Origin of the sequence: Dictyobacter alpinus, from assembly GCF_003967575.1 — a bacterium.
GTDB classification, from domain to species: Bacteria; Chloroflexota; Ktedonobacteria; order Ktedonobacterales; family Ktedonobacteraceae; genus Dictyobacter; species Dictyobacter alpinus.
The window spans coordinates 1-43,380 of sequence record NZ_BIFT01000004.1 but is presented as its reverse complement, the minus strand read 5'-3'; the positions used below and the strand labels follow the sequence as shown (position 1 = coordinate 43,380).

Annotated in this window: 51 protein-coding genes; 39 read left to right on the top strand and 12 right to left on the bottom strand. The window is 52.1% G+C overall.

Annotated elements, in window-relative coordinates; translation table 11 throughout:
- The 4 genes from EL633_RS37390 to EL633_RS36350 form a co-directional block, all read left to right on the top strand.
- Nucleotides 1–283, top strand: a 283-nt coding sequence (locus EL633_RS37390) for a hypothetical protein (protein ID WP_218027670.1), incomplete at its 5' end; no start/stop codon positions are given.
- Nucleotides 284–803: 520 nt separating this feature from the next.
- Entirely contained in the window at nucleotides 804–1,328 is a 525-nt protein-coding gene (locus tag EL633_RS36360; protein ID WP_126632222.1) for a hypothetical protein, read from the top strand.
- Nucleotides 1,329–1,396: 68 nt separating this feature from the next.
- A complete protein-coding gene (locus EL633_RS36355; protein ID WP_126632221.1) occupies nucleotides 1,397–1,600 on the top strand; it encodes a hypothetical protein in 204 nt (67 codons plus the stop codon).
- Between the two features lie 89 nt (nucleotides 1,601–1,689).
- Complete coding sequence (locus EL633_RS36350; protein WP_126632220.1) at nucleotides 1,690–3,048, top strand: hypothetical protein; 1,359 nt, start codon at nucleotides 1,690–1,692, stop codon at nucleotides 3,046–3,048.
- A 156-nt stretch (nucleotides 3,049–3,204) separates the two neighbouring features.
- Here EL633_RS36350 and EL633_RS36345 read toward each other — a convergent pair whose 3' ends face one another.
- Nucleotides 3,205–3,390 carry a hypothetical protein gene (locus EL633_RS36345; protein WP_126632219.1) on the bottom strand — a complete coding sequence of 62 codons (186 nt, stop codon included), beginning with the start codon at nucleotides 3,388–3,390 and terminating at the stop codon, nucleotides 3,205–3,207.
- A 150-nt stretch (nucleotides 3,391–3,540) separates the two neighbouring features.
- Between EL633_RS36345 and EL633_RS36340 the strand changes: the two genes are divergently transcribed.
- The 4 genes from EL633_RS36340 to EL633_RS36325 all read left to right on the top strand — a co-directional run bounded on the left by EL633_RS36340 (nucleotide 3,541) and on the right by EL633_RS36325 (nucleotide 6,133).
- Complete coding sequence (locus EL633_RS36340) at nucleotides 3,541–3,996, top strand: hypothetical protein (protein ID WP_126632218.1); 456 nt, start codon at nucleotides 3,541–3,543, stop codon at nucleotides 3,994–3,996.
- 91 nt (nucleotides 3,997–4,087) lie between these two features.
- Complete coding sequence (locus EL633_RS36335) at nucleotides 4,088–4,762, top strand: hypothetical protein (RefSeq protein ID WP_126632217.1); 675 nt, start codon at nucleotides 4,088–4,090, stop codon at nucleotides 4,760–4,762.
- A gap of 206 nt (nucleotides 4,763–4,968) precedes the next feature.
- Nucleotides 4,969–5,529: a hypothetical protein gene (locus EL633_RS36330; protein WP_126632216.1), complete on the top strand. Its 561-nt coding sequence runs from the start codon at nucleotides 4,969–4,971 to the stop codon at nucleotides 5,527–5,529.
- A gap of 115 nt (nucleotides 5,530–5,644) precedes the next feature.
- Nucleotides 5,645–6,133, top strand: a complete 489-nt coding sequence (locus tag EL633_RS36325; protein ID WP_246039350.1) for a hypothetical protein — start codon at nucleotides 5,645–5,647, stop codon at nucleotides 6,131–6,133.
- Between the two features lie 280 nt (nucleotides 6,134–6,413).
- On the opposite strand, the gene EL633_RS36320 is transcribed toward EL633_RS36325, so the two are convergent.
- The gene (locus tag EL633_RS36320; protein ID WP_126632215.1) at nucleotides 6,414–6,641 is read right to left on the bottom strand and encodes a helix-turn-helix domain-containing protein; all 228 of its coding nucleotides are present in this window, start codon (nucleotides 6,639–6,641) and stop codon (nucleotides 6,414–6,416) included.
- Nucleotides 6,642–6,845: 204 nt separating this feature from the next.
- Here EL633_RS36320 and EL633_RS36315 point away from each other — a divergent pair, with 204 nt between their 5' ends.
- The 18 genes from EL633_RS36315 to EL633_RS36235 all read left to right on the top strand — a co-directional run bounded on the left by EL633_RS36315 (nucleotide 6,846) and on the right by EL633_RS36235 (nucleotide 20,586).
- Nucleotides 6,846–7,604: a hypothetical protein gene (locus EL633_RS36315; RefSeq protein WP_126632214.1), complete on the top strand. Its 759-nt coding sequence runs from the start codon at nucleotides 6,846–6,848 to the stop codon at nucleotides 7,602–7,604.
- A 631-nt stretch (nucleotides 7,605–8,235) separates the two neighbouring features.
- On the top strand, nucleotides 8,236–9,246 hold the full coding sequence (locus EL633_RS36310; protein ID WP_126632213.1) for a hypothetical protein: 1,011 nt from the start codon (nucleotides 8,236–8,238) through the stop codon (nucleotides 9,244–9,246).
- A 229-nt stretch (nucleotides 9,247–9,475) separates the two neighbouring features.
- Nucleotides 9,476–10,267 carry a GntR family transcriptional regulator gene (locus EL633_RS36305; RefSeq protein WP_126632212.1) on the top strand — a complete coding sequence of 264 codons (792 nt, stop codon included), beginning with the start codon at nucleotides 9,476–9,478 and terminating at the stop codon, nucleotides 10,265–10,267.
- A 241-nt stretch (nucleotides 10,268–10,508) separates the two neighbouring features.
- Complete coding sequence (locus tag EL633_RS36300; protein ID WP_126632211.1) at nucleotides 10,509–10,832, top strand: hypothetical protein; 324 nt, start codon at nucleotides 10,509–10,511, stop codon at nucleotides 10,830–10,832.
- A complete protein-coding gene (locus tag EL633_RS36295) occupies nucleotides 10,825–11,625 on the top strand; it encodes a hypothetical protein (protein WP_126632210.1) in 801 nt (266 codons plus the stop codon). Before EL633_RS36300 ends, EL633_RS36295 begins: the two co-directional genes overlap by 8 nt.
- 2 nt (nucleotides 11,626–11,627) lie before the next feature.
- On the top strand, nucleotides 11,628–11,843 hold the full coding sequence (locus tag EL633_RS36290; RefSeq protein ID WP_126632209.1) for a hypothetical protein: 216 nt from the start codon (nucleotides 11,628–11,630) through the stop codon (nucleotides 11,841–11,843).
- On the top strand, nucleotides 11,840–12,349 hold the full coding sequence (locus EL633_RS36285; RefSeq protein WP_126632208.1) for a hypothetical protein: 510 nt from the start codon (nucleotides 11,840–11,842) through the stop codon (nucleotides 12,347–12,349). Before EL633_RS36290 ends, EL633_RS36285 begins: the two co-directional genes overlap by 4 nt.
- Entirely contained in the window at nucleotides 12,346–12,876 is a 531-nt protein-coding gene (locus tag EL633_RS36280; RefSeq protein WP_126632207.1) for a hypothetical protein, read from the top strand. The genes EL633_RS36285 and EL633_RS36280 overlap by 4 nt, the downstream gene beginning before the upstream one ends.
- Nucleotides 12,869–13,198 carry a hypothetical protein gene (locus EL633_RS36275; protein WP_126632206.1) on the top strand — a complete coding sequence of 110 codons (330 nt, stop codon included), beginning with the start codon at nucleotides 12,869–12,871 and terminating at the stop codon, nucleotides 13,196–13,198. The genes EL633_RS36280 and EL633_RS36275 overlap by 8 nt, the downstream gene beginning before the upstream one ends.
- A complete protein-coding gene (locus EL633_RS36925; RefSeq protein ID WP_161982738.1) occupies nucleotides 13,191–13,361 on the top strand; it encodes a hypothetical protein in 171 nt (56 codons plus the stop codon). Before EL633_RS36275 ends, EL633_RS36925 begins: the two co-directional genes overlap by 8 nt.
- A gap of 3 nt (nucleotides 13,362–13,364) precedes the next feature.
- Nucleotides 13,365–13,658, top strand: coding sequence for a hypothetical protein (locus EL633_RS36270; RefSeq protein WP_126632205.1), 294 nt, complete (start codon nucleotides 13,365–13,367; stop codon nucleotides 13,656–13,658).
- 143 nt (nucleotides 13,659–13,801) lie between these two features.
- Nucleotides 13,802–14,377, top strand: coding sequence for a hypothetical protein (locus tag EL633_RS36265; RefSeq protein WP_126632204.1), 576 nt, complete (start codon nucleotides 13,802–13,804; stop codon nucleotides 14,375–14,377).
- Nucleotides 14,378–14,574: 197 nt separating this feature from the next.
- Nucleotides 14,575–15,033 carry a hypothetical protein gene (locus tag EL633_RS36260; protein ID WP_126632203.1) on the top strand — a complete coding sequence of 153 codons (459 nt, stop codon included), beginning with the start codon at nucleotides 14,575–14,577 and terminating at the stop codon, nucleotides 15,031–15,033.
- Between the two features lie 157 nt (nucleotides 15,034–15,190).
- On the top strand, nucleotides 15,191–16,525 hold the full coding sequence (locus EL633_RS36255) for a ParM/StbA family protein (protein WP_126632202.1): 1,335 nt from the start codon (nucleotides 15,191–15,193) through the stop codon (nucleotides 16,523–16,525).
- A gap of 4 nt (nucleotides 16,526–16,529) precedes the next feature.
- Nucleotides 16,530–16,958, top strand: a complete 429-nt coding sequence (locus EL633_RS36250; protein ID WP_126632201.1) for a hypothetical protein — start codon at nucleotides 16,530–16,532, stop codon at nucleotides 16,956–16,958.
- Between the two features lie 94 nt (nucleotides 16,959–17,052).
- On the top strand, nucleotides 17,053–18,198 hold the full coding sequence (locus EL633_RS36245; protein WP_126632200.1) for a 3'-5' exonuclease: 1,146 nt from the start codon (nucleotides 17,053–17,055) through the stop codon (nucleotides 18,196–18,198).
- A gap of 177 nt (nucleotides 18,199–18,375) precedes the next feature.
- Nucleotides 18,376–18,648 carry a hypothetical protein gene (locus EL633_RS36240; RefSeq protein WP_126632199.1) on the top strand — a complete coding sequence of 91 codons (273 nt, stop codon included), beginning with the start codon at nucleotides 18,376–18,378 and terminating at the stop codon, nucleotides 18,646–18,648.
- Nucleotides 18,649–18,861: 213 nt separating this feature from the next.
- A complete protein-coding gene (locus tag EL633_RS36235; RefSeq protein ID WP_126632198.1) occupies nucleotides 18,862–20,586 on the top strand; it encodes a hypothetical protein in 1,725 nt (574 codons plus the stop codon).
- Here the strand turns inward: EL633_RS36235 and EL633_RS36230 are convergent.
- The gene (locus tag EL633_RS36230; protein ID WP_126632197.1) at nucleotides 20,575–20,781 is read right to left on the bottom strand and encodes a hypothetical protein; all 207 of its coding nucleotides are present in this window, start codon (nucleotides 20,779–20,781) and stop codon (nucleotides 20,575–20,577) included. The genes EL633_RS36235 and EL633_RS36230 overlap by 12 nt on opposite strands.
- A 40-nt stretch (nucleotides 20,782–20,821) precedes the next feature.
- Here EL633_RS36230 and EL633_RS36225 point away from each other — a divergent pair, with 40 nt between their 5' ends.
- The 4 genes from EL633_RS36225 to EL633_RS36210 all read left to right on the top strand — a co-directional run bounded on the left by EL633_RS36225 (nucleotide 20,822) and on the right by EL633_RS36210 (nucleotide 24,402).
- Entirely contained in the window at nucleotides 20,822–21,001 is a 180-nt protein-coding gene (locus EL633_RS36225) for a hypothetical protein (RefSeq protein WP_126632196.1), read from the top strand.
- 213 nt (nucleotides 21,002–21,214) lie between these two features.
- Nucleotides 21,215–21,691, top strand: a complete 477-nt coding sequence (locus EL633_RS36220) for a hypothetical protein (RefSeq protein WP_126632195.1) — start codon at nucleotides 21,215–21,217, stop codon at nucleotides 21,689–21,691.
- 6 nt (nucleotides 21,692–21,697) lie between these two features.
- Entirely contained in the window at nucleotides 21,698–22,462 is a 765-nt protein-coding gene (locus EL633_RS36215; protein ID WP_126632194.1) for a relaxase/mobilization nuclease domain-containing protein, read from the top strand.
- A complete protein-coding gene (locus EL633_RS36210; protein ID WP_126632193.1) occupies nucleotides 22,459–24,402 on the top strand; it encodes a type IV secretory system conjugative DNA transfer family protein in 1,944 nt (647 codons plus the stop codon). The genes EL633_RS36215 and EL633_RS36210 overlap by 4 nt, the downstream gene beginning before the upstream one ends.
- 360 nt (nucleotides 24,403–24,762) lie before the next feature.
- Here the strand turns inward: EL633_RS36210 and EL633_RS36205 are convergent, their stop codons facing one another.
- The 5 genes from EL633_RS36205 to EL633_RS36185 are packed head-to-tail and all read right to left on the bottom strand — an operon-like array spanning nucleotide 24,763 to nucleotide 31,000.
- Entirely contained in the window at nucleotides 24,763–27,633 is a 2,871-nt protein-coding gene (locus tag EL633_RS36205) for a VirB4 family type IV secretion system protein (protein ID WP_126632192.1), read from the bottom strand.
- Nucleotides 27,627–28,019, bottom strand: a complete 393-nt coding sequence (locus tag EL633_RS36200; RefSeq protein WP_126632191.1) for a PrgI family mobile element protein — start codon at nucleotides 28,017–28,019, stop codon at nucleotides 27,627–27,629. The genes EL633_RS36205 and EL633_RS36200 overlap by 7 nt, the downstream gene beginning before the upstream one ends.
- Nucleotides 28,020–28,043: 24 nt before the next feature.
- Nucleotides 28,044–28,337, bottom strand: a complete 294-nt coding sequence (locus tag EL633_RS36195; RefSeq protein ID WP_126632190.1) for a hypothetical protein — start codon at nucleotides 28,335–28,337, stop codon at nucleotides 28,044–28,046.
- 18 nt (nucleotides 28,338–28,355) lie between these two features.
- Nucleotides 28,356–29,165 carry a CHAP domain-containing protein gene (locus EL633_RS36190; RefSeq protein ID WP_126632189.1) on the bottom strand — a complete coding sequence of 270 codons (810 nt, stop codon included), beginning with the start codon at nucleotides 29,163–29,165 and terminating at the stop codon, nucleotides 28,356–28,358.
- Complete coding sequence (locus tag EL633_RS36185) at nucleotides 29,162–31,000, bottom strand: TrbL/VirB6 family protein (RefSeq protein ID WP_126632188.1); 1,839 nt, start codon at nucleotides 30,998–31,000, stop codon at nucleotides 29,162–29,164. Before EL633_RS36185 ends, EL633_RS36190 begins: the two co-directional genes overlap by 4 nt.
- Nucleotides 31,001–31,737: 737 nt before the next feature.
- On the opposite strand from EL633_RS36185, the gene EL633_RS36180 reads away from it, so the two are divergent.
- The 6 genes from EL633_RS36180 to EL633_RS36155 all read left to right on the top strand — a co-directional run bounded on the left by EL633_RS36180 (nucleotide 31,738) and on the right by EL633_RS36155 (nucleotide 36,376).
- A complete protein-coding gene (locus EL633_RS36180) occupies nucleotides 31,738–32,565 on the top strand; it encodes a hypothetical protein (protein WP_126632187.1) in 828 nt (275 codons plus the stop codon).
- A gap of 12 nt (nucleotides 32,566–32,577) precedes the next feature.
- Complete coding sequence (locus tag EL633_RS36175; RefSeq protein WP_126632186.1) at nucleotides 32,578–33,147, top strand: hypothetical protein; 570 nt, start codon at nucleotides 32,578–32,580, stop codon at nucleotides 33,145–33,147.
- Between the two features lie 155 nt (nucleotides 33,148–33,302).
- Nucleotides 33,303–34,163 (top strand): hypothetical protein, encoded by an 861-nt coding sequence (locus EL633_RS36170; RefSeq protein WP_126632185.1) that lies wholly within the window; start codon nucleotides 33,303–33,305, stop codon nucleotides 34,161–34,163.
- A 258-nt stretch (nucleotides 34,164–34,421) separates the two neighbouring features.
- Nucleotides 34,422–34,604: a hypothetical protein gene (locus EL633_RS36165; protein ID WP_126632184.1), complete on the top strand. Its 183-nt coding sequence runs from the start codon at nucleotides 34,422–34,424 to the stop codon at nucleotides 34,602–34,604.
- Nucleotides 34,605–34,691: 87 nt separating this feature from the next.
- The gene (locus tag EL633_RS36160; protein WP_126632183.1) at nucleotides 34,692–35,669 is read left to right on the top strand and encodes an NAD-dependent epimerase/dehydratase family protein; all 978 of its coding nucleotides are present in this window, start codon (nucleotides 34,692–34,694) and stop codon (nucleotides 35,667–35,669) included.
- Nucleotides 35,670–35,947: 278 nt separating this feature from the next.
- A complete protein-coding gene (locus EL633_RS36155; protein ID WP_126632182.1) occupies nucleotides 35,948–36,376 on the top strand; it encodes a hypothetical protein in 429 nt (142 codons plus the stop codon).
- A gap of 261 nt (nucleotides 36,377–36,637) precedes the next feature.
- Here EL633_RS36155 and EL633_RS36150 read toward each other — a convergent pair whose 3' ends face one another.
- Both EL633_RS36150 and EL633_RS36145 read right to left on the bottom strand, forming a co-directional pair.
- Entirely contained in the window at nucleotides 36,638–37,063 is a 426-nt protein-coding gene (locus EL633_RS36150) for a hypothetical protein (RefSeq protein WP_126632181.1), read from the bottom strand.
- A gap of 197 nt (nucleotides 37,064–37,260) precedes the next feature.
- Entirely contained in the window at nucleotides 37,261–38,076 is an 816-nt protein-coding gene (locus EL633_RS36145; RefSeq protein WP_126632180.1) for a ParB N-terminal domain-containing protein, read from the bottom strand.
- A 530-nt stretch (nucleotides 38,077–38,606) separates the two neighbouring features.
- On the opposite strand from EL633_RS36145, the gene EL633_RS36140 reads away from it, so the two are divergent.
- The 3 genes from EL633_RS36140 to EL633_RS36920 all read left to right on the top strand — a co-directional run bounded on the left by EL633_RS36140 (nucleotide 38,607) and on the right by EL633_RS36920 (nucleotide 39,916).
- Nucleotides 38,607–39,056, top strand: a complete 450-nt coding sequence (locus tag EL633_RS36140; RefSeq protein ID WP_126632179.1) for a hypothetical protein — start codon at nucleotides 38,607–38,609, stop codon at nucleotides 39,054–39,056.
- A 1-nt stretch (nucleotide 39,057) separates the two neighbouring features.
- Nucleotides 39,058–39,639, top strand: a complete 582-nt coding sequence (locus EL633_RS36135) for a recombinase family protein (RefSeq protein ID WP_126632178.1) — start codon at nucleotides 39,058–39,060, stop codon at nucleotides 39,637–39,639.
- 130 nt (nucleotides 39,640–39,769) lie between these two features.
- On the top strand, nucleotides 39,770–39,916 hold the full coding sequence (locus EL633_RS36920; protein ID WP_161982737.1) for a hypothetical protein: 147 nt from the start codon (nucleotides 39,770–39,772) through the stop codon (nucleotides 39,914–39,916).
- A gap of 540 nt (nucleotides 39,917–40,456) precedes the next feature.
- On the opposite strand, the gene EL633_RS36130 is transcribed toward EL633_RS36920, so the two are convergent.
- Together EL633_RS36130 and EL633_RS36125 are read right to left on the bottom strand one after the other, a co-directional pair.
- The gene (locus EL633_RS36130) at nucleotides 40,457–41,611 is read right to left on the bottom strand and encodes a coiled-coil domain-containing protein (RefSeq protein ID WP_126632177.1); all 1,155 of its coding nucleotides are present in this window, start codon (nucleotides 41,609–41,611) and stop codon (nucleotides 40,457–40,459) included.
- Nucleotides 41,612–42,323: 712 nt separating this feature from the next.
- Entirely contained in the window at nucleotides 42,324–42,878 is a 555-nt protein-coding gene (locus EL633_RS36125; RefSeq protein WP_126632176.1) for a nucleotidyltransferase family protein, read from the bottom strand.
- Nucleotides 42,879–43,380: the final 502 nt, after the last annotated feature.

The following is a 43,380-nucleotide window of genomic DNA, read 5'->3' as shown; positions in this document are numbered from 1 at the left end:
CAAGGTGAAGATCACCAGCCGTGCCAGCCTGTATAATAAGGAAGATGTAGAGGCGTATAGAGTAGAAGAACGTGGAGTGAAATCAGCAAGAGCGAAGAAAGGAAATAAGGCTATGAAAGAGACAAATGAAGTTACTGGAGTCTATGAGTACGAAGGGAAACAAGTCATTGTATCCATAGAGAATGGCAAAGTCATTGCCACCACCGAAGATGGTACCCGCATCCCCCCTATGGATGTAGTGGTGAATGGACAGAAACGAACTGAACCGGAGAGCGACCTCTGAAGACAGCCAGGAGGCAGCGCCCCACACCCATGGGACGACACACGGAGAAGGGCCGCACCCCTCGGACTGAGCGCGGCCCCTTGCAAACACAGAACCCTCGTATCTGTCGTAGAGCTGCCCGACAAAACCCCGCTGGGAGTCACAGCCGCAGCACCAGGCCGAACATGTGACCGCCAGCTCCCCCTCACTTCTTTGCGCGAGCGCGAACCGCACGACCTGACTGCTTTTCCCCCCGATCCTTGACCGGCCAGCCGTGTACCCTGGTATCATCATTATGGCTCATTCATGTATCCCCTCGTTTTCCTGTCTGACCGACTGGCCCATGACCGACTGGCCCAGCAGATCCTTTCATTCCCTACTACCCGACACGAGTTATTATTCAATCCGCTTCCAGAGCCAAAACACGCGCATAAACCTCTTGACAAATAACCCGACAGGAGTTATAATGTAAGTGTACCAAGTGAGGTACGACGGGCCCACCGCGTTGCAGGTGGTGATAACAACAAGGAGTCTAACCACCATGATTACCACCTTCCAAACCGTCGCCGCTCACCTCGCAGAAGTCACCGCCGAGCAGATCGGCAGGTGCCACCGCATCACCGACTTTCAAGCCAAGCCCGTTGTCGATTTTTACAAGGTCGAGAACGAGCGCGGCGACCTCAACGCCGATGGAGAGATTCTCGAATATGAGGTTCGTTATGAAGCGGAACTTGGATTTAGCTGCACCTGCAAATCAGGCCAGTACGGTTTTCATAACGTGCACCATGCTAGCGGTGTTTGTAAGCACGTGCGGTGGAGCGTAGCCGCCGCCATTGAGGAGCGCCAAGCAATGCAGGAGATCGCCCACAAGCAGGCAGCAGAAGAGGAGGCCCGCCGCCAGGATTTGGAGGCAGGCACCCGCCCGCACCGCTTGGAGATTGCAGGCCGAGAGGCCACACCCAGGGAGTACGCCCGCGTGATGGCGGCCCAGGGTACACCACCCACGGAGGCAGAGATCAAGCGGGATCAAAAGTGCTACGCCCCTAAACCGTTCAAAATCATTTAGTGAGGTGAGCGAAGAAAGGGAGGCCGGAACCACCCGGCCCCCGACCCATGCGAGGAAGGAAGGTTATCATGATTGAGTTTAAGGATGCAGGAGTCCTTATCAAGCTTTTGGCGGACGGTAAAAATTTAGCCGCTACCTTGGCATATGACATCGAGCACGCCAAGTCAAGCGCCTGCTTGCTGCTTGCACAACACCCTCAGTTCGACAGTGTCGTGCTATGCCCGTATCTGGACGCGCCAGAGCCAGCGTTGCAGTCCATCAATGACCTGTAGCACCGCAAAAGCGGAGAAGCAGCCAGCTAGCCGGAGCGCATGAGACCCGCCCCGGTTGGCTGAAGAAAGAAAGAAGGAGAACCCAACCAATGAGCACACAAAAATTAGCAGCCGTTCCCACTCCGATGGAGAGCCAGGACGCGCACCCTTTGAAACAAAAGCCCCTGTACTGGCAAGGCCCCGCGTACTATGGAAAGACCCTTTACACCATCCGTGTGTTAGGTCATTCTTCTCACACGGTCTATATTGACCTGTGGAACGATCAAACCCCCCTGTTTTCGGTGTATGCCGATTACACCTCTATCCGTCTGCCAGAGCCACCAGCCGCCGCACCTGAGACAACGAGCCCGCAGGAGCAGCAGACACCAGTACTTACGCCAGAGGCCCATACCCGGACTTGTTTCTATTGCCACCAACCAGCCACGCAGGAGCACGCGCAGATCCTTAACGACCATACTGTTTGCTCTGCCTGTATCATCCAGGAACTTGCAGCCATCCACCCGGATGAGCTAGAACCCCCAACCGATCCAGAGCCAGAGCCGCCCACACTCACAGGCGGCCAGGAGGAGGCCGAGAGGAGCGCGGAAACCAACCCGGCAGACGACCAGGCACCAGCAATCCAGACCGAGGCAGAGCCAGTCGCCCCCGCTCAGGTTAAAAGTCAGGAGACGTACCCGATACCAGCCGAGCCACCAAAGGCCAACAAGCGCACACGCCAGCCAGAGAAGCAAGGGGCACACCGTATATCCTTGCGCTGGCAATCGGACGCCTTTACGGTGTCCGACGAAGGATACGAAAAGATCCAGGCACTTATCAAGGAATACGCGACGTGCCACCGTTGCGAGCAGCATTATACAGTGCAATCTCCCAATGTGGCCGGGAACGTCTGCCTTGCGTGTTTTCTTGCGCATCATCACAGCTTAACCTATGTCGGAGCAGGAGAGACAGGAGACGACGGCATCCCACAGTACCTTTTTCTTGACAACGCGGGACATATCCACGCCGCCGATCCCGGCCCCAGCCGCAGCGAGGACGGCAGAGAGGATTATATACAGACGCTCATATATTGGGGGTTTCCCATCCCTGACCAGATCGAGAAAGCCGGGCAGAGCCAGAAGATTGAAACAAAGTCAGGACGTTGGAGCATATACGGAGATCCCCACCGGAGTACGGTTATTGTGCATGTGTGGGATACCTACCCCGATAAAGCCGAAGCCTATTTTTTAGTCTCAAAAGCCGGCAAGCTGGCGCAAGTGAACAAGCGAAAGGCCAGCCACCGTCAGTTACTCGCCACAGCCAGAAAGCGGATAGACGCCACCAAGCGCACCACCAAATATGGCAGCAATAGTTGGACCATCAACGGAATAGAGCACTTGTATATCAATGAATATCACGAATATTGCATGCTTGCACGAATGCTCGACGAGCAGCCGCAGTTATGGCCCTAGCGGCCAGGAGGAAAGACGCGGAAGGGCTACGCCCCAAGGTTTGAGACCGAGCGTAGCCCAATGCGGAGAACCCCCGCAGGTCTAGTATACCATGCAGGAATGTGGAAAGAAAGCGCCCAACCGCCCAGGGCGTCCGAGGACCGGCGCGAGCAAAGATTACTCTGCATGAGGTAATGACCATGCGCCGGTCCTCAACTTCTGGGCGGTCGCTAGCGCCTCACCCAGCAAAGAACCAACTACCGAACGTGACACCCGGCCAGCCGTCACAACCACGCGGCCAGGCCGAGCATGTGACAGCCAGCTCCCAGTCCCCAGTGCAGCAATCACGTTTCTCTCTGACATAATCCCTCGTAATCTCCTTTACAGGCTTAAAACCCCTTGACAAATAACCCGTATCGGGTTATAATATAAATGTACCAGATGGGTACCTCGATAGACCGCGAAAGTGGCAGCCGAGGGAAGCACCCCGCTGAGAGGAAGGAAGCATCTTTTATGAAACAAGAACAGAAGCAACCAGAGATAGCATTACACTGGATGACCACCGGCTACGTTAGCCCCAAGGCTCAAGCGTGGATTGAGCAGGTAGGAGGTAAGGTCATTGACTTGCGTGCGACCGGCGCGCCTCTTATCGCCGTTGCACTCGCATACAACCCCGCTGGTGCGTGGACCTGGAGTCATGGACGGCGGGAACACCGGCAAGGTATTGAGCACTGGAACACAGGCGAAATCCAAGAATGCTCAACAGGTATTACGTTGCAGTACCAAAGCCGGTCCAAAGAGCGGCTACTTGCCGAGTACGAAAGCGCACACCTGACCTATCTGCTTTTGCCGGACGAAGAGTTCGATTCTGCAAACAGCAAGGTCAAGGAGGAGGAAGAGGAGCCAGTTACCGAGGCTGAACAGCCGCAGCCAGAGGAGGAGGAGGCAAAGGACGAGCATCCTTTTTAGTTGAGAAAAAGGCCGGGGGAGCCGTAACCACACGGCCACCCCCTATCTATCGGAGTCTAACCAATTTAGCCATTTAGGAGTATAGCATCATATGAGCACCAATTACTACAGCAGCTATGAGCAGGAGCGCAAGAACGCGCCGAAGCAATGCCCTCATTGTGGCGAGCCCATCAACCAAGATCTTTCATCGTATGGGAGCAAAGTTCGGCATCATTGCGGTAGCCAAGCCTGCCGGAAAGCATACAGCCGGGCCAATATTTTAGAGCGCAAGCACCAGGCGCGCCGCGACGCTCGCCAGCGCATTCTGGCCTACGGGAACCGCTGGCTTGACCTCGATCAGCGTCGTTCCCTCATGACCATGACACAGATGGTCATGGATGCTAATTTTGACACAGGCCACCAGATCGCCGAGCAGATTGTACAAATTATAGAGAGTCAGCGATGCAAGCACGACAGGATATCTGTTCTTATCGAAAATGCTGCTTTGGCAAAAAGACGGGCTGACGAGGCTCAGGCCCATAACCGGGACATGGAAGCCCAATATAAACACCGAATCGCCGAGCTAGAGTCCGAGTTGGTTCTGCTCCAACTGCTTCAAGGCTCAATTGATAAGATCGCCGCCGAGCAATTGGACAAGCAGGCTGATCCCATCCCCCAGGAGCCAGAACCAGAAGAGGAGGACGAGGATCGTAATGCTGTCCTGGCAACCCTGGCCCTTGCTGGAATCGAGCCGTATACCGGAGGCCAGGACGACTCGGAGGAGTGACCGTGAGCTGGCGGTCACAACAACGTCGCGATCTAGGGCCTGTGACTCCCGGCCAGCCGTTTCAAAGGTGGCACTAGTAGGTTTACAGCCGTGACGGGAGATCTCCCGTCACATGTGCAGAGCCAGGCGCAAGACGAGACCCCGCAGCCGCGTCACGATACGTTCTATTGAGCAGTACAAGCGAAATAAGAAAGGGTATATCAATCATGCAAGAGACACAAATTGTTCTGTATATGGAGGCTTTAGGCGATGAGTTGGTACAGCGTGGTTTCTCTATCGCGGACAAAATCGAGATCCTGATTGCAGGGGGAACGTATATGGTCATGCACGTCCATAACCGCGCATCGACTGAAGACATTGATGTGCTTTTCCTCAGTGACCATATCGACCTGACGAAGTTGCCATTAAGCCAGCAGGAGAAGGCGTTTCGAGCAGCCGTCAAAGCAGTAGCCAAGCAGTTTAAGTTGAAGCAATCCTGGTTTAACGATGACGCCGGGCCGTTCCTGGCGGAGTATATCCCACAACCACAGAAGGTGTACTGGCGTGACTTCGGACCAATCAAAGCCTATTTTCCCAGCAAAGAAGCCATGCTCGTCTACAAAATTTGTGGCTATAGCGCAAAGCAGCAAGGTGATGTGTATGCCCTTGCTCAGGAGCTCAATCTGCATACCTACGATGAGGTCAAGGCAGTGATAGACGCGCTCGTGAGCAAGAAGGCGCAGAAGGATTTTGATGTAGAAGATACGATCGATAATTTATTCGATTAGCTTGTTACTCTTCTCCCCAGCTAGGCGGCTACCTTATGGTAGTCGTCTTTTTTTGGGGGTATATGATATACTTTCTCTGAATCTATATGATGAGATGAGAGGGGGTAACCAGAGCATGAGTACAGTCACCATCACCGCCACAGACAGGATGCAAACCCTGGCAAAAAGCTATCAAGAAATTCTCCAAGGCACCGGAGGAACGCCCTGGGTGCCCCTGGGAAATTTCATGCTCGACTTCTTCCGTAACTTCCCAGAGCAGGAACAGCGAGCGACATTGATCGCCGAGCCGATCCAGACCGCAGGAGAGAGCCAGCAGGAGCAGAGCACCGAGGCCCACAAGTGGGCGGTATTTTGCGCCGCGAGCGCAGAACATCTTGCCAGAAGGTATGGTTTAGCTATTCCTTCATGGGTTGACGAGCCTACCTATTCGCCATTAGAGGAGCCATGGTACTTCTTGCCGATGTCCTACAAAAAGGAGCGTGTGAGGCTCAGAGAAGAGGCAGCAACGCCCCCAGAGTTTGCCAAGCGTAACATCTATTGCGGAAATGTCTACATTGATAAATACGCCGCAGCTCAAGAATTCAAACTACGTAAAACGGCATAACCGACGTGACCACCGGCCGCGTGTCACACCTGCGGCCAGGCAGTCGCATTGTGAAGCCCCAAACACGTCACAGACAGGAACCGGGACTGCGTGCACACCGATCGGCGCGAGCAGCCCGGATTTTTTGCGCTAAATATAGTTGTGAGGAGAAAAATAATTGAATGCCCACAACAATAAACGCTGTATCCTTAATCGTCTCAGTAGTAGGTGTGAGGAAAGTGACATCCGATCCGAGGTCACGCATTCAGCTGCAGCTCGCACGTGTGATCCTGGAAAGCCGTCACCTATTGATATCTTGTGCGTTCCCTGTGTTATCAGACACGATTAAGTCCCCTGGTGCAACCCCTAGAGCGCGAGCGATCTTTTCGAGTTCAGCGAGATCCACGCGGAGCACATTGTTATTCCAATAGCGATTCAAGAGTTGTTCCGTGACACCGCTCTTTTCCGCCAGCGTATTCTGCCTCATATGTTGCTGTTGTGCAATTTCCTTGATTCGTAATCGTGCCATGGAGTGCCCCCTCGTCTGTTTTTGTCAGATGCACTTATCATACCATCTGATAATCGAACATGTCTATTCATGTATTATCATATTGACAAGTTCGTGAATTTAAGTGTATGCTCTGTAAGAGGTGTGAACGGTATAAAATGTACATGATGTTGACACCGGGAAAAGAAGACGGATATTTCAACATGTCTTAAGGAGTGGTGGAAGATGGATATAGCGAGGATTTTTTTAGACATTGATGGACCTCTAGCAATGAAGAATGAAGATGTGCTCGTACGATTATACGCGCAGTACTTGCACCTGGATATTCCAGAGCGCGAGTTAGCAGATGTGCATTCAGTCCACGATTTTCAGAGCTTGCCCGCTGTAAAAGCTTTTAAGGCAAGCGCAGGCACAGCCAAGTATGAGTTCTTGTTAGCTCTATTGGTATTTCTACCTGAGCATCTTGCTCAGGCAGATGTGACGGAAAATGCACAGAAAGGAGTACAACAATTGGTACAGTACCAGCCAGAGCTGGCATACTGTACCGCACGAAGAGGCAATACCGAGAGCTGGACTTTGGATGTACAGGAGGCGACGCGCACCTGGCTAGGGAATCAGGGTTTTCCGCATCCTCAAGATGTGCTGTTTTGCGAAGATCCCTGTGCCAAGCTAAAGTTGATTGCAGGCCTGCTCGTAGGTCAACCAGAGCCAATCCTCTTGATTGACGACCTCAAAGATCAACTGATTCACGATTTTTATACCTTAACCCACCACGAACAGGCGTTGCTATCACAACACTTCATTTTGGGAGCATACGGTGCTCAAGCGTCTCATGATGGCCCATTTTGCGTGATTCCCCTACCAGATTGGGCCGACGTTGATACATTTCTAGAGATGCTGTCAGGCAGCAAGGAGGTTATTCATCATGGCAGACAAGAAAGGCAAAGACGAGAAGAAGGACGAGGGTATGTCGGAGTACATTGACAAAGTCATTTTAAACCCGAATTTGGAGAAAGAGCTCAAAGAAACTGGTAGCCCCTATAAAATTCCCCATACTCCCCCGATTCAATCCGATAAAGACAACAAGAAAAAATAGGGTCCCTTCCTGCATATGTTTTGCCTCCTCCCTGCATTCAGCGCGAGGAGGCTTTTTTTGATCTATGATCAACGCGCCTCCTGGATTATTCATTCCAGATCACTCGCAGGCGGGATAATCTTTCCTTACCCCCCAGCAGGCACCGAATTTTAGCCCTCCTCTCGATAAGGCGATGAGACGGCCAGCTCCCGGTCACACGCTCGGCCAGGCAGCGCAAGTGTGAAGCAGAAAAGTGTCACAGATCGATTTTTCCCTCGAAAGTGGAGTGGGCAGATTTTGGGCAGATTTGACGAGGTATCGTATCATGAATGTGTACAGAAAACGGTGGAGGCAAAGGGGCATCCCAAATCTTCCTAGCCCAGCCGTTTTCCGCTGTAAAGAAGGCTCCTGCCAGGAGTCACACATGGTGCGATCTGCTATCGATACAATATTAGTTTTCTTATTTGATAGGTAATGTTGTGAGAAGAAAATATAATACTATCTCACAATACTACCTCAACCGCACAAAGAAAGGTACCTATGCCGAAAAAGACGACCAGATCAACAACACCTCAAGGCGAGGACCAACCGCCACAGCGCCGCCATGCTGGACGACCAGCCCGGACACCAGAGGAGCGCGAAGCCGCCAAAGAGCGGCGCATTGTCCGCAGCCAGAAAGGCCGCCTGCTCTTTCAACCTGGAGATCCCCATGCGCTTGACGTGCAATTTCGAGAGGCACGGAACTACCGGCACTTAATCGCCGCTAAAATCGAAACAATCCAGGCCATAAGCGCTGATTTATCCAACTCATTAGATACTGCCAGCATGGATATTGCCCGCCAGGAAGGAGAACTCAAGGCTTTTTTGTGGTCGAAATATCGCGACCACAAGCACCGCGATCACATCTTAGCGACATTTTTGGCAATGCGCCGAGCGCGCTTGCTAGGCCGATTGGAAGCAGCACACATGGCGCTAGAATTAGCGACAGAACTGCTTGCAAACGACGATCAGCTCTTCTCAGATCTACGCGCAGCCGTGGAGCAGCAGCACCAGGCCGCAGCCGCAGCGGGGCAGATCGGCCAGGATCACACGACGTTTCTATTTCGCCTGACTGGCCCTGACGAGGGAACGGTCCATGAGGAGATAGCGGCGATTCAGGCGGATCTGGCAACGGCACAGCGGCAGGAAGCAGCACTGATTGACAACCGGCGTATTTACGGAGATAGTCAGGTGACACGCCAACGTCTGGCAGAATTTAACGAGCAAATAAAAGTGTTGCGGGCCGCCATCAGCCCGGCGACTGGCTGGTACGAAATGTACTATATTGAAAAAGTACAGATCAGCCGCGAGGCCCGGAAGTATCTTCGAGAAGGCAAAGAGATTCCCCCGGAGATTGATCCTATTGAGGGCGTCGTGTACGGGCCGTACTTGAAATATAGATGGCAGGAAGAGACGAACGGACCGCAGTACACGATCCAGATGGGACGCCTAGAGGAGAGCAGCCCCCAGGACTCGCAGGAGCCTATGAGTGATCCCTGGCCCCATCTTTAATACTTCTAAGGATTAGAAGGTGTAAGGCAGAGGCGTATGATCTAGTGTATGTTGTGAGCTAAAAATATATATTCTACTCACAACATATAGATAGCAATGCCAGATCCCATGCATATGACTTATTTTATTGTATCTGTGAATGAAGGATGCTATACTGCTATCATCAAACAGCTAGCTGTTTTCTGCAAGGTTCTTTAGAAAGCAAAAAAGATGAGAGGAACGTAACAGGATGCCAAAATTACAGATGATAGAGACAATTACAAGTCAACTCAGGCAAGATATTCTAAATGGGTCTTTTAAGCAATATAATATTCTGCCTACACGTCGTGCGTTGGCTGACCAGTTTCATACTACTCCTGACACTATCGCTAAAGTACTCAAAAATTTAGAAGTAGAGGGATTGGTATCAAAGGGTAAAGGTCGAGCTATGCGGGCGATCTCACCACGTGAACGTGTGACTGCAAACGATGAGACCTTCAGGGATTACATGAAGGCTTTGGGCCATCAGGTTACCGTAGAGCATCTAGCGACACCTGGAGTAATTGCTGCTACTCCATCGCTTGCTAAAATTTTTCGTGTGCCAGTTGGAACTCAACTGATAGAAAGAGCAAGACGTGAGATTGTAGATGGCATAGTCTATCGATATTCACGCAAGAGATATCTTGCTTCTCTTGTGCCAGAGGATGTCCTCGAAAAAATCCGAGGAGACTACACCTTTAATGTGAGAGCAATTATTGAGGATAAAGCACCTTTAGCCAGAATCCAGGAATTACTGCTGGCTCGTGCTGTTATTGATAAGGAGGAGGCGAATATCTTCCAGTCAGTGTTGGGCATTCCCGTGTTTGAGCAATGGAAAATTAACTATGATCAAAACAAGTCTGTTACATTTGTTTCCTTAGTAGTCTTTAATGCTCCATATTTTGTTAAAACATACGACTATGAGCCAGGAAAAGAACCAAAATTAAGCGGCTTTTTACCTGATGATAATGAATTTATAAAAACAACTAGCGATTTTCATTGACAAATAACAGCTAGCGATTTATACTGTCTATATATTAAGGTATTTAGTGCGAACGAGGTAGGTAGGAAGTTATAACTCATCTGGTTGGTGTTTCCAGCGCTAACTAGAGAGCCACAAAAAAGGCCGGTGTTTCCAGCACCGACCGATTAACAGGCGTCTAGGTCATTTTAACACAGTCTAGACACTCATCCTTGCTATTATGCAAGGCTTAGTGTCACGTAGTCAAGCAGGAGGCTTGATCATGACACAGCAAAACACTCCTACTATCGAAAGACCTTTGTTACATGTAGCGCCAAATAGTATTGAAGAAGCTCGTATTATTCATCGTATTGCTGCTAATTATGATATATCGGTGCCATTGTTGAGTACTGATAATGTCTCCTCTTATGGTCCTCAACTTGCTCTAGGGCACAACGGCGGTTGCCAGCCCCCAAGAACTATTACAGGTTTTGCTTTTGAGGATGATCGAGAAGATAGTGACGATCGCCTTACCCCCACACAGAATATTCGTCTGCGTATCCTTCTTGCATTGAGACGCATCCAGGGAGGTCACAGTAATGACTAGCACCTATCTGGATTACGAGGTGGAGATCGAGGATTATCATCCCGTTTCAAAACCAGCACCAAGTACGCGACCGGGCAGCAGTGCCCGGCGCTACTCTCAGACAACCAGCCAGCAGCGACCAGCATCACAGACAGTCGATACCACGACCAGCCGTATCAGACGAGCTAGCGCTACGCGAGCACGAACAACGGACGAGCCGCAGCCAGCCGTAGCAATGGTGAGGCGTCCCCTGGATGAGACAGAGCCGCAGGCGAGGATCAAGCGTCAGGCAACACGGCCCCATTATCCACAGCCCCAGCCTCAGAGTGTTACAGACCGCGAACCGAAACCGCGTCGCCGTTGGATCATTTTGGCTGGTGCTGGCATGTGTACAGCCCTGCTGATCTACCTTGTCATGATCCAAGTGTATGCATGGTGGATGAATACCATTACAGATCCGATCACGTATAGTCAGGCAGCTCACCGCGATGTCGTGACTGTTCTGGATGCTAAAGGCCATCCAGAGCAGATCCGCGTCTTTGTGGATGGAGACGGCCATGTGTGCGAGCTTATCTCTCCTATCACTCCCGAAAGACATTCAGTTGCTCGCATTGTTGTGGGACCAAATCCGACGCAATTTACGACTAAGCAGGCGCAAGAAGTTGCGCTGACGGTCAGTGCTCATGACGGTAGTGTTACCATTGAAGCGGTTGGAAAAGTACACGCCGATATCTTGCCCCATCAAACCCACGAAACCTGGACAACGGATGTAGACGGGAAACCCGTACAGCCACAACTGAAGGAGGGCAAGTAGCTATGGCATGCCATTGCAATTTTACGTCCTCAGAGGTTGAGGTGTGTGAGGAATGCACGACAGCGATCCTCTCTATGCTCCTCGGTCTCGGTGTTATGGAGACCGGCGAGACTGGCACATTGCCAGCAACATTGATGCCAGCTCACTATCATAGTTTAAAGTCAGCCGCCACGACCTATACGCTCACACTTTCTGATGCAGGGGAGGTGAGGCAATGATTGTATATCGTATCAGCGACAGCAGCCAGGGCCAGCAGACACCGCAGCAGCCCGGCCAGCATTGTACCGTAAAGCTTATTAAGCGCATGAGTGGTCAGTACTGGCGAATGGCACGCCGCGAGCGGTCGTTGCTCAACATCGGTGCAGTGATTCGGCATGACTTGCGGTTGACATCTGATCAATGCGGCGAGGCAGTAAATCACCTGCTTTCATTACGCCGTGCGGCGCAGGCGATCCATGAATTCTATAGCTCACTTGACCCGGAGGCAATGAGGGAGCTAGCCCCATGGGGAGTTCTTACTAAGTTAGGCTATCTCGATGACCAGACCACGGAATTGTTACTCATGCTTGATGCCCTGGCACCAATCAGCATGGAGCCATCATATGCCCGTGTCCAGCTTCAACTGGCCGTACGCCACCTGTACCCCCACATGCTGATAAGCTTTGACGAAGTCTGTAGCCAACTCAAGGCACTGGTAGAGAAGGCTCAGGAGGTACGGGGATGAGAACTATTGGCTCTGACGAATTCGCCACCCGCATGATTGATCATGCGGGTGCCATCAAAGAGGCATTGGCTAAGCTCCGGAAGCGGCAGCCCAGTTATGCCTGCTGGGAGCCGGTGTGTAGGGATATATGCCAGATGACTATTGAAGAGATCACGCACACTCAGCAAGTCATCGAGAACCTGTTAATTTTCACGAAGTACTACTTTTGGCCTTTACCTGCTTCTTCAGGCAGAGCACTTGTTCTTGCGGTTGATTGTTTGCGGCGATCGGTAGAACTGGGTGATGAGTCAGCGATCATCATCCGAGCTTATGCACAGATTTCCCACAAGATTGACGAGCCAGCCTTACGTCAGCTCAAGAGAGCCCGCCAGAGCCTACAAACATTTGTGGGAGAGGCACAGCAAGGCATTCGCCGTCTGGATGCCCTCTTTCCTCTTGACAAGAATCAGGGAAGTCGTACGGCGGTGGTTGAGGAGCAGCCCCTGCTGCTGCCAGCACCACGATGGGAGGGTCAAGGCAATGAGTAAGGAGCAGATACAACAGCCACAGGCAACAAAGCTCGCCCCAACGCAATGTGCAATGATCCTCTGCTTGAAGCGCATGGTCAACCAACTTGTAGATGAACTAGTCGACTTGTTGGAGCAGCACACGGAAGATCCTTCGCGTGTACGAGTCATCTCCTATGGGATCACTCAGAAGTGCCACGACGGGTTTATGGTCCTGGAGTGCTTGGGAGGATTCCCCCAAGAGTTTGTGAGCTGGTTACGGGTGGACAATGATGTCGAGTCGTTTGTGATCTATGATTGCGGCTCAACGCAACCAGAGCAGGAGGAATCCAGCCATGAATGAGCAGCAGGAACCTCAGGTGCAGACGGCAGAGCAAATACGCCTTGATCGTGAGTGCCTCCGTCTGGAGGCAGAGCTCGCACAGGTCGAGGCCGAGTTCGGTCAGGTGCAATGCGAACTGATTGAAGTGCAGGCACGCGTCATTGTCTTAGAAATGGAGTTCTAGCGAATGAGTACAAGTACAACCATGCAGCATCCCGAACAGACGTTTACCTTGATTTTTCCGCGTGGAGAGATTGCTGTACTTCAGGTGATCGGTGTTATGAGCCAGCAAGAGGGACGCGCTATTGCGGCCTCTGTTTTACCGGACTGCACATACGAGGTGAAGGAGGGAGACATCAGCGGCGGCCATGCATTTTGTTTCTACTCGTGGGCCAGTGCCCAGGCACAGGAGCAGGACCCACGCCAGCCAGGACGACGAATCGCCCAGGCGCAGGAGCAGCGCGAGGAGGTGCATGTATGAGCCGAGCGACGAAAGTATGGACGCTGGCCGAGTGCATGGAGATCTTAGGCTTGTCCGGTAGCATGACCCCAGAGCAGATCCGCGAAGCGTTCACGCGGAAGGTAGCGCAGGCGTCAAACGGCCAAGGCGGTTACACCGGGGATATGGACGACCTGACGAAGGCCAAGCAACTTCTGCTCGCAGAATATGAGCGGCTGGACCCAGGTAGTTCCCAAGCTGCCTATCGTCAACGCAGCGAAAACGCCCGCAAACAACACATCCAGAGTCAAGCGAGTATGGATACCATCAGAGCTCGCGCCCAGCGGGAGGAGGAAGAGGAGAACCGACGTCGCCGAGAGAGGGAGGCTCGCCAGCAGGTCCGCGCCGTCCAGCGGGAGCAGGAGAAAGAGCAGAGCCAGGACGAAGAGGAGGCGCACATTGCGCCCCTCTCTGGTGAAGAGGCTCAGGAGCAGGCGGAACCCGAGGCCATCAACCAGAAGGAGCAGGCCAGCGCACCGCCCTGGCCTGCCGACGAGGAGAGCGGGAGCAGTGACCAGATCCAGGCCGCACTCGACTTGATCGCAGCCCAGGCACGCCAACGGGCGGGCGAGCTTGAGCGCCGGGAACAGGCCGCGATCCAGGCCGCGCTGGTGATCGAGGATCAACTAGCTCAGGTCGAGGCGAGCGTACAGGGAGCACTGGCAACGATTCGGGCCGCGCTTGACCGCATAGTGAGTTAGTGAGGAGCAGCTATGAGAATGATATGTCATCGATGTCGTCGGCTGTGTGAGGAGCTCGATATCATTCTGGTACGCGGCCAGGATGGGAACCTTTCGAGTATCGCGTGTTGCGCAAGCTGTAAACCATTGTATGAGCGTCGGCAGAACGACCGCCGTATGTCAGGGCCCAGACACATGTTGCGGAGGATGTTTGCAAGATGACTCAACAGGATGAGAACCGCATGCGTAAGGCTGAGGAGGCGGCCAAGACCAATCAGAATCAGAAAAGTGGACCAACGCAGGTACCACCAGAGGCATCGTTGCCAGTCTTGCAAGCGTTGCTGAAAGCAATCCAGGCTATCCGGTCGGACCTACGAGACATCCAAGGACAACTCAGAGACATCAAAGCTGAAGAAGAATACCGGACGGAGAGGATAGAAGAAATCTTTCGGGTGGTGGATGTGCTCAGATCCCGCTATCAGGAGGAGCGTTTATTGCTAGATGCGGAGGATAGCATCAGTACATATGCTCCAGTAGCTGAAGCGCTTCCATCCATAAAGAAAACAACACCGGGAGCTATCGACTTGAAGCCAGTTCACGAGGTACATCCTAGAAGAATGGCAGGAAAGGAGGTGATGCCTGACTACATAAGGGGGAAAAATATTGGCAGGCAATAGCAAAATATGCAGTGTGTATTCTGGCCTGGTTGACATCACTTGTCAGCCAGGCTCTTCCCGGCGGTAAATGGACCGGACAAGTTATGGACAAGTTTGTTACTAGTATTGGTGAAGTTCGTACCAATTAGTGTGGTACAGGGCAAGTATAGGAGAAGTCATGAACCAAGTAGAGACAAGTTCGATACCAACCACATTTCAGGGCAATGAGACAAATGTGACCCCAATGGACTCGGAAAAAATACACGGAGAAGAAAAGACAATGACAGATATGGATACCACCACCGATACCACTGTAGAGGCAGAAAAAGAGTATGTTGTTTTGGAACCCCCAACGTATGCGTATGGGCATGACTTCGGGAACTCTGAAATAGGTGGCGTATTGCGCAAAGGAGACTCGGTAATCACGCGTTCAATCCCCACTGCGTTCACGAAGATCAATCCAAAGGTTATGCGCAACATGGGGGTTGATATGAGTGAGGCCCTGGTGATCCAGACGAAAGGTGAGCAAGTATCGTATGGCATCGGGTCGATCTCTCTTTCACAGTCTAACGATCCGTGGAATGGACGAGGAGACATTACCAGATACGCGAGCACGTATAGTTTGCGGGGCTTGTTGGCGATGTCGGCCTCCATGGTCTCTGATCTCGAATATCGTCTGATGGTCGTCACTGGACTGCCAGCAGAGACCTATCAAAAGAATCCAGGATTGCGCAAGGAAATCAAGGCAGCCCTCAATGGCAAACATATCTTCTCTATCGATGGTGGGCGCACCTGGCGCACCTGTCACGTAGAAGTAGGAGCCATCGTGATGGAAGGAGCCGGAGCGCTCATCGCCTACGGCTCAAAAGACCAGGGAGCCAGAGCCAGCGCCATCATTGACATTGGTGGACGTACCACGGACTTGTATGTCGCTCGCGGCCAGGTGCCCATCTCGGATTATTGTCAGGGCAAGCCTGTGGGCGTCGAGACCGCGACGAAGATGGTCAGAGATGCATTTGAAGATATCTATGGAGTCGAGTTGATGCCACTGGAGGCGCGTGAATTGATGCACGCCTACGCAGATGCACAACGTGCACGTGCTGAAGCGGCGGCGGCGGCAGCAGCGGTATCCTCGGGAACACCTGTCAAGGCGACGAAGCGTAAAAAGGTGGAGCCGCGCACCTATCCAGAAATCACCGTGAGCGGCCAGCGTATACCCGACGCTGAGTTAGACAAACTGGTGACAGAAGCTATTAAAGTGACAGCCGGTGAAATCGAATCGTTTGTCGCATCCTCTTGGAGGCAGTCAGATGCGTCCAACGCTATTGCAGCGAGGTTCAACCCGGTCATGGTTATTGGCGGCGGCGTTTTCTACTTTTACGATGCGCTGAAGAAACGGATTCCCCATCTTTCGCAGCCAAGCGAACCCGTCTTTGCAAATGGCCGAGGCTATGCGTTGAGTGCTCAGGCCCTCCTGGATCGTAAGAAGCGCGCTGCTGCCGCGAAGGTATAAAAGCATGCCAAAGAACACCAAGAAATATAAATACTTGGAAATAGGGCTGGAGTGGGAGTCCTGGGTACTTGGGCAGATCGAGCAGGATGCTGCCGATCATCAGATGAGCGACCAACTAGCCAAGTTGGCCGCTCTGCGGCTGACCGAGTATTACCGACTGGTCCAACGTGGTATCATCGTTTCTGGTCTGGCGATGAGTACTGGTTCCTATGCACCAGCACCACAACGCATAGACCAGCAGCAGCAGCAGATGTTAGAGCCTGTCAGCGAACGAGCGCCACGACCGACCAGGGAGCGGCGAGCACCCAAAGCCAAGGAACCCGATCCAATTGAGCCAAGCGAGATCGAATTTATTGAAGAGTCTGAGAACGCAGATGATAATGCTGATCTTGCCATTGACTTCTTTCTCCAGGATGAGGACGATGATGAGTAAGCGCAACTTACTAATACTGACGAGCGATACACTCAATTTTTTGTGCAGGTAGCAGACCAGGATGAGGAGCAAGAAAAGTGACTGAGAGATCAAGATGATACAGCAGGACCAGCAGCATGACCTACAACAGAACGAGCACGGCGGGTACACCTGTACCCGTTGCTCGCTGACGTGGAAACAGCAGCCGGACGGCACATGCCCAGGTGCTAAGGTGTATCAGTACCGAGCCATACCGTGGGAAACCTTAGCGACGGCTACACAGCTCAAGCAGCGAAAGCTCAAAGCTGTTGAGCCGCCAACCGGATGCTATTTCAGGCTCAAGGATAAACAATATATCTATCTCTATGAGATCGCCAAGGCCCAGCCACGCCGCATACCGACAGAGAAGCAGCGCGAGACCATAGTCAAGATGCAGGCAGGATTAAAGCGGGCCTACACCTGCGAGCGGTGTGGCTGGTACGACGATACCCACGGCCAGCAGCGGCGCTATAGAGGAAGAGGAATCTCTATTATCAAGGAAGGCGAGCCAGGGCTGGAGCAGGAGCGACGATACTGTGATGATTGCCGGGAGTACCTGATCTGGGTGTACGATCGGCATGTGACCGAGCATAATATGCGCGTGTTGCTTGAAAGCCAGAAGGAGCCGCCATTCTTGGTGATTGACACCGAGACTGTTGGGCTACCCGATCATCCAGCATTCCAAGTGGTGGAGATCGCCGCCGTAGACAAAGCTGGTGATGTCATCTTTCATTCTCTGGTCAAGCCTGATATCCCAATGCCAGAGGCGGCTAGCCAGATCAACGGCCTGACAGATGTTGATCTCGTCAATGCGCCCAGTTTTGCGCAGCTCTGGCCCATGTTGGAGGAGATTCTGGCAAGCTATCAACTCTGGACATACAACGCCGAGTTTGACCGGGACGCCATACTTGCCAGCGCGGAGCGGTATCATCTGGAGGTGCCAAGCCGCATCAAATCACCAAAACGCTGGAACTGCTTGATGCTTGAGTTTGCCAGATACTATGGTGACTACTCGGAGTATTGGCATAGCGATCGCTGGCAAGATTTGTCTACAGCGTGTTATGAGCTGAAAGTCGAAGCGAGCGGACACCACCGGGCCACCGGGGATGCCCTGGCCGCACTCGGAGTTATGAGAGCCCTCGCCGAAAGAGGAGGAACCTATCCAGCCCCGGAGGCGCGACCCATCCGAGGAGGATATTCCTATGGAGATTATGGAGACTGACTCACAAGTGACCGGGAGCTGGCTGTCACGACAGAGACCAGGTGCCGCAACTGTGATTGAGATCCTCCGTCACAACTCTACATGCTACGTGACAGGGCAGCCGGGTCACTTTCGACAGCTCCAGCTACAAACGTGACCGCTGGCCGATCGTCACACATTGTAACGAAAAGAAACGAAATGATGAGCAGCAGCAGTAACCATAACCAGAAGCAACCAGAGGCCCAGGCAGCGCTCTACGGACCAGCCGGACGTGCAGACTATCGGCCCGGCGACCAGATCCGTTTCCGAAGTGTTGCAACCAGTGGTCAGATTCTAACCGGCACTGTTCTCTACGTCAGGGCACCAGGCCCCGCGATCCAGGGAGGAAAGAATCACCCCACTGTCCTGGTAATGGACGCTGGCGACGGCTTTCCACACATGGTTTATCCTGGCGATGTGATCCAGGAGTAATCTTATGCATGGCATGCTAGAGATACTAAGGCCACAATGCAAGCGTAAGCAGAGGATAAGACGAGGGGCTAAAATCATTGACGTAAAGCACGAAAAAGCGTATATTTAGAGGAAATTTCAGGCAAGAAAAAGCGGCCCTTCCATTGGCCCGGATTAGCCGCCTATTCTTGAAGTCATCGGGCATTGCTGTCCGATTAGAAAGTATTTAGTTGTATGGTTCATAGTATACAGCATTCCCCTAATAAATCGCAAGAGGGGACAGGACCTAAATCTATCGATAGTCTTCTTATAGGCTCACCAGATAGCACAGTGCTTTCTTCCAGGAGTAATACGCCTACTCCTGAAACGTCCCAGGCACAGGCACAGCAGCTCATCAATAAGTACAAGTGGCCGGAGTTCGCTGGATTCGCTGGCGAGCGTTATCTGGAAAGCATTCTGCAAAGTATCCTGCCGATGGCTTTATTTCGCACGTGGCATAATCTGTCAGTTCGCGAGGCCCCCGGCCAAGGAGCCTATGCAGGCGTTGCCCGGATCGCCACCGTCTCAAGCCGCTGTGAGCGCAAGATCTACCAGGATCTTGCTGATTTCTCCGAGCGTGGCCTGCTGGAGATGTCCAAAGCTTGGCGTCCCATCACCACCGCAGACGGCACACAAAGGATGCAGCTCGTCACGGTCAAAAACTTTGAGCGCCTGTATGACCTGGCGCATGAATTCCACCAGTGGAGCCAGGACGCTTTCTATATTGCTCCGCAGCGCGAGAACGCCGAGTTCATCATTCAGGATGCAGACCTCTTTCAAAAGCTCCTACGCTTCGAGTGTTACCGCAAGATCCTGCTCTTGAGGAAGCCAGGGCCGAAGGCGACGGCCAGAAAGCACTGGTACAACCACTCAATAGATGAGCTTTTGGCCGTCGCTCAAAATGTCCTGGTTGATAATGCAAATGATGCACTAGAGCACAAAAGTGATGTTGAAGACGAAATTTTGAAGAAACAATTGTCGGAACAATTAAAAAAACATTCAGTATATGGAAGTATTCCTACAGAAAATTTCAATGGAGATAGCTTTCCGAAGACTTCGACATCTGAAAAAGGAATGACTTATCCGCCGACTACTATACGAAATCCAACCGGACAACAGTCGAACAAAGATCAAAAAGCAACCGAACAGCAAAATTATATCGAAACCAAAACCGAAGGATTAAGTACGGTATCTCAGTGTGGCGCGGCGGCGGCAGAAAGTGTATTAGGGTATACGGAGAAAGAATTAAAGCATGACACGAAGAAGCGCGGCGCGGCAGCCGTGGGCGTGTCTGCCGAGCAGTACCGAAAGCTCAACGGCGGCCAGGACCGGCGTGAGTTGGAGGAGGCCCGGCAACGGGAACAGGAGCGAGAGGCCCAGCAGGGACAGCCTCAGGAGCTTCGTCAGGAGCGAGAGCGGCCAGAGCAAGTTGTTACCACGATAGAGGCGTATGTGCGCCAGTACGATGATCCTGAACTGATCCAGAGTGACGTGACGCGAGCGCTCAAAATTTACTTTACGGCAGAAGAGGTGTTTGAGAACTTTAGCCAGAAGCTGTTCTGGAATATTTTCAGCCAGGCCAAAGAGGCCGCCGCCAAATATGCGAGGGAACATACTAACCGTCAGGGCAGGACCAACCGAGTACCCTATATGTTTACCTGCATGGAGAATGCGTTCCAGTTCTCATTAGAAGAGCTGATCTACATGCGTACCGAAGACCCACTGTACCTGGAGTATAGCTTGTATGATGTCGTGGACACGTTAGAGGCGACCTACCAGCACCAGTACCAGCACCGAGAGACGAACCTGGACTACCGGGCATGGTTGAATGATGTGCTTGATCGTCTGGAGAAACGTACGAAGCCGCGCACACGCAATAACCCAACACAGAGTAACATAGGGCGAGTACTAGAGGTGTGACGACCAGCTCCATGTCACAGATGCACGGCCTGGCCGGCGTCGTGACACACGATCAACCGTCACCGTCTCAGCTGCGGTGTCTGTGTGTGACCCCGGATCTCCTGTCACAGACTGGCAGACACGCGGCTTGATGTGTGGAGCTAACAACAGCCCTGCCACCGCCTGAATGTGGATGACATCGGAAATGGGATCCACATTCAGGCCCCGCTTGTTGGGTAGCCGGGACTGTAGAACAATGTCACGACGGCCACCAGGCGCCGGCCTTGTGACGATTGGCCAGCGGTCACGTCACGATGGAACGGGAAAGCGGCAACGCCGATCCACGCGCAGCGCCCGACCTGCCCTGGTTTCAGCGAGCGTTGGTGATGGCGCAGCGTTCGGGCTACCGTGCCTGTGGGCAGGTAAGGCAAGATAAAAGAGGCCCCAACTTGAGTTATTTTTGAGTTGCATGGTATGTCATTGAGCTTATAGAGGCGTTTCACTTTGACTCAGATCTGAGTTTATCATCGCTGTTTTGACTCAAGATGAGTCATTTACTCTTTACCTGCTTTTTTGGCTATGTTAGCATGAGCCTAGCTCCTCGCTACAAGCGCGTTGAGGCCAAAAGAACAGAGAAGGAGTAGCAGCTATGGCGGGAATCAGAAAACGCTTACAGATATGGTTACCAGAAGACTTCTATGATGCCATCATCAAAGAATGTGGCGAACATCAATCTGCATCAGTCTTAGGGGAAGAGTTATTGAGGTTAGGGTTCGCTCAACGGCGCGGCGAAACGCTTCAGACGGAAAGCTTGCCTGTCATACGAGAGGTTTTTCAATCTGAATTGAAGAAGACCGTTGCGCAGATCCGGTTAGAAATCCGTGAGGACCTTCAGAGTGATGTCGTGCAACCGATCAAAGACCAGACGAGGCGCAGCGATGACCGCCTGGCGGGACTCATTGTGCGCACCATTCGCAGCAGTGGTATTGCCCAGCGAATGCTCTATAGCGTCGCGGCAAAACTCTTCAATAGTGATCTTGCGCTCAAGATGTATGAGTCGGCGAGGGAGCAAGTGGGCAAAGAGCTTGCCAAGCGGAGTGGGCCAGGAGCAGAGGAAGGCGAGTAGAGCACCATGATAGCCAGAGGCCACTATGTGGCACCGAGTACCAGGATCGGCAATCAGTGGCACCGTTTCGACCGGGGCACCGCCGGGAAGCGTCTGTCAGCGCATTTTCGCTACATTGAATACCGGGCACGAGGCAAGGAGGAAAGCCGGGACAGCCGCCACCTGTTTACGGCCCTTGCACCTGGAGATGAGGACAACAAAACCGCAGCAGCCTCTATACCACGTCGGGAGGCGCTTGAAAGCATTATGTCCCACACCGGACAAAAGGTGTACTTCCATCAATTTATCCTCTCCTGCGCCGAGAGTGAGCAGGTATCTGATGGCCGAACGATGGTCCGTGAAGTGATGCGCGACTTTGAGCGAGAGCGCAACATGCGGCTGACGTGGTACGCTGTTGAACACACCAACACCGAGCACCGGCACTGGCATATTGTCCTGGCTGGAAGTGGTGAGGATCGCGACACGGGCGAGCGCCGCGACGTGCTCATGGCGGCCAGGGACTATCAATTCTTGCGCGAGACCGCTCATGAGCTCAGCGACCACGAGTTTACCCATCAGATTGAGCACTACTACCGAGAGGATGAGAACCAGGAGCGACAGGATATGCGCGAACTTGCCTCGCTTGTGCTTAGAGAAGATAGACCTGGACAGGACCACCAGGAGCGTGGGGAGATGACGGACCATACGGGCTGGACGAGAATTGCTGCTCGGCTTGCCAATCAAGGCCCAAAGCAAGACCGAGACAATCGAGAAGGAGACTATGACCGATGACGAGAAAGCCAGGCGCGACCGCAGGAGTTCTTTTGTTTCTGCTGTTGCTACTCTTGACCGGAATCATTGCATGGTGGATTCCCACCGCACAGCACTTTTATGCGTCTCTGAAGGGGGAGACACATAAGACAACAGTAGCTGTGACGCCCACCACCGAGGATCACCAACGTCAGGACACTAAGCCAGCATTACCGCCTCCAGGGAAGGTGACAGCCAGGCCAACACTAGAGCAAGCACAACCAGGGGGAATCAATCCGCAGTATGCGTTATTCGGATTAGCGGGTGTCTGCATCCTCATGTGGGGCGTTCTCACCGTAACCACGGGCCGCCGACGCTTTCTGCGAGCCAGCACGCGCCACGGAAGCGCGCATCAGGCCACTTCCCAGGAGGCGAAGCTGTATCAGCACCCCACAGGAAGGAAACTCGCAAGGGCAGGGGACACGGCAACGCCACCAGAAAGCCGTCTGGTCCTGGGACGCTATAAAGGCAAAGAGCTTTCTTTGTCTGAGAAGCAGCAGGAGTCTAACATCCTGCTTACCGCCCCAGTTGGCAGCGGCAAAAGCTCAGGGATCATCATCCCGAATCTGCTTCGAGAACGAGGCAGCCGATCTTTGTTTATCCCCGATGTCAAAGGCGAACTGTTGAAGGTGACAGGCGCAACCGTGGCCGAGCATCACGAGGTGTGGGTCTTCGCCCCGATGAATCCAGCCCAGAGCCATCACTACAATCCCCTGGCCTTTTGCCAGAGCATTGAGGATGCCCAGGATCTTGCGCAGTCTTGGATCTCCAACACGGGAGAGAGCAAGGATGACTTCTGGCCCAACGTCGCCAGGAGGTTATTGACCTTTGTCATCCTGCACTTGCGCGAGGCTGAACCCGAGGCCCCATTCTCGCGAGTGTCAGACTGTTTGTGCAGGATGAGCTATGAGGAGTTAAAGGCCGCGCTGATAGGCAGTCCGAGTGCGGTGGTGAAGGCAGAAGCAGCCAGCTTTTTTGATTACATTGACCAGAATGAGCGCCTGGTCGGTAGCTTGATGACAGATCTCGCTACCCGCTTTCAACTCATGCTCAGTCCTCAGATCCGCGAGGCTACCGCGCATTCAGAGATCGATTTTGCCCGCATGACGCAAGATCCAATTGCTTTGTACTTGAGCCTGCCGACGCGGGGCGTAGAGCGCTGTAGGCCGCTTCTTGCGGTCTTTGTGACGCAAATGTTCGCAACCTTCCAGCGCCGGGCAGAGGCGGCACCAGACGGGCGATTACCGCGCCGTGTGGCCTGCTACATGGACGAGTTCGCCAACCTCGGCCACATTCCCAACATCAACTCCTATATCAGTACGATGCGGTCCAGCGGCGTGTCTATGTTGATTGCGATCCAGTCATTCAATCAGTTGGATGATCGGTATGGGCAGAGCACCAGGAAGAATATCCTGGCAAATACCGTTACCCACCTCCTTTTGCCGGGCGCGGGCCTGGACGAGACGCAGTACTATTCTTCAAAAATTGGCAAGAGCACCATTGTCACCGAGTCCTATAGCGATACGCGCCAGCTTGGCAGTTTCAGTCTCTTTGCCAGTCGGCAGGGCAGTCTGGGTGAGAGCCAGGGAGAGAGTCAGCGCGAGCTGATGACCGCTGACGAGCTTAGGACTATGGCACCAGGCTCTCTGCTGATCTTAGGATCGAATAGTGCCCCGATTCTGGCAACCTCCTTGCCGTATTACCAGGATAGCTCGCTTGTGCGCCTTTCGCGGCGTCCCGCGTACATCTTTCCACCACGAGAGGAGCCGGAGAAGCCAGAGCCAGAGAAGGAGCGAACGGAGGGGAAGAAGCAAGACCCAACGCAGGCAGAGCCGCAGGGGAAGGCGAAAGAGGAGCGAGAGGACGAGTCACCGAAAGAACAGCTAGAGGAGGAAACATTCTCACCAGCTCCAGAGGAGTAAGTCCCATGAGGACGCGAGTGGGAATACCATCCCCTCGCGTTTTTTTGTGAGGAGGGGTTACAAGGTGAACAAAAGATGAAGAAACCAGACAATCAGGAAGATGCCGAGCAGGGATGCTCCGAGCCGCAGGAAGCAGGAGACAAACCCCTTGAGAATGCCAAACGCAGCGACAGCCGCGATAATCAAGAGGAATAGCAAGAATGGAGTAACAACCACCTATTTTTAACCCTTTCTCTTTTTCTTTGTATATGTATAAATATAGATTTACAAGCGTGTTTTGTCAAGTTCTATTGCTATTCAATGTTCCCCACTTGTAAAGCAAAGAACAACTATCCCTTGCCTTACAGGTGATGGAAAGACTCAAGACTCCTCAGATGTATCAGCCGAATAGAAGCGTGGCATGACGACGGTAAACTCGTTCGCTCGTGCTTCGACTGCGATTGCTTCCATCTTTTGTGTCCGTTTGCGGGCGGCGTGTTCCTCTTCACGCTTTTGCTCTTCTGCTTCTAATTCCTGTGGGTTTGTTGTCGCGATGCGGTGCTCAATGTCTGAGGCCACGACTCTGAGGGGGACATGGGACTGATTCGCGAAGAAGAGCCCTTCGCCGCGCCCACAACTCAAGAGGTATTTCCTTTCCCCGTCGCTCAGATGGAAGGCCCGCGAGATCTCATCGATCGAGGCGGGGTCCTGCTTCATCAAAAACTTCATGGAAGCGTTAGTCAGGATGACCCGGCCAGCCTCAGTCCCTAAAAAGTCCTCAACCATCTGGGAGGTGATTCTCAGTGAGAGATTGTATTTACGAGCACGGCGGCACAGCTCGGCCAGATGCCGCCCAGACTCCGGATACTGGAGGAGTGCCCAGCCCTCATCAATAATAAGCTGACGTTTGCGGGGCCGCCGCTCTGAGCGAACCTGTGTCCAGACATGCTCAACAATCGAAAAGACGCCCACGGGCCGCAGCTCGTCGTTGAGATCCCGAATGTTGAAGACGACCAACGGGTTGGAGAGCTCAACCTGTGTCTTGTGAGGGAAGGCCGAGAGGTGACGCAGCAGCCGATCCGCCAGGTCAAAGTCATCCCGACCACAGATGCCGGACACCATGATCGCGTGCAGATCCGCCATACACGGCGGTTGTTTACTATGCGTCGCGACATCCGAAAAGATGCCATGATCCGCGTAAGTTCGGGTAATGCATTTACTCAAGTAGCTTTTTTCGCGTTGCGTGAGCGTGCCCGGATTGCGATCCGCCAGCAGCAGATCGAATAAGACCAGCAAGGAGTTAAACTTCTCCTCTAAGATGTTGCGATCTTTGGAGTCCGAGCGTGGCAGATCAAACGGGTTAATCTGAAGGCTACCAGCCGAGAGGCGTACCGAGGCCCCGCCGAACTGCTCGCACAGGCTTGCATATTCGTTTTCGGGATCAATGACCACCGATTCGTAGCCCATGAGAAGCCGCCTCATCAACGTTACCTTCTCGTGATAGCTTTTTCCCGCGCCACTTTTAGCGAACTTAATTTCGTGCCCATTGTCCAGTTGTGACGACGAAGGATCAATAATAACCAGGGAGCCGGAAGGCATAACCCCAACCAGAGACCCCGGCTCAGTGGAGAGGGAGGTCGAAGCAAAGGGAAATGCCGTGACAACCGACGAGGTATCCAGAATCTTGCGCCGGCCCAGGATATCACGCGCATCCGGCAAGACGCATTGCCACGCCTGAAGGTGCTGCAAGGACAGCTCGACATTATCCAGGTCCAGAGACCGCAGCAAGGAAACAATTTTGCCATCCCGTGAGCGCAGTTCATCCAGGGACGAGCCGCGAGCGCAGACATAGAGTGAAACTGAATGGACACGCTCAACCTGCTGGACAATCTTGGAGCGCAGCTCTTCAACTTCCTGCCGTGCTTCCGTAATGTGGGGATCATCCACGCGGCCCGCATTGGCCTCTATGCGCTGTGTCGCCACAAAACCTGTTAACTTTCTGGATAACAGGGTGGTGTACTGGGCCGGGTCCAGCGTCTCAATGTACATGACGAGATCAACATAGGGTTCATCGATCTGAATGAGGCGATCCATCCAGCCAGCGACGACGTAGGCCGGGTAGCCCTCCACAGAGCGAGCACGGAAGTATTCTGAACTCTCGCGATGGAGCCGGATATACTGTTCTTTTTGCTCGATTAAGCTTGGCTGGATCAGCTCAGAAAGCATCGTATGCACCGAGCGAACGTTCTCCGCGTTGTCTGCCTGGTTCTTTTTCTTTGAGGACGAAGCCCCGTGCTTTTTGCTGAACCATCTTGATTTCTTGTCTGGTTGCTCTCTGGCGGGTGTTGTTGTGTTGCTCCCCTTCGACTTAGACTCAGCGATAATCTCAGAGAGATCAAGCGGTTCCCAGCCGAGCACACCCGGAAGTGGATCATGCTCGACATGTGGAAGCGCCGGAACGGTGGGAGCGATGCGCGCTGAGGACGCCTCATCCTCGCTCATGCCCTCGATGTCCGAGAGGTTGAGAGCGCGCGCCGGGCGATCGCGGGCGAGCAGGTGTGTGGGCTGAATTGGATAGTCTGTCGCATAGCGGGTATGGACACAGGACAGATAGTATTGTGCCAGTTGATAGTCATCCAGGCGAGCGGCGGCCAGGCCACAGGATTGAATATCTCCCAGCAGATCCTGGCATTTCTGATCTAAGAGCGTTTTCGCCCGCTCAAATATTTCTTCTGGTGTCAGCTTGTACCGTTTAAAGCGCTGTTGTGACTTATCCAGGGTAATACCAACCCGGAGGTAAAATTCTCGTTGCAAAATGGCATGACGGGAGGCCAGCCGTTTTAAAAATTGCTCATGATCGCGAGCCATCACGGATACTAACTCAGATGAGGAGTGCTGCTCTGCTTGTTCTAATTTGTTCAAGTAGGGCTGAAGATCGTAGGGGAGAACCCGGACATGTATGCTAATCTGTTCTGCTGTAGAAAGCCTGGTAAGCAGGCGGCGGAAGCTTTCGAGAATCGCTTCCTGTTCCTGCTCAGACATCAGCATAAAATTCACGGGTTCGACGGCAATCACTGCCTTGTATTCCAACTCGTTTTTCTTGGTCTTTTGGGCTGTAGTGGTATTGGGATGGAGGCAGAGGCAGCCATCCTGTACATCTCGCAGGCCGATAAGATCAAGAATAGAGCCGGTAGCACGAGCCAGTGTCGTGGGAGCCGGGCGTCGTTTGGTGGGTCGTGTGCTTGTTACCATTCCTCTTGTTGTCCTTTCTGTTCTTCATCCGAAGGCCAGTCTACGGGGAGGAGGTCTCCCTGAGAAGGGATCACCGTGTGTTCCGCTTGCCACAAGTAGCGTCGTGGTGAGGCGTAAAACATAAAGGTAATGAGCGCCCACTGTTCCAGATCCTTATGCTTGACGCGTATGAAGGCCAGCAGCGCCGCCAGGAGCAGACACAACGCAAAGCACAGCAGGGCTGGAACCAGCAGGATCAGGGTGCTGCTATAATCGAAGGCATTGAAGGCCATATAACCGAGCGCCAGGCCAAGCGCCAGAATGATGGTCTGGCGGCCCGTCAGGTTCAGGATGAATTTATCAGGCTGATCCAGGTGGATCGGAACCTTATGTTGTGTTTGTATCATGACTTCCTTCCTCCCTTCTCTCCCCTATGGTTTTGGAGCAGTCTGCGCTGGAGGCGTGGTCCCGCCCGGATTGTTCAGGCCAGCCATTGACCGGAAGATTCCGGCAATAGGGTTGGATAAAGCCAGGATCATAATCCCGACTACCAGCACGACAAAAGACGTACGCACCTGCTCCACCTTGGCCGGGTGGCCGGTAATGACAGCCATGACCAGGGAGAGAGCCAGATAGGCCACGCACAGGCCAATTAAGGCCCCACCCAGTAGCTGAAGGGCCAACACCCCTTGATTGGCCCAGCCTTGAATTGCGGTAAAATCCATGAGAACACTCCTTTTTGCTTACTTGCTAAAGAAACTGGTATGTCGTATAAAGCCGAGCACTTTATAACCCGGCCATGTATGCATATATCCGTTGGTATCGATGGGTTGCGTATCCACCAGATTGACGCTATTGCCTTGGGCAAATTGGACGAAGCCCGTCGCGTCCTTGGTGGGAGCCTGGACATCGGTCACAATGGCGACATGGCCCGCACCCGTGCCAGGATAGGCCACATTTTCCCCGTCCTGCCACACGATAATATCGCCCGGTACTGGTAGCGCCGTCCCATTGGCATATTCAGTCCACTCGGAGAGACCAGCGTAGTCTTCCCAGAACAAAACCGCGTTCCGTGCCGAGGGGAGCTGTTGACCCGCCGCGCCATAGGCCCCGGTCACGAACATCACGCATTGCAAATTCCCATTCATCCAGTACTGGTAACAAGGCCCAGAGCAGGTCTGTGACCAAAAGTCCAACACCGCTTGCGGGAATCCGCTATCGTAACACTGGGTGTAGTTGGCGACCCCGCAGCGCACTAAATGTGGCGACATCTTTTGCGCCCAGGACACCACTGGCTGATTGTTCAAACCCACCCATTCATTGCTCCAGGTGATCGTTCCATCTCCATTTTTTGTGATCGTTTGAGCCGGAGCAGTCACCGGTTGATAGGTCTTAAAGCCGTCACTATGCAGAGCCGAGCCGATCAATGAGACGATGATGAGCACGAGGACCAGGAAGCCAAGGATGGACGCGAGCACCGATCCCAGACCCGTGGTACCCAGGAACCAGAAGAGCAGCCGCCACTTGTTCCTATCGACGGTCTCAAGGATCATGATGATTTTTTTCCTCCATTACCAGGTGTGGGAGTATGTGAGTTCCAACGCGCTTGATATTGCGCCTTGTTGGCGCGTATCTGGGCCTGAATCTGAGCTGCTTGCTGTGTTGTAATTCCTTTTGCATGATCATCTGTTGTTTGATCGAGACTCGTCACAGAGGGAGACATGGTCTTTTTTGAGTGTGCAATGCTGGACGCGGCATTGCCGGTGTACGATGAGGGTTGATACATGACTGGCTTGGAGTGGCGCAGCGCGTACCCAGGTGTCAATTTCGCAATTTGTGTCCCAGCACTCCTGGCATGATCGACAAAGCTCTTGGCCCCGGAGCGGAAATTCTGTGGAGCATGCTTGATGCCTTGATACGCCCCCACCATCGCGGCAGGAGCTTGACGGGCCGCCCCAGGCATCCCGGCGATGACCTTATCCGCCCCTTCATTGAGCGCCTGACGACCCTTGAGGACGCCTTTCCCCCCTAGCCTGGCAGAGCCAAGTGCGAGGCCAGCCGCCGCGCCGGTTGCCATCGCGCCGAGCGGTTGAAAGGCACCGCTAAAGGCCATGCGTGAGACGCTAAAAAAGAGGGAGAGCACCACGAGCATGATACTGATACCGATAAGATAGTTCAGAATATTGCCAGGATCTTTGGTCATGGTATGCACAAGGACGGCTTGACCCAGATCCATCACTGCGAGCTGGACTGGTTGTAAGAAGGTGAACAGGATCAGGGCTTTGATGCCGTTTTTTGCGTAATGTGACGTCTCTTTGAGGGTAGAACAAAACAGAATAATCGGCAAAAAAGCTAACAGGATATAGAGAATCCCATAGCGTGCTGCTGCTTCAATGACGAGGAGCACGCCCATAATGACGTAAATGACCTGAACGGTCGCGGCAACCGCGCCGTTGGATTGAGCATCAAACATATGTTTGAGCATGTCGCCATGAAACAGAGTGCAGAGCGCATTCGATCCGTCGATCACGACTTTTGCAATTTGCATGGCAAAGTAGGCCGCGATCAGGCCAAAGAGTAGTCGCGGCAGGGTCTCTTGTATTTTGGCGTATTCCAGCCAGTTGATCCCGCCACCCAGGACATACCGGAAGCCGATCCAGGCCAGCACCAGGACAATGAAGATATTCACCAGATTGAGCATGCCCGTATGAAAATAGGCCAGGGTGGTATTTTTGCCCAGGTCATAGGTTGCCGCCGGGTCAGTGGTCCACAAAAAGCCCTGTGCCTGATTGATCACGTTTTTGCAGTTCTCATAGATTGGTTTCAAGAAGCTGTTCTTAACGATTGTTTTGAGCAGCGAGCAGGCATCCAGATGGAAGTTCCACCCCAAAACGGGCATCACGAAATCGCAGCCGCTCCGAGGTTTCGCATCCGCTTCTTGCTGCTGCTTCACTTTCTGCTGTTGCTGCTGCTCGGTTGGCTTATCAACGGTGGAAAGCGCCTGGACCGTTTGTGTCTGGTTGAGCATGGATGGTTGCACCAGATCTGCCGGCCAGCGGAGCTGCTCAAGGATCGTTTTCCAGGTAACCTGCTCCACGATCCGCCAGGTCCAGTGATCGTTGCAGAGGATCTTGTCGGTCGTATCCCAATATTTTGAATTGAGGATCTGCTTATAATCGGTGATGCCCCAATCCTTCTTGAACATGTCCCTGGGTGTTTCCGGTTGTCCGGTGCAGACAGCCTGCATCATGGATGTGCCATGAAAGCCACCCAGACCACCAAGATGTGAAATGGTGGTTTCCTGGCGAGATTCGTCCTGGAACTGTATAGGTGCATGCGCAGAAACAGGTGGAGCTGTCGGCTGGAAAACAGTTGTGGTGCCTTGCATAAGGCATAGGCCCAAAAAGCAGAGAAAAACAAGGAAAAAAGATACCTTTAAATATAGTCTCGTCATTTAAAACACGCCTCTCCTATTCTTATAAAGCAACATGGCTTCGTGCGTTTCCTATCTTATAGTGCACCTACCTGCTACTGCGAATTGAAGAATACATATATATTGGCCCGGTAAGCTGTTTGGTCCATCACGCGATCCCTTTTTTGATGAGGTATTAAATTTTTATTAATTTCTTCTTTTGTCGATCCTCCCTGATAGGTCGATATTTATGTGACAAGGAAGTTCACAGAATGGAGATACTTTTCTTGTTTGGCCCCACATAATATGAGAAATTTAAAACATAAATACGGGAAATGCAAGAGGATTAACTAGATAGCCCATGGTGGAAAGATCGATTTACTTGAATGCTAATTCTTGTTTCGTGCATGGAGCGATACAGTATGAGCTTTTTTGAAACATGTTGTCTTGCGTCATGAAGAATTCGGGGAGACTAGCCATATTAGGCTATATCATCAACGTATCAGACTGAGGGCTTGTGAACATAAAACCTATCATTTACACTGAGACACACAACGACAAGAATTCGGCCAGTAGGGAAAGCAAGACAAAAACCGCAAGGTTGCTCTTGTAAAATTTGCGATAGCACGGTACAATCTTCGTATTGATCTTGACCACTTTCCGAATTCTCTATGATAAAATTCTGAATAGTTAATCACTAGAGGAGGAGGAAGATGAACGATACCGGCCGATTTATGGAAATGGACTCAGATTTTCTGGCGTCTTGCGCGCCATTGTCACGGCCATTCCTCGATCATTTATTCGAGCATTATGTCAAAACTGCTTCAGAACGGAATTTACCTTATGAGCAATACCGGCAAGCGTTTTACCAGATGGTTGTTTCCCATCGTGCAAGCATCTTCACATTGATGCAAAATCAGCTTACTGGACACAGACCGCATGGAAAGGAGGGTATGCCAACCGATTTTTTTCTCTCATCTTTGCAACAAGCGGCCCCAGAGCATACGGTAGTCCAGGCGCAAACGTTGTCTCCTTGGACCAAGTTGCATCTTGTGCGCAAGGGATTCAAGCATGTCGAATATCATTCCTTTGCTGAGGTGCTGCTCGCGAGAATGATTGATCAGCGTGGGAAAGGGTGGTTGCCATCGGCCAGGCTGAAAGAGGAGCCGCACATGTGGGTATACTACCAGGCACCGCCGTCGCTGTACGTCGATGGAGAATGGATCGAGCAGCCGATCCAGGTGATTCCCTATCCACTCATTGAGGACATGGGGCTAGTTCCATCTGGTATTCTCTGGTCGCCATGGGAAGGGCTGATGTTGGATGATTGGCTCCATCTCCCTGAGATGGGAGCGATACGTTTCTTCGGACAGAAACGATTATATGGGCGAATCCTGTGGGACATCAGCTTTGATGATCTGGCACGATGGGGCATAGAGCCAGATCCACAGTTGGGCACGATCGCGCAGTCCGAGGAAGGCCGCCAGTACTTGGCTCACAAAGCGTTGCTCGATTTAGCAATACGGAAGTTTACAAAGTGATGGAAAAATGTCATGGCTAAATTAATGCAAAAGGTTTATCTTGATATGTTTACCGTTTGCGATCTCTTAAAAGGTAGGACCGCCGTTATTTGCGCGGATGTGCGATTGCCCGGAGAAAAACTGAAAGCACGAGGGTCAGTCTTTTTGCGTGGCAACGCGGCGCAGCAAATTGCAGGGGCGATTATTGAGAGCGGGGATAGCCGACTCTTGTACAGTGGTGACGCAGCGCTTGCTGTGCTGAAAAGCGTTGCAGAGTGGAGCGTCTACTTCACTGGCGATGTGGAGGTCGCGCTGGCTGACTACTTACGCAGGTTAGGGGTCCAGCAACAATCGCCCAGTGGCAGCCGACAGGAGTCATCTGCCACGAGCCAGGGCGGGCCACCACTTCGCCGACTGCAACACTTGCCGGAATCTATGTTAGAGCCACTGTCATTGAAAGACCGTCTGGTACTCAAGACCGTCTGGTCGATGGTGAATAATCAAAGATCACTGGAAGAGGTGCAGTCCTTATTAAAGCTACCACCAGCCGTGGTCGCCGACGCAGTAGAGACGTTACGCCTATTTCAAGTGCTTGATTCTTAATGAGTGATAACATTCTTAATGAGTGATAACAGTTGGAGGGAGTCCGAACCATGTTCCGATGGTGGCATAGCTTTTCACTGCCGAGAAATAGAGATAGAAGTACACCTTTGAACCGGCAGTTTTGTCGGTACGAGGAACTGACAAGCAGTTTTGTGATGATTCTATCACTGTGTTTTTTGCCCATGTTTCCCATTATGGTCTTTTTCTCGCCGGAGAGTCCCAGTAGTCCGCCCGCCGCATTCCTGGCGGGCTTTACGTTGATTGGAGCGTGGATTGCTGGCCGCGTTCGCTGGCAAAAGATATCTGCTTCACTGGTCATTTTGTATATTCTTGATACCGTCATGATTCCCATCTTGTTTAATCCTACATTGCCGTTGATCCTTATCATATCGTATTCGTTTATTATCGCTATTGTGCTTGCTGGAGCATTGATTGTTCCGAGGGCATCGATCATTGTTGCTGCCCTCACCTGCGCTTTTCTTTTGATTGTGGTCTTTTTCTTGCCACACCCGAAGGCCTACATTCAGACCGTATCGGCCTACAATTATTCGGTTATGGTCTACCTGCCAATTTTTATTTTTTTCGTGATTGGCATCAGCATGACGGTAATTCTTGGACAGCTCAATCAGACGATCTTGCGAGCGGATCGCGCCGAGGAAATTATTGTGCTGCAAGAAGAAATTGGACGATATGAAGAGCGCCGCCGTGCTGAACTCGCCGACATGGAAGAGGGGGTAAAGCTGATTGCTGAAGCGCATCGACAATTTGCGAACGGGAATGTTCAGGTACGAGTTCCCATCGATACATTATCACGATTGGGTGAGAATAACGCTCTGGTGCGGGTTGCTTTTAGCTTGAATAATTTATTGGGACGGGTCCAGCGATGGAGGGAAGAAAGCGCCATGGCGGAACGAACGGAGCTGGTGGTCAACGAGTTAGTACACGATCTCCAACGGAGACCAACTGATACTCTCTCCGATCAGCTTCCATTGAGAACAGGCACGCTTGTGATTTGACAATCGAAATGTCCTCGCTGGTGAAGCATATCCTGTCCAGCAGCCAGCCTGAGAAGCTGATGGAGAACTGCAACTGAAAGCAGTATTGCTCTGCTTTTGACGCATATCCGCGACTGTGGCACAACTTTTGACAGATTTATTGTCCATTGGTCCATTCGCGCAAAAGTTTGCGTCTTTGCTCGCTTTTGCATGGACTACCAGGACAAGAAATGGTTCAAACTGGACAGGATATGCTTCAAAATTGATAAAAACCAGTGTATGAGTCGGGATCTTGCTCAACTGGATGCCTTTGGCGTCGAGTGGTACCATTTACCTCTGCTTTGCCAATTGGCTTGTCAGGTGAATGAACTACTTATTGTTTTGAACCATAATCTGTCCAGACATCCATTGACCCATAAAGCGTCTGGCAAGGACAAAGAGATTGGCAAACCACAACGCTGATTGATCCATTGTTACTTGAGCTTAAAACGGCCAGCAGGCATTATAAATAATTCATTAAGAAAGAGAATGACAGGAAGGTAGAGAATAATGAAGATCTTAGTTACCGGTGGACTTGGCAATGTTGGAAGCGCGACCTTACGAGAATTATCTACCAAGCATGTGGTGCGATGCTTGGATATCCCAACCAAAAAGAATGTTCTCCTGTCCCAGCAGATTGCTGGGGTAAATTACATCTGGGGAGATATCACTGATCCCAAAACAGTGCAGGAGGCTGTGGCTGGACAAGATCTCATTATCCATCTGGCAGCGATCCTGCCACCCGCTACTGATGCGAATCCAGCGAAGGCCGAGACGGTAAACGTTGGTGGCACACGCAATGTGCTCAACGCAGCCAGGAGTCAGGACCGACAGCCCAAAATTATATTTAGCTCATCCTTTGACCTATTTGGGCATACGCTCGACCAGGAGCCACCCCGCCGGGTGACTGATCCCATTTATGAGACCGATGCCTATACGCGGCACAAAATAGCAGGTGAGAAGATGGTCAAGGAATCAGGCTTGCAATGGACCATCTACCGTTTCGCTGATGTCCCACCGATGGAGGCCCGAAAACCCGATCCCATTATGTTTCGTATTCCGCTCACGCAGCGGATGGAGGTCATTCATCCTGCCGATGTGGCTCTTGCTCTTGCCAATGGCATTGAGAGCCAAGAGGTCTGGGGCAAAACGTGGCTCATTGGTGGAGGTGCGAGCTGTCAGGTCTATTATAAAGACATTCTGATGCATGGATTAAGGCAGGCGGGTCTCCCCATGTTGCCAGAGAGCGCATTCTCACAGCAATCCTACTGTACCGACTGGCTCGATACGACCGAGAGCCAGGCGCTCTTACAATATCAACGCCACTCCTTCGCACAGATTATGGCCGATGTCGATCGCGTGACCAAGCCGTCAGCGATGACCAAGCTTATGACGCAGATCGCACAACCGTTTATCAAACGGTGGTTGTTGTCCCTCTCCTCCTATTATAAAAAACCAGCGTCCCCTTCTTCTACACTGGCGTCGTAGAACGCAGTGAGAAGGAAGTGATGCCAGGGGTAAATAAGCCCCTGGCATTTTTTGTGACCTGAGATCCGGGGTCACACACAGACACCGCAGCTGAGACGGTGACGGTTGATCGTGTGTCACGACGCCGGCCAGGCCGTGCATCTGTGACATAGAGCTGATCGTCACGACGGGTCGAGGCATGTGCTATAGTAAGGCGGGCAAGAGAGATCCATATGAAGAGGTTAGAGGCAATCATGACGGTCACGATAGACGCGTCTGAGCGCGATTGAGGAGCGTGTATGCGGTACTGTGTGTGTGGGAAGGTGATAGCACGCCGGAAGGGCCACGGCGGGCGAGAACGCGAATATTGCTCAGATCGATGCAGGCAGCAAGCCTGCCGAGCACGCCACAAGGACGACCGCACCGCCGAGAAACGCCAGCAGCGTATTGATGAGATTATCTATACCACCGTGTTTCAGGATGTTCACAAGACCACCTGGCAGGTTGAATTAGAGCTGCAAGCATGGCTCATCACCAACCAGCAAGAGCAGATCGAGAAGCTAACTGAACAGCTTGATGCGACTCACCACGAGATTGACATCTTCAAGCTGGAATTGGGCATTGAGCGATCCCAGCAATCCAGGCTCAAAGACCACCTTGCCGATAAAGAGGCCGAGATTGTCAGGCTAACGGCACTGCTGGACTTTCAATCCCGGCGCAAGCATTAGCTATTTCCCACATCCCAGAGCGATCGATCCGTGACCACCGGCAGGGCGTCACACCACCACCGCGAGCTGGGAACAGTGACACGGAGTTGGGAGTCACAGGCCAGTAGGCGGAGATCTCCAGCCGTGACGGTAGCAGCCACGTCACGAAGGCGACCAGGCTCGAAGCATGTGACACCGGTGAGAAGGTCACCATGGGAGTCGCCACTCTGCCCCTGGTGACATGCTTAGTAGCGCTACCCCACTTTAGGCCTCATAGGCCGCTTATGACTTCTGCTCACCTCCAAGCATTCTCATCAAAGCCTCCAGTCCCAGTTGCTCATCACTTTTCGCCATAACTTTCTGGATAGTCCCTTTACTCAATTCATTAGCCAGGGTGAGTATCTGCTCAACGACCTCATGTAGCTTTTGCATTTGCGCCTTGAGTCGGATAATCTCTTGTCGTTGAGTATTCGTAAGTTTCTGCTCTGCTCCCCACCTGCGCAACTGTTCATCGAAGAGTGGCAGGTCGGCTTTTGCTGTGGAAAACACCCTGATGACCTCGTTCACGGTGAAGTCGTCCAGGACATGCGGTTTATTTTTGGCCCGCAACAGATTGGTGTACTGATCCTGATCATCTTTCAGCATCCCATCGATGTGATGCGCAAGGGATGGTAGAAAGCTAATGGGCCGCCATTGTGGTTGTGGCATACTATCTTTTCTCCTCCAGGTCCATACTCTTCTTCTACAGTATGAAACGATTGAAGAGAGATAGCAGAACGCTCTGTGCAGAGGTCCCACTCCCTTAGCTGTGAAGATCTCCAGCCGTGACAGGAGATCGCCCGTCACAACGCCGGCCAAGCTGCTTGTGTGTGAACCCTTGAACGTCTCACATCAAGCTGTGAGACTTATGGTTCTTCAGTTGGGCCTTGGTCCTTGCTTTTTGTTCGGCGTGCTGGCGTGCCGAGTTCCTTGAGGAGATTCGGTGGAAGGTTGTCCTTGAGAAATTCTTGCAGGAATTGGAAGAGCCGAAACAAGATCACCTTCTCTTCTTCTGAGACAGTTTCTGCCAGAGCCCAGTATCGGTTGCCAGGAGTATCAAGTTCGCGCAGAGCGGTATAGAGCTGTTTAGACGCACGGACATAGGTGCGGATCGCGTGTGCTCGCTCCTGTTCTCGTTGCTTTTGTCTGGCCTCCCAACGCTCTTCAATATGTGAAGAGGTGAGCTGGCGTTCTTGCAACGTCCGTTGCATGCGGCGTTTCAGCGCAACATTGACCGTTGATGGCTTGATCCCTGCTCTGCGTGCGATTTCTGTTTGCGGGAGATCGGGATAGGTCATATGCAGCCAGTAGGCATACGCGCTGCGCGTGTGAGCGCTGGAAGGCTGTCCATGCGAGAGATTCGCCTGGAAGGCAAACTCAATGGCATCCTCGATGTGCTCAAAAGAGCGGATGGTGGCATCAATGGTTGGGAGCGCAAGGCGTTTGGCCGCCTCGGTACGATGATAGCCATCGAGCAGCAACGCTCCCTGGTTGGTCATGGTCAAAGTAATCGGGGGCCACGTGGTGGGATCGCTTTGCAGCAACGCATTCAGATGTGATGGCAAGAGTGATCGTTGTGCTTGGTCGGCACCTTCCAGGTGGGTGTCTTTCAAGGCGAGCAGAGCATCAGGGGCAATGTGCACCAGGGGCTGATCCTCAGGGAGCAGAGAGAGCTTTTGCATGAGATGCCTCCGTCAATGGTTGAGCCAAATTAGATGTCTAATTTTGGGTAATTGCCTGCATTCCCTTGCGAGAAAGATCCTGTGATCTACCATATCGGCAGAGGTCAAGGGCAAAAAAGAGCGGCGAGCTAGTGGATGTTGGGCAGCGCCTCTTCTTTCACTCCTACCATACCGGCTACAGGAGGCAGAGCAGAAACCGCCAGTCTTCTCTGTCAGGATGGATTGTCACACTCATGACCAGGCACCAGACCTGTGACACGTGGCCAGCAGTCACGGCAGTGCTCACCATGGAGTGCGGCAGCGGAGTAGTAGCCCACGCGAGTAGTACAAAAAACGACCGTTTTATACACACTCGGAGTCTGTCTTTCTTTCCCTTTTATACCCCCTCTTTTGTTGTGTGTTTTGCCATCCATAAATCAATGTGTGTATACTTGCATTCTATGATGAGTTTATGTACAATAAGTACGTCAACATTTAATAGCCGGGACGCAGGACGCAAAGAGTGCAAGAAAGGAAGTCAAGAAGAGCGTATGCTTGTTTATCGTGTATGTGTGCAGGCAGAAGCCGAGGCCCAAAGGGAAGGAGAACCCTATCATCTCCCCTCGACGCAAAAGATTGTGTTTTCTCAGAATCCGGGTTTTCATGCGACTAAAACGCCTGAGTTCTGGCGTCGTATTTTAAATTATCATATGCGGGAAAATGGTTTGTATCAGCGATATCTCTACACGCTTCTGTTAGAGATCCCTGACGATACCCCAGAGGTGGACACTGAGCATTGGAAAATCATGCCAGGATGCGAGTATCGCCTAGCCGATACAAGTCAGGTCATCGTGCGTGGAATTGCCGGTCCAGAGTGGCCGCTACCCGCTTGGGTGCCACAGCCAGAACATGAGAAAGACTGGCAACCTGATTGTGTTGGAAAGACCACGCTCAAGTCAGCAAAATGGCAACCGCGACAAGAAGCAGAAAAAGGCCTTTGATATGAAACTTGGCTATATCCGTGTCAGCGGCGACAAGCAGACCACCGCACTCCAGGAAGACGCCATGCAGCGTGAGCACTGCGATAGAACATTCATCGACAAGATGAGCGGCAAGCGCTTTGACCGTCCAGAATTCTTGCGGATGCTTGATATGGCCCGATCAGGTGATGTGATTGTTGTCTGGCGACTTGACCGCCTGGGACGATCATTGAAAGAATTAGTTGAAACGGTGGGTCAGTTGGGAGAGCGCGGGATCGAGCTCCGATCCCTCAAAGAGAATATTGACACCACGACCCCTACCGGCAAGCTGATGTTTCACATCATCGCGGCGATGGCTGAATTCGAACGCGATGTGATTCGCGAACGAACCATGGCAGGCCTGGAGGCAGCCAGAGCCAGGGGGCGTAAAGGTGGCAGACCCAAGGCGATCCAGGGCATCAAACCCGAACAGCTTCAGCGAGCAAAAGAATTGTATGCCGCAAAAAAGAATACCGTCGCGGAAATTATGCAGCTCACAGGATTTAAGAACCGCAATACGTTCTATAAATATGTCGTCACAAAGCCAAACACGGAGGAGGCATAGCGACCAGAGAGGCACATCAGGATTAGGGGTCTATTATTGTCGAAAGCAAATCGAGAAGTGTCAAAAGTATATTGACCGTCATACGCAGAAGACAAAGCAATCGTGTCATCAGAGTGAAAGGATTCACCGCATGTTCATCGTGTTTTTTATCGGTATCGTTCTCGCCCTCCTCTTGTTTGCCCGGCGACTGGCAAGTTGTCTGATCGTGCCAGCACTGTATTTCGTCGCTGGCTGCGCGATCGTGTTGGTTGGGATGCTCATGTACTTTTTTCACTAACCTGTTGGATCAACCCCGTTCAGGAAAGGCAGGCAAGCCTATTGGCTGAAGATGTGGAAGGGACGCGCCGAACCGTCTAGGGGTCCGAGGATCGGCGCGTGAGATGGTTGCTCGTGGAGTGAGAACGATGCTCTCTTTATAAAAGATTCAGATGCATCAAAGAACGAAAAACAGTAACAGCAGCGTGTTGGGATGATGTATCTGTCATCAGCCAAATCACGACAAAAATTACAACATCATGCCATGTGCGCAACTGTGGCCTTCTGCGATATTTTCTCACTCTTTTCTTCATCACGTTGTCTCCTTTGTGAATAATCTGAACAAACAATAGGTTCTTTTTGAAGCCTATCATATCGCACTCCTACTCACATCCTGCTATGGCAGGAAAAAAGATGATCGAACTCCTACTCACCCCCTGTTATGGCAGGAAAAAAGATGATCGAACTCCTACAAGCGTGTGAAGCCTCATCAAGGCTTGGTACTGGTTGTTTTCCAACCAGTTTCCAGGGGGATGGACATGGCAACACAGGGAGGGCTGGGCTACTGCCTCTTCGGCTTGTCATGTTTGGGAAGTTGGAGCTGGACCAATTGATTTCTGAGCTCGTCGTTCGCTACGGCCAGATGATCAGCGCGTTTCGTGAGCTGTTCGACCTGTTTGCGCGTGGTTGCAAGCTCTGCTCGCAGTCGATCTGCCTCTGTCTTTTCACGATCAAAAAGCTCCTGGGCTTGTATCCGATCCGCCTCTGCTCGCTTTCGATCCTCTTCTGTGCGCTGACGCGCCTCCTCCTTCACCGTGGTGAGTTCGGTTCGGAGCTGATCCACTTGTACTCTTTCCCGATCCAGGAGAGCGTGAGCCTCAGTCACGAGCCGTTCAGAGACAGTGATTTGTGCCCGTGCGGCAACCTCAACATCGTGAGCACGGATACTTGCCTGCCGAGATGCTTCCTGTGCATCTTTCATCGCCGCCTCAGCATGCTCGATGGATTCTTTGGCCTGGTCTTCAATTTGTTGCGTGTAGCGCTGCATTTCGGCTTTCATGCGTGCAATGGTCGCATCTCGATTCGCCTCAATATCAGCGATCCGTCGCTCTGCCTCCTCCAATTGGACCCGCATCCTGGCCTCAGCTTCTTGCATCGATTGCACCGCCTGTTCAGCGGCTTCCCGCTCCAAAGCTGCCTCTTCTTGCGCAGCTTTTTGGGCAGCATCAGCAGCCTGGCGCAGTGAACGCTCCACCTGAATAAGTTCCTCAATTTCAGAAATACGCGCACTAGCACGGTCTTGCGAAGCTTTAATCTGTGCCGAAGCAATATCAGGGTCGGCAATCTCAGTCAACGTCGAAACATACTGCTCCAAACTGCCTTGTAATTGCGAGATATGAGTCAGCACTGATCCCCGCAGCGATTCAACGCCAGCGCTTGTATTACGGCCGGATTGTTGTTTGGAAGCAACAGGTTCACTCTTGCCACCATCAGCCAACAGGCGCAACTGCACACGTGCGTTATGATTGGTCATCGATGTGTGTTGAGGATTATCACAATAGGCAGGTTTTCTTCCAGTGCCTGCCGCTGCTTCCTGGCGAGGATTTTGACACGTTGGATAGCGGCACATGCTTACATCTTTATCCTTGAGTTTTAGTGCTTCTAAAAAATCAATCGCCTCATCTTGATCCTTCGGCCAGCGGAGATCATCATTCATCTTTGTATTCCTTGCTCGTGTATAAAATCCTTTCATAGGACGAGTATAACATTTCCTTTTACTTCTTACAAGGAAATGAAACAAGGAAACGAAACGAAAGAGAGCAGCTCTCTGATCTTACCCGAAGCAGACCAGCGAGCGACGAAACGCCACCTGTACTGTATCGTAGACCTTCAGTGGGGGGATCTCCACCTTGACGCTCGATTTTCCGGCTTTCAGTGCCGAACGACCGAGCGATAAACTGAGTACAGTCTATCGTCGGTCGTCCAGCCCCTCAATGGTAAAATCGGCGTCAAGGTCGTATCCCCTTTTCCACTTCCGGTCATGCTGTTGCTTGTGTCGTATGCCAGCTTGTGTTTGCCTCACTCCCTCACAATGCCTGAGTACTTTTTTTCTATTCGCGAAGCAAGCTGTAGTACTTCTAGCTGCTGTGATCCACTGGACATTGCACCGATCACCAACCATCACAAACGCGACACTGGGAGCCGTCACAGCCACGCAGCCAGGTGGAGCATGTGACAGGAACAAGCCGAGGAGAGCAAAAGGCGAAAGCATGTAGCAGCCAGGGAGGGCGGAGAGAGCCAAGACGGGAGAGGGAGCCAGGAGAAGAAGGAGAAGCAGCCAGGAGAAGGAGAGGGAGCAAGGGAACGCAGAAAGAGGAGCAGCAGGAGTCCGGACAGCCCCAGGCAAGGCCCAGAGAGAAAGCCGCCCATTATTGGGCGGCTTTAAGATTTTTTCTTGCCTCATCAGCAAGGCGGCGGGCCTCTTCAAAGACCCAGAGAGGCACCTCGACTTCATTGCGCCACTCTGTATAAAGTGGGTGGAGCGCTTTTTGTACCGCCCGTGTTTCAGGAGTGTGAATTTGCACTTCGACAGTGTGACCATTAGGGCTCAGGATATTTGTGTTAATCCCATTGTAGCCCCAGGCTGTTGGGTTGATAGCGTAATTGTCAAGAGCAACCAGGGTAGCCACTTTTTGAAGTTGAGAGAGCAGATATTGTGCATCCTCAGTATCAGAGGCAATAATGTTGCCCCGGATAAGATCACCAAGATTTTCCTCAGTATAGTCAGGTTTTACTGGCAGCTTGCGGAGAATTTTTTGCGCGGCAGTCGCTTTCTCTTTGACGCCAACTTTATACTCACGACCATCAGCAAGACCGGATATCAGGTCAAGTAGGAAAGGAAGCTCAGAAGTAACAGCTTCATATTTTGCCTCAAAAGAGGGAGTGTGTAAAATATCCTCGATGGTCATTGAAGAGTTGTACATAGTTGATTCCTTTCTTTGCTCGATCTACCGAAACATTCGGTAGAAGTTTTTTCTTTGTTATATATATTATAACCCGTGTCGGGTTATTTGTCAAGCCTTTTATGGAGCAGTTTTAGCAGTTTTGATGGACTTGACAAATAACCCCTAAAGGGTTATAGTGGAGATAGAGCTGTTGGAAACCGACCCAAGACATAGGTTGCACATACGTACAGGATCTCTTGCAACAAACGTCTGCTCGCAAGGGAGCAGAACAAGCTCACACTCCTATTTTTTGTTGCAACCACTGCTACTGATATGTGCAACCTATGTCATGAGCAAGTTTGATCTGTTGTTTGTTTGTTTTACCGGGAGGTTGTACTATGGGCATTGACCAGGGCATTGACAATATCAATTTGAGTGATTATTATACGCCAGAGGAGGCAGCAAAAGTTATAAGCGATAATAGCGGTAAAAGTATCTTGCCTGAATACGTTCGTACCTTGTCGCGGTACGGAAAAATACG

Excerpts from the sequence above, each read along its gene's own strand:
- EL633_RS36360 (WP_126632222.1), top strand. The coding sequence starts at position 804 with ATGATTACCACCTTCCAAACCGTCGCCGCTCACCTCGCAGAAGTCACC.
- EL633_RS36355 (WP_126632221.1), top strand. The coding sequence starts at position 1,397 with ATGATTGAGTTTAAGGATGCAGGAGTCCTTATCAAGCTTTTGGCGGAC.
- EL633_RS36350 (WP_126632220.1), top strand. The coding sequence starts at position 1,690 with ATGAGCACACAAAAATTAGCAGCCGTTCCCACTCCGATGGAGAGCCAG.
- EL633_RS36345 (WP_126632219.1), bottom strand. The coding sequence starts at position 3,390 with ATGTCAGAGAGAAACGTGATTGCTGCACTGGGGACTGGGAGCTGGCTG.
- EL633_RS36340 (WP_126632218.1), top strand. The coding sequence starts at position 3,541 with ATGAAACAAGAACAGAAGCAACCAGAGATAGCATTACACTGGATGACC.
- EL633_RS36335 (WP_126632217.1), top strand. The coding sequence starts at position 4,088 with ATGAGCACCAATTACTACAGCAGCTATGAGCAGGAGCGCAAGAACGCG.
- EL633_RS36330 (WP_126632216.1), top strand. The coding sequence starts at position 4,969 with ATGCAAGAGACACAAATTGTTCTGTATATGGAGGCTTTAGGCGATGAG.
- EL633_RS36325 (WP_246039350.1), top strand. The coding sequence starts at position 5,645 with ATGAGTACAGTCACCATCACCGCCACAGACAGGATGCAAACCCTGGCA.
- EL633_RS36320 (WP_126632215.1), bottom strand. The coding sequence starts at position 6,641 with ATGGCACGATTACGAATCAAGGAAATTGCACAACAGCAACATATGAGG.
- EL633_RS36315 (WP_126632214.1), top strand. The coding sequence starts at position 6,846 with ATGGATATAGCGAGGATTTTTTTAGACATTGATGGACCTCTAGCAATG.
- EL633_RS36310 (WP_126632213.1), top strand. The coding sequence starts at position 8,236 with ATGCCGAAAAAGACGACCAGATCAACAACACCTCAAGGCGAGGACCAA.
- EL633_RS36305 (WP_126632212.1), top strand. The coding sequence starts at position 9,476 with ATGCCAAAATTACAGATGATAGAGACAATTACAAGTCAACTCAGGCAA.
- EL633_RS36300 (WP_126632211.1), top strand. The coding sequence starts at position 10,509 with ATGACACAGCAAAACACTCCTACTATCGAAAGACCTTTGTTACATGTA.
- EL633_RS36295 (WP_126632210.1), top strand. The coding sequence starts at position 10,825 with ATGACTAGCACCTATCTGGATTACGAGGTGGAGATCGAGGATTATCAT.
- EL633_RS36290 (WP_126632209.1), top strand. The coding sequence starts at position 11,628 with ATGGCATGCCATTGCAATTTTACGTCCTCAGAGGTTGAGGTGTGTGAG.
- EL633_RS36285 (WP_126632208.1), top strand. The coding sequence starts at position 11,840 with ATGATTGTATATCGTATCAGCGACAGCAGCCAGGGCCAGCAGACACCG.
- EL633_RS36280 (WP_126632207.1), top strand. The coding sequence starts at position 12,346 with ATGAGAACTATTGGCTCTGACGAATTCGCCACCCGCATGATTGATCAT.
- EL633_RS36275 (WP_126632206.1), top strand. The coding sequence starts at position 12,869 with ATGAGTAAGGAGCAGATACAACAGCCACAGGCAACAAAGCTCGCCCCA.
- EL633_RS36925 (WP_161982738.1), top strand. The coding sequence starts at position 13,191 with ATGAATGAGCAGCAGGAACCTCAGGTGCAGACGGCAGAGCAAATACGC.
- EL633_RS36270 (WP_126632205.1), top strand. The coding sequence starts at position 13,365 with ATGAGTACAAGTACAACCATGCAGCATCCCGAACAGACGTTTACCTTG.
- EL633_RS36265 (WP_126632204.1), top strand. The coding sequence starts at position 13,802 with ATGGACGACCTGACGAAGGCCAAGCAACTTCTGCTCGCAGAATATGAG.
- EL633_RS36260 (WP_126632203.1), top strand. The coding sequence starts at position 14,575 with ATGACTCAACAGGATGAGAACCGCATGCGTAAGGCTGAGGAGGCGGCC.
- EL633_RS36255 (WP_126632202.1), top strand. The coding sequence starts at position 15,191 with ATGAACCAAGTAGAGACAAGTTCGATACCAACCACATTTCAGGGCAAT.
- EL633_RS36250 (WP_126632201.1), top strand. The coding sequence starts at position 16,530 with ATGCCAAAGAACACCAAGAAATATAAATACTTGGAAATAGGGCTGGAG.
- EL633_RS36245 (WP_126632200.1), top strand. The coding sequence starts at position 17,053 with ATGATACAGCAGGACCAGCAGCATGACCTACAACAGAACGAGCACGGC.
- EL633_RS36240 (WP_126632199.1), top strand. The coding sequence starts at position 18,376 with ATGATGAGCAGCAGCAGTAACCATAACCAGAAGCAACCAGAGGCCCAG.
- EL633_RS36235 (WP_126632198.1), top strand. The coding sequence starts at position 18,862 with ATGGTTCATAGTATACAGCATTCCCCTAATAAATCGCAAGAGGGGACA.
- EL633_RS36225 (WP_126632196.1), top strand. The coding sequence starts at position 20,822 with ATGTCACGACGGCCACCAGGCGCCGGCCTTGTGACGATTGGCCAGCGG.
- EL633_RS36220 (WP_126632195.1), top strand. The coding sequence starts at position 21,215 with ATGGCGGGAATCAGAAAACGCTTACAGATATGGTTACCAGAAGACTTC.
- EL633_RS36215 (WP_126632194.1), top strand. The coding sequence starts at position 21,698 with ATGATAGCCAGAGGCCACTATGTGGCACCGAGTACCAGGATCGGCAAT.
- EL633_RS36210 (WP_126632193.1), top strand. The coding sequence starts at position 22,459 with ATGACGAGAAAGCCAGGCGCGACCGCAGGAGTTCTTTTGTTTCTGCTG.
- EL633_RS36205 (WP_126632192.1), bottom strand. The coding sequence starts at position 27,633 with ATGGTAACAAGCACACGACCCACCAAACGACGCCCGGCTCCCACGACA.
- EL633_RS36200 (WP_126632191.1), bottom strand. The coding sequence starts at position 28,019 with ATGATACAAACACAACATAAGGTTCCGATCCACCTGGATCAGCCTGAT.
- EL633_RS36195 (WP_126632190.1), bottom strand. The coding sequence starts at position 28,337 with ATGGATTTTACCGCAATTCAAGGCTGGGCCAATCAAGGGGTGTTGGCC.
- EL633_RS36190 (WP_126632189.1), bottom strand. The coding sequence starts at position 29,165 with ATGATCCTTGAGACCGTCGATAGGAACAAGTGGCGGCTGCTCTTCTGG.
- EL633_RS36185 (WP_126632188.1), bottom strand. The coding sequence starts at position 31,000 with ATGCAAGGCACCACAACTGTTTTCCAGCCGACAGCTCCACCTGTTTCT.
- EL633_RS36180 (WP_126632187.1), top strand. The coding sequence starts at position 31,738 with ATGAACGATACCGGCCGATTTATGGAAATGGACTCAGATTTTCTGGCG.
- EL633_RS36175 (WP_126632186.1), top strand. The coding sequence starts at position 32,578 with ATGGCTAAATTAATGCAAAAGGTTTATCTTGATATGTTTACCGTTTGC.
- EL633_RS36170 (WP_126632185.1), top strand. The coding sequence starts at position 33,303 with ATGATTCTATCACTGTGTTTTTTGCCCATGTTTCCCATTATGGTCTTT.
- EL633_RS36165 (WP_126632184.1), top strand. The coding sequence starts at position 34,422 with ATGAGTCGGGATCTTGCTCAACTGGATGCCTTTGGCGTCGAGTGGTAC.
- EL633_RS36160 (WP_126632183.1), top strand. The coding sequence starts at position 34,692 with ATGAAGATCTTAGTTACCGGTGGACTTGGCAATGTTGGAAGCGCGACC.
- EL633_RS36155 (WP_126632182.1), top strand. The coding sequence starts at position 35,948 with ATGCGGTACTGTGTGTGTGGGAAGGTGATAGCACGCCGGAAGGGCCAC.
- EL633_RS36150 (WP_126632181.1), bottom strand. The coding sequence starts at position 37,063 with ATGCCACAACCACAATGGCGGCCCATTAGCTTTCTACCATCCCTTGCG.
- EL633_RS36145 (WP_126632180.1), bottom strand. The coding sequence starts at position 38,076 with ATGCAAAAGCTCTCTCTGCTCCCTGAGGATCAGCCCCTGGTGCACATT.
- EL633_RS36140 (WP_126632179.1), top strand. The coding sequence starts at position 38,607 with ATGCTTGTTTATCGTGTATGTGTGCAGGCAGAAGCCGAGGCCCAAAGG.
- EL633_RS36135 (WP_126632178.1), top strand. The coding sequence starts at position 39,058 with ATGAAACTTGGCTATATCCGTGTCAGCGGCGACAAGCAGACCACCGCA.
- EL633_RS36920 (WP_161982737.1), top strand. The coding sequence starts at position 39,770 with ATGTTCATCGTGTTTTTTATCGGTATCGTTCTCGCCCTCCTCTTGTTT.
- EL633_RS36130 (WP_126632177.1), bottom strand. The coding sequence starts at position 41,611 with ATGAATGATGATCTCCGCTGGCCGAAGGATCAAGATGAGGCGATTGAT.
- EL633_RS36125 (WP_126632176.1), bottom strand. The coding sequence starts at position 42,878 with ATGTACAACTCTTCAATGACCATCGAGGATATTTTACACACTCCCTCT.